Annotated in this window: 42 protein-coding genes (2 of these 42 running past the window's edge); 15 read left to right on the forward strand and 27 right to left on the reverse strand. The window is 32.0% G+C overall.

Features of this window, described 5'->3' with window-relative positions; translation table 11 throughout:
• The 4 genes in view from AAFP94_RS01610 to AAFP94_RS01625 are tightly spaced (at most 51 nt apart) and all read left to right on the forward strand, a layout consistent with a single transcriptional unit that may run on beyond the window.
• Window positions 1-785, forward strand: the 3' portion of a protein-coding gene (locus AAFP94_RS01610; RefSeq protein WP_316660928.1) for a hypothetical protein. 187 nt of this gene lie to the left of the window's left edge; the window shows 785 of its 972 coding nt (coding positions 188-972); its start codon lies off the left edge, out of view; it ends in the stop codon at window positions 783-785.
• The gene (locus AAFP94_RS01615) at window positions 782-1909 is read left to right on the forward strand and encodes a glycosyltransferase family 2 protein (protein ID WP_316660926.1); all 1128 of its coding nucleotides are present in this window, start codon (window positions 782-784) and stop codon (window positions 1907-1909) included. The genes AAFP94_RS01610 and AAFP94_RS01615 overlap by 4 nt, the downstream gene beginning before the upstream one ends.
• Before the next feature lie 51 nt (window positions 1910-1960).
• The gene (locus AAFP94_RS01620) at window positions 1961-2845 is read left to right on the forward strand and encodes a hypothetical protein (RefSeq protein ID WP_316660925.1); all 885 of its coding nucleotides are present in this window, start codon (window positions 1961-1963) and stop codon (window positions 2843-2845) included.
• Window positions 2845-3579: a Bax inhibitor-1/YccA family protein gene (locus AAFP94_RS01625; protein WP_316660924.1), complete on the forward strand. Its 735-nt coding sequence runs from the start codon at window positions 2845-2847 to the stop codon at window positions 3577-3579. Before AAFP94_RS01620 ends, AAFP94_RS01625 begins: the two co-directional genes overlap by 1 nt.
• Here AAFP94_RS01625 and AAFP94_RS01630 read toward each other — a convergent pair.
• Entirely contained in the window at window positions 3576-4052 is a 477-nt protein-coding gene (locus AAFP94_RS01630) for a hypothetical protein (RefSeq protein ID WP_316660923.1), read from the reverse strand. The genes AAFP94_RS01625 and AAFP94_RS01630 overlap by 4 nt on opposite strands.
• A 110-nt stretch (window positions 4053-4162) precedes the next feature.
• Here AAFP94_RS01630 and AAFP94_RS01635 point away from each other — a divergent pair, with 110 nt between their 5' ends.
• On the forward strand, window positions 4163-4672 hold the full coding sequence (locus AAFP94_RS01635) for a DUF456 domain-containing protein (RefSeq protein WP_316660921.1): 510 nt from the start codon (window positions 4163-4165) through the stop codon (window positions 4670-4672).
• A 190-nt stretch (window positions 4673-4862) separates the two neighbouring features.
• On the opposite strand, the gene AAFP94_RS01640 is transcribed toward AAFP94_RS01635, so the two are convergent.
• From AAFP94_RS01640 to AAFP94_RS01650, 3 genes are all read right to left on the reverse strand, one after another.
• Complete coding sequence (locus tag AAFP94_RS01640; protein ID WP_316660920.1) at window positions 4863-5537, reverse strand: response regulator; 675 nt, start codon at window positions 5535-5537, stop codon at window positions 4863-4865.
• A gap of 8 nt (window positions 5538-5545) precedes the next feature.
• Window positions 5546-7558 carry a tetratricopeptide repeat-containing sensor histidine kinase gene (locus tag AAFP94_RS01645; protein ID WP_316660917.1) on the reverse strand — a complete coding sequence of 671 codons (2013 nt, stop codon included), beginning with the start codon at window positions 7556-7558 and terminating at the stop codon, window positions 5546-5548.
• Between the two features lie 114 nt (window positions 7559-7672).
• Window positions 7673-7822 carry a hypothetical protein gene (locus AAFP94_RS01650; RefSeq protein WP_316660915.1) on the reverse strand — a complete coding sequence of 50 codons (150 nt, stop codon included), beginning with the start codon at window positions 7820-7822 and terminating at the stop codon, window positions 7673-7675.
• Between the two features lie 447 nt (window positions 7823-8269).
• On the opposite strand from AAFP94_RS01650, the gene AAFP94_RS01655 reads away from it, so the two are divergent.
• The 9 genes from AAFP94_RS01655 to AAFP94_RS01695 are packed head-to-tail and all read left to right on the forward strand — an operon-like array spanning window position 8270 to window position 14824.
• Window positions 8270-9451: a molybdopterin molybdotransferase MoeA gene (locus AAFP94_RS01655; RefSeq protein ID WP_316660913.1), complete on the forward strand. Its 1182-nt coding sequence runs from the start codon at window positions 8270-8272 to the stop codon at window positions 9449-9451.
• Between the two features lie 6 nt (window positions 9452-9457).
• The gene (locus AAFP94_RS01660) at window positions 9458-9793 is read left to right on the forward strand and encodes a winged helix-turn-helix domain-containing protein (RefSeq protein ID WP_316660912.1); all 336 of its coding nucleotides are present in this window, start codon (window positions 9458-9460) and stop codon (window positions 9791-9793) included.
• Between the two features lie 3 nt (window positions 9794-9796).
• Window positions 9797-10540, forward strand: a complete 744-nt coding sequence (locus AAFP94_RS01665; RefSeq protein WP_316660911.1) for a sulfite exporter TauE/SafE family protein — start codon at window positions 9797-9799, stop codon at window positions 10538-10540.
• Window positions 10541-10549: 9 nt separating this feature from the next.
• Entirely contained in the window at window positions 10550-10783 is a 234-nt protein-coding gene (locus tag AAFP94_RS01670; RefSeq protein WP_316660910.1) for a MoaD/ThiS family protein, read from the forward strand.
• 5 nt (window positions 10784-10788) lie between these two features.
• Window positions 10789-11859 carry a HesA/MoeB/ThiF family protein gene (locus AAFP94_RS01675; protein WP_316660909.1) on the forward strand — a complete coding sequence of 357 codons (1071 nt, stop codon included), beginning with the start codon at window positions 10789-10791 and terminating at the stop codon, window positions 11857-11859.
• Window positions 11859-12302, forward strand: a complete 444-nt coding sequence (locus AAFP94_RS01680) for a molybdenum cofactor biosynthesis protein MoaE (RefSeq protein ID WP_316660908.1) — start codon at window positions 11859-11861, stop codon at window positions 12300-12302. Before AAFP94_RS01675 ends, AAFP94_RS01680 begins: the two co-directional genes overlap by 1 nt.
• A gap of 2 nt (window positions 12303-12304) precedes the next feature.
• Entirely contained in the window at window positions 12305-13216 is a 912-nt protein-coding gene (moaCB, locus tag AAFP94_RS01685) for a bifunctional molybdenum cofactor biosynthesis protein MoaC/MoaB (RefSeq protein WP_316660906.1), read from the forward strand.
• Window positions 13216-14223, forward strand: a complete 1008-nt coding sequence (gene moaA, locus AAFP94_RS01690; protein WP_316660905.1) for a GTP 3',8-cyclase MoaA — start codon at window positions 13216-13218, stop codon at window positions 14221-14223. Before moaCB ends, moaA begins: the two co-directional genes overlap by 1 nt.
• Window positions 14224-14239: 16 nt before the next feature.
• A complete protein-coding gene (locus AAFP94_RS01695) occupies window positions 14240-14824 on the forward strand; it encodes a DUF4202 domain-containing protein (protein WP_316660903.1) in 585 nt (194 codons plus the stop codon).
• Window positions 14825-14827: 3 nt separating this feature from the next.
• Here the strand turns inward: AAFP94_RS01695 and AAFP94_RS01700 are convergent, their stop codons facing one another.
• The 19 genes from AAFP94_RS01700 to AAFP94_RS01790 all read right to left on the reverse strand — a co-directional run bounded on the left by AAFP94_RS01700 (window position 14828) and on the right by AAFP94_RS01790 (window position 49044).
• Window positions 14828-15433, reverse strand: a complete 606-nt coding sequence (locus AAFP94_RS01700) for a nucleotidyltransferase family protein (RefSeq protein ID WP_316660902.1) — start codon at window positions 15431-15433, stop codon at window positions 14828-14830.
• Between the two features lie 10 nt (window positions 15434-15443).
• A complete protein-coding gene (locus tag AAFP94_RS01705) occupies window positions 15444-16466 on the reverse strand; it encodes an XdhC family protein (protein ID WP_316660900.1) in 1023 nt (340 codons plus the stop codon).
• Between the two features lie 61 nt (window positions 16467-16527).
• Window positions 16528-18732, reverse strand: coding sequence for a molybdopterin cofactor-binding domain-containing protein (locus AAFP94_RS01710; RefSeq protein ID WP_316660898.1), 2205 nt, complete (start codon window positions 18730-18732; stop codon window positions 16528-16530).
• A gap of 11 nt (window positions 18733-18743) precedes the next feature.
• Window positions 18744-19199 carry a (2Fe-2S)-binding protein gene (locus AAFP94_RS01715; RefSeq protein ID WP_316660897.1) on the reverse strand — a complete coding sequence of 152 codons (456 nt, stop codon included), beginning with the start codon at window positions 19197-19199 and terminating at the stop codon, window positions 18744-18746.
• A gap of 161 nt (window positions 19200-19360) precedes the next feature.
• Window positions 19361-20059 carry a response regulator transcription factor gene (locus tag AAFP94_RS01720; protein ID WP_316660896.1) on the reverse strand — a complete coding sequence of 233 codons (699 nt, stop codon included), beginning with the start codon at window positions 20057-20059 and terminating at the stop codon, window positions 19361-19363.
• Complete coding sequence (locus AAFP94_RS01725) at window positions 20046-21335, reverse strand: sensor histidine kinase (RefSeq protein ID WP_316660895.1); 1290 nt, start codon at window positions 21333-21335, stop codon at window positions 20046-20048. Before AAFP94_RS01725 ends, AAFP94_RS01720 begins: the two co-directional genes overlap by 14 nt.
• A gap of 268 nt (window positions 21336-21603) precedes the next feature.
• Window positions 21604-23460 (reverse strand): alpha,alpha-trehalase, encoded by a 1857-nt coding sequence (locus AAFP94_RS01730; protein ID WP_316660894.1) that lies wholly within the window; start codon window positions 23458-23460, stop codon window positions 21604-21606.
• 1 nt (window position 23461) lies between these two features.
• Complete coding sequence (locus AAFP94_RS01735; protein WP_316660892.1) at window positions 23462-24688, reverse strand: MFS transporter; 1227 nt, start codon at window positions 24686-24688, stop codon at window positions 23462-23464.
• Between the two features lie 12 nt (window positions 24689-24700).
• Window positions 24701-26050 (reverse strand): MFS transporter, encoded by a 1350-nt coding sequence (locus tag AAFP94_RS01740; protein WP_316660891.1) that lies wholly within the window; start codon window positions 26048-26050, stop codon window positions 24701-24703.
• Window positions 26047-28191, reverse strand: a complete 2145-nt coding sequence (locus AAFP94_RS01745) for a glycoside hydrolase family 97 protein (protein WP_316660889.1) — start codon at window positions 28189-28191, stop codon at window positions 26047-26049. Before AAFP94_RS01745 ends, AAFP94_RS01740 begins: the two co-directional genes overlap by 4 nt.
• A gap of 9 nt (window positions 28192-28200) precedes the next feature.
• Window positions 28201-29955 (reverse strand): glycoside hydrolase family 13 protein, encoded by a 1755-nt coding sequence (locus tag AAFP94_RS01750; protein ID WP_316660887.1) that lies wholly within the window; start codon window positions 29953-29955, stop codon window positions 28201-28203.
• Between the two features lie 16 nt (window positions 29956-29971).
• Window positions 29972-32008: a glycosyl hydrolase family 95 catalytic domain-containing protein gene (locus tag AAFP94_RS01755; protein ID WP_316660886.1), complete on the reverse strand. Its 2037-nt coding sequence runs from the start codon at window positions 32006-32008 to the stop codon at window positions 29972-29974.
• A gap of 140 nt (window positions 32009-32148) precedes the next feature.
• On the reverse strand, window positions 32149-33057 hold the full coding sequence (locus tag AAFP94_RS01760) for a hypothetical protein (protein ID WP_316660884.1): 909 nt from the start codon (window positions 33055-33057) through the stop codon (window positions 32149-32151).
• Window positions 33058-33067: 10 nt separating this feature from the next.
• On the reverse strand, window positions 33068-34408 hold the full coding sequence (locus tag AAFP94_RS01765; protein WP_316660883.1) for a phosphatase PAP2 family protein: 1341 nt from the start codon (window positions 34406-34408) through the stop codon (window positions 33068-33070).
• On the reverse strand, window positions 34392-37652 hold the full coding sequence (locus AAFP94_RS01770; protein WP_316660882.1) for a VCBS repeat-containing protein: 3261 nt from the start codon (window positions 37650-37652) through the stop codon (window positions 34392-34394). Before AAFP94_RS01770 ends, AAFP94_RS01765 begins: the two co-directional genes overlap by 17 nt.
• Window positions 37645-40941, reverse strand: coding sequence for a VCBS repeat-containing protein (locus AAFP94_RS01775; protein WP_316660881.1), 3297 nt, complete (start codon window positions 40939-40941; stop codon window positions 37645-37647). The genes AAFP94_RS01770 and AAFP94_RS01775 overlap by 8 nt, the downstream gene beginning before the upstream one ends.
• Window positions 40941-44138, reverse strand: a complete 3198-nt coding sequence (locus tag AAFP94_RS01780) for a VCBS repeat-containing protein (RefSeq protein ID WP_316660880.1) — start codon at window positions 44136-44138, stop codon at window positions 40941-40943. Before AAFP94_RS01780 ends, AAFP94_RS01775 begins: the two co-directional genes overlap by 1 nt.
• Window positions 44139-44501: 363 nt before the next feature.
• Window positions 44502-46034: a RagB/SusD family nutrient uptake outer membrane protein gene (locus AAFP94_RS01785; RefSeq protein ID WP_316660878.1), complete on the reverse strand. Its 1533-nt coding sequence runs from the start codon at window positions 46032-46034 to the stop codon at window positions 44502-44504.
• A 10-nt stretch (window positions 46035-46044) separates the two neighbouring features.
• On the reverse strand, window positions 46045-49044 hold the full coding sequence (locus AAFP94_RS01790; protein ID WP_316660877.1) for a SusC/RagA family TonB-linked outer membrane protein: 3000 nt from the start codon (window positions 49042-49044) through the stop codon (window positions 46045-46047).
• 266 nt (window positions 49045-49310) lie between these two features.
• Between AAFP94_RS01790 and AAFP94_RS01795 the strand changes: the two genes are divergently transcribed.
• On the forward strand, window positions 49311-50330 hold the full coding sequence (locus AAFP94_RS01795) for a LacI family DNA-binding transcriptional regulator (RefSeq protein ID WP_316660875.1): 1020 nt from the start codon (window positions 49311-49313) through the stop codon (window positions 50328-50330).
• Window positions 50331-50332: 2 nt separating this feature from the next.
• On the opposite strand, the gene AAFP94_RS01800 is transcribed toward AAFP94_RS01795, so the two are convergent.
• The 4 genes from AAFP94_RS01800 to AAFP94_RS01815 form a co-directional block, all read right to left on the reverse strand.
• Window positions 50333-51217 (reverse strand): carbohydrate kinase family protein, encoded by an 885-nt coding sequence (locus AAFP94_RS01800; protein ID WP_316660874.1) that lies wholly within the window; start codon window positions 51215-51217, stop codon window positions 50333-50335.
• Window positions 51218-51219: 2 nt separating this feature from the next.
• Window positions 51220-52839: a glycoside hydrolase family 32 protein gene (locus AAFP94_RS01805; RefSeq protein WP_316660873.1), complete on the reverse strand. Its 1620-nt coding sequence runs from the start codon at window positions 52837-52839 to the stop codon at window positions 51220-51222.
• A 166-nt stretch (window positions 52840-53005) separates the two neighbouring features.
• Complete coding sequence (locus AAFP94_RS01810) at window positions 53006-53989, reverse strand: PorP/SprF family type IX secretion system membrane protein (protein ID WP_316660872.1); 984 nt, start codon at window positions 53987-53989, stop codon at window positions 53006-53008.
• 31 nt (window positions 53990-54020) lie between these two features.
• Window positions 54021-57671, reverse strand: the 3' portion of a protein-coding gene (locus AAFP94_RS01815; RefSeq protein WP_316660870.1) for a T9SS type B sorting domain-containing protein. It continues 4518 nt past the right edge of the window; 3651 of the gene's 8169 nt are visible here — the last part of the coding sequence; its start codon lies beyond the right edge, outside the window; the stop codon is at window positions 54021-54023.

The raw sequence follows: 57671 nt of genomic DNA on the forward strand, positions 1-57671 counted from the left end.
TGTTTTTGACCATTTTTAATTGGTTTTTTGAAATATTAAAATGGCAGAAATTGGTGTCTTTAATTACTAAAATTCGTTTTAAAATTGCTCTAGAACAAAGTTTAGGTGCTCTTACCGCATCACTTTTTACTCCGAATAGAATTGGAGAATATGGTGCTAAAGTCGTTTACTATGTTTCAACGTATAGAAAAAAGATTGTCTTATTAAATTTGTTGGGCAACATAGCTCAAATGAGTGTAACTCTTATTCTGGGAATTATTGGAATATCTTGTTTTGTAATAACTTATGATGTAAATCTTGATTATTTAAAACTTATACGCTTTTTTATTATTCTTCTGCTAATTGTTAGTTTCATTGGTTTTGGAATAAAAAAAAGCAACATAACCATTAAAGGTTATTCTATTGACAAAGTTTTTAAATTCATAAAAGATCTACCATTTAAAACAATCTTAATCACGTTCTTATTTTCGTTATTGCGTTATTTAATTTTTTCATTTCAGTTTTATTATTTTCTTATCATTTTTGGAATAAATATTAGTTATTTTGACGCAATGATTGTCATTACGTCAATGTATTTGTTAACTTCAATAATTCCTTCAATTTTTATATTTGATGTCGTTATAAAAGGAAGTGTTGGTGTATTTCTGTTTTCAATAATTGGTGTAAATGAACTCACTATTTTAAACATTATAACATTAATGTGGTTATTAAATTTTGTGCTACCAAGTCTATTTGGAAGTTATTATGTGCTCAATTTCAATCTGCCTGAAGAAGATATAGAATGATTATTTGGTTAGGTATAATTGTTACTTTATCCTATCTAATAATCATTGGAGCTTTAGTATATGGACTAAATAAAGTGAAGGATTTTCAACTTGAAAATATATTACCAAAAACTCGTTTTTCAGTTGTTATTCCTTTTAGAAATGAGGCTCTTAATTTGCCTAGTTTGTTAAAATCTGTAATAGATTTACAATATCCTAAAGATCTATTTGAAATAATTTTCATTGATGATGAATCTACAGATAACTCCATTGAAATCATCAATTCTTTTAACGCTTCAGAAGAATTAAATGCAATCGTAATCAAAAATAAACGCAATACCAATTCACCAAAAAAGGATGCTATTACAAAAGCTGTATCAGTCGCCAAAAATAAGTGGATAATTACAACAGATGCAGATTGTATATTACCAAAATATTGGTTAGACTGTTTTGATGAATTCATTCAAAAAACAAATGCAAAATGTATAGTTGCTCCTGTAATTTATGAAGCTAATAACACATTGCTTGAGAAATTTCAATTACTTAATATATTGAGTCTTCAAGGCACAACAATTGGAAGCTTTGGAATTGACAAACCTTTTTTATGCAATGGTGCAAATTTTGCATATACAAAACAATTATTTATTGAACTTAATGGCTTTCATGGAAATTCTACTATTGCGAGTGGTGATGATATTTTCTTTTTGGAAAAAGCTCTGAAAAAACACAAAAATCATGTCAAATATCTCAAATGTCATCAAGCCATTGTAGCTACAAAGCCAGAACTAAACTGGTCTGATCTAATCTCTCAAAACATTAGATGGGCAACTAAAACCAGTGCATATTCTATTTGGTTAGGAAAATTTATTGGTATTTTAGTTTTATTGATGAATGCGCAGATTGTTATATTCCTAATTTTATCAATAATCAATATTGTTAGCCTAAAAGCCTTCTTTTGGATACTAATTTTGAAATTTGGTATTGATTTTCATTTTATCTCTAGAACATCTGTTTTTTTTAATCAAAAAAGAATTTTAAAAAGCTTTCCATTAAGTTTTTTAATCTACCCTTTCTTTAGCGTTTATGTTGCTTTTTTGTCTGTATTTAAAGACTATAAGTGGAAAGGAAGAACATTCAAGAAATAGTTCATCTCATTTATTTTTTTTAGATTTACATAAGTCAAAGCCTAAATCAAAATGAAAAAACTTGCCCTAACATTTTTACTTTTTTTGTGCTTTTCTTCACTTATAGCACAAAACACCTACACTATTAATAATGAAACCCTTGTTTTAAAAACTGAAGTTGAAGGTAAGATAGATTTGTTGTGGAATATTATAGACCAAAAATATCGCTATTTTGTTAGGACTGAAGATGGAAGAATTGAAGAGCTAACCAATACTAAAGGCGAAGACAACAAATTTAAAGAAGAATATAAAGTTACATTGCAATCCTTAACCCAAGGCACCAATGTTTCTATTGAAGATACAAATCTTACGCTTACAAGTTTAAAACAGTTCTTTAAAGATTATAATTCTGCTGTAACTAGTATAAATTATTCTTCAGATAAAATTAAAATTGCTGCACGTTTAGGTTTTTTTGCAGGTTTAACAAATCAGCCTTTTATTGAAAATATTGAAAACATTTCGGCGCCATACTTTGGTGCTGAATTAGAGTTTTTTGAAGAAAGTACAATGCCCAGACATACTGGATTTTTGAGTTTAGATCATTCTTTAGAAAGTGATGATTTTAAATATACTGCCACACAATTTGCTTTGGGTTATAGATTTAGGTTCATTAATAATCCAAAATTTAATATTTATGCTAATGCAAAGCTGGTAACATTTACAATCTTTGACTCAAATATCGTTTATGAAGATGAAGACAATCCAGGAACTTTTTTAACTGAAGATAATTCTGGATCAAACATAGACACTCCTTTTATTTTTGGTTTTGGTGCTGATATTAAAATTAATCAGAACAGTTTTTTAACGATTACTTATCAAGACATTTTTGCTTTATTTATTGAAAGCCAAGGAAACTTCCCAATAGATTTTGCTATTGGATATAAATTTAATCTGTAGTGAAATTATTGAACAAAACCTCTAATCCAGCTTTTACTAACTACTTTTTTGAAAATGATAATTTCTCATCAAGAAAAATGTCTGTTTCAGGTATTATGTTGAAATCTTTAATTTCTATTATGGTTGTTGCGGCCATAACTGTTGGTATTTGGAAACTATACTCAAATGGGATTAATGTAAGATGGTTTACTTTGGGTGGAATGATTTCTGCCATAATAATCAGTATAGTTATTTCCGTTAGGCAACATTGGGCACATATTCTTGTACCTATGTATGTTTTGGCAAAAGGATGCTTTCTAGGTGGTATTACGGCTTATGCACATGCTAAATTTCCAGAGTTGCCTTATCAAGCTATTGGAGTTACCATAATTACATTTTTTGTGATGTTAGTTTTGTATCAAACTCGAATAATAGTAGTCACCAAAAAATTTAAAAGCGTAGTTATTACAGCTGTAGCAAGTATTTTTGTGGTATATATTGTTTCTTGGATTTTAAGCTTTTTTGGAATTAAATCTTTTGTATGGGGAACATCTTGGTTTGCCATAATCTTCAATATTGTGGCCATTATTTTTGCTTCGCTTTCCTTACTTCTTGATTTTGATTTTATCGAACGCCATAAAAATAAATCTCCAAAATATAAAGAATGGATTGCAACTTGGGGCCTTTTAGTTACAATAATCTGGTTGTATGTTGAAATATTAAGACTAATGCGAAAGTTTGCAATCAGGTTTTAATTTACGTTAATAACTATTGGTAACATAAACTCTGTTTTCACCTTTTGACTTCGTTTTATAGCTGGAAAAATTTCTGGCAAAGAATCCAGGCTACTTATTAAGATGTCTTCAATGTTTGGTATTTCTTGAGATGTTATAGAATCTGTTTTAATTTTTAAAACCGAAAGTTCTCCTTTTTCAGATATTTGAAATTTAATGTAGATAGTGTCCTCAATATCTTGTGTAACAATGATATTTTCTGTCATTAATTGTGTAGTTATTGCCTTTGTTATTGTACTTTCAAAACATTGTTTTGTTTCAAGTTTGGAGTTTGAATTCTCGCAGATGGAAAAGGTTGGATACTCGTCAACTTCATTCCATTTAAAAGACTGCAATTCTTCCTCTAAAATAAAATCTGAAGACGTTTTCTTTACTTTAAAATACTCGCATGATACGAGCAATATAAACATTAGAAAAACAATAATTCTTTGCATAGTCTAAACTGAAGTCGAAAAGTACAATTTTTATCTGAATAGTCTAAAAGCTGAAGTCATCAAAAAATGTAACATTATTTATATATCTTCGTCAGATAAAGTAAAAATCAATGGATATTTTCTTAACAATTATTGCTTTTTTGTTTATGCTTTTGGGCATTATAGGTAGCTTTTTACCAGTGCTTCCTGGTCCATTTACAAGCTGGATTGGTTTACTTATTTTACATTTTACAAATGCAGTCCCAAAAAATTGGACATTTTTAATAATTACCTTAATTATTGCAATCTTAATTTGGTTGATAGACTATATCATTCCAGCAATTGGAACCAAAAAATTTGGCGGTAGTCGTGCTGGAATGTTCGGCACAATCGTTGGCCTTTTGTTTGCTATCTTCTTTCCTATATTAGGCTTCTTTGGTATTATTATTTGGCCATTTATAGGAGCGCTCGCTGGAGAACTTATAAACAAATCTGATTCTAATACCGCAGTGAAAGCCGCTTTTGGATCTCTTATTGGTTTTTTAACCGGAACTTTTTTAAAATTTGTTGTGTCTGTAATTTATTTAGGCTTGTTTATAATGGAAGTTTGGAATTACAAATCTGCTATATTTACTTTCTAAAAGAAAGAAACCTCATGACTTCTCTTAAGATTGAGAAGCCACAAGGTTAGTGTAAATTGCTATTATCAACAAATTTAATGAGGGATTAATCATGTGTACTGTTGATACTTTTCAAATATAGGTTATAGATTTTTCTTTTTGTTACGGAAAAACCGTAAATCAAAATATTTTTTAGAAGTTATTTCTAATATTAAATAAAACCCTTTTTTCTAGCTTCATTTATCAAAGTTTCATCTTCTCCATCTTCAACTACAAAAAGAGATTTGAGTTGCTTTTTTCTTTTTTCAACAGCACTTAAAGACAAATCTAAATGCTCTGCTAAATTTTTAGTCTTCACACCTTGAGAGAGTAAATGCAAAATCTTTCGGTTCTTTTCATCCACATAAATATCACTGGTAATGGTTTTCTTTAAATAACTATTCACAGTTCCACTATAAAAAGGTGGATTATTAAGTACAGCTTGAAATGCACTTGCCAACTCACTAGAAGTTAAGTCACTTTTTATTAAGAACCCATCAGGATCTATAGTTTGTATGATATTATGAATTCTGTAAGATTCATTAAACATAGTAAGAATAACAATTTTAGCCTTCGGAAGTATTGTTCGTGCATGAACAGCCAAATCTTCACCAGAACTCATAGTGCCGTCTGTCGATGGAGGTAAGCTAATATCTACAAACAATACATCATAAGGTCTTGCCGTTTTAAGAGATTTATCCATATAATAAATGGCTTCATCACAATTATTGGCAATATCAATTTCTAGATGCTGATTATCTTTTTTAGTAAAAAGTAATGTGTTTTGATATCCTTCAATAATCATTGGATGATCATCAATCATTAGTATACGAATAGTACCTTCCATCCCTCAATTTATAATTTTGTAGGAAATTGAATTTCGATTTTTGTCCCTACATTTTTTTTAGAATTAATTGCCAACTTGCCATGGATCTCATCAACCCGTGAAGTAATGTTCTTAATGCCAATTCCTTTTTTTGCTTTTTTAACATCAAACCCGGAACCGTCATCAGCAATACTTAAGCAAATTACATTATTTTTTAAAATAAAGCTAACCTTAACTGTATTGGCATTGGCATGTTTGTAAATATTTTGCAAAGATTCTTGTACAATTCTGTAGACGTGGATTTTTGTTTTATTAGGCACTTTATCCCAGTTAATATTTTCTGAAAAGTCTAGTTTATATTTTAATTTATATGCTTTGGTTTGTGTATCTATAAGGGTCTTAACAATATCCATAAACCCAGAACCTCCTATAAAATCCGTGCTTAATTCATGTGATACTTTTCTAATGTCCTGTTCAATATTTTTTAGTTCTTCTATATATTGTCCTCTTGTTTTAACAGCTTCTGGATTAGTATTCATGTTCAAGCTGTCAAGACTTAATCGCGTTCCAAATAATCTGCCCAAAACACCATCGTGTAATTCTTGAGAAATTCTACTTTTTTCTAAAGTTCTAGCTTCTTCAATCTTATCTTGTTGAGAAAGCATCAAATTGTAGATTTCTTCATTAGCCTCTTGCTGTTGTTGAACAAGGCGCAACTCTTTGTTTTTAGCCCGTTGAGTAATAATAATGTACAATAAAAGTAAAGTTACTATAAGCCCTCCTGAAAGAATCATTAGCCACATACGTTCTCTTGCAATTTGAGCGTTTTCTTGCTCAATCTTTTCTGTTTCATATTGAATTCTTGCAAACTTATTTCTTATAGCGCGTTCATTTTTTATCAAACTGTCATTCAATTCTACATAAGCATCATAATATTTTACAGCAATACTGTCGTCTTCAATTTTAGAAAGTAAGAGTAAAGACTCTAATAGTTCGTCTGTATAATTTGGTTCAGAAATTTCTTTGGCTCTGTATGCATAATATTTTGCAGAATCTTTTTTATTTACATCATTATAGTATTCAGCTAAATGTTGATTTATAACAATAGATTTATAATTATCACCTATACTATCACAAATTTTTAATGCTTTTAAGAACAAGTTCGGAAGCTCACTATAATCATTTGATAAGTACAAAGTATGTGCATAGTTATCTAATACTAATGCATAAAAATCTGGATGCTCATTAATTAATTTTTGATTTGCCATTATTTGTAGATAATAATCAATGGCTAAATCATATTGTTCAGAATTCTTATATACATTAGCCAAATTGTTTTTTTGACCTTCAATTATTCTACTATTATCTCCTTTTAATTGTTTATTTAAATCTAATGCTAATAAGTTATATTTTATAGATTCATCAAATTGTTGAAGCTCTTTATACAAAATTGCAAGGTTATTGTAGAAGTATGATTTATACCTTTTAACCTGATCCGTTTCTCTTAATTGATCTAATAAAGTCAAAGCTCTCACAGAAATTAACTCACTTCCAGTATAGTCCTTATTATTTTTTTGAAGTAAGGCAATATCTAGAAGCACTATAGCAGTATTAAGTTTATCCTGCCGATTTGAGTATAGTTTTAATGCCTGATTATCATAATAATATGCACTATCAACTAACTTTTCAAAATAATAATACCCTAAATTTTTATTGATTCTGGCTAAATGAGTAGAATCGTTATTTATTTTAGCTAATTTTAATCCCTTATGATTATATTTTAGAAATAATGTATCATTATTATTCTGTAAATGTAAGTTTGATAAAATGATATATGTTTTGACTAAAAGTGAATCAATTTTATTTAATTCAGCAAGTTCTTTAGCCTTTGTTATATAATTTAGTTTTATTTCAAAATCGTTTACAGTGTTTTTATTTGATTCATTTAAATAAAATTCAATACTATCAACAACTGCTACATTTTCTTGAGAATAAGAAAAGAAAGATAATAAGATTAAAAAAAGAAGTGTTTTCAGTTTCAATTTAATTATTTATAGATAATCTCAAATGTATCTATAATTTTTTGATTTTCTAAAAACACAAAGCCCTTATCTTTCAATAAGGGCAGAAACTGTTATATTTAAAAAATCTATATCTTATCTATGAACTGAATCACCATCAGCATATGTTACTTGCTCAAGATTTGGGTTTATTAATGCATCATCTTCGTTTAAATCTTGTTTTGTACAAGAGCTTAATGCAATAAATAATACGGCTAACATCAATGTAATCTTTAGGGCTTTCATAATTTCAATTTTAAGGTTAAACAACACTTTATCTTTTTTCAATATTAATTTTCAAAATCATGAACTTGCATATGCAAATTCTTTTTTTAAGGGATAAAATGGATAATTAATCTTAAAATTAAAATACCAATATGGGCAGATCAATTTTGTAATACAAATTGAGGGAATGACAAAAAACGTCTAAAAAATGGATTAATGTTTTCTTAAAAGCAGAGGGAAATGATTTGGGCGCTATTAAGTGTGACTAAATTATGTTAAACGGTAGCAAGGATAAAATAAATCCGATGAAACGTTAATTTTCATCGATGAAATGCATATAATCGATAAACAACATCAAGTATTAAGTTTATACTATTGTTAAAAGTATTTAAATTTTCTTAAATATTAATGAAAATAGTAAATAATAAACACTAACTCGTTATATTTATAGATACATAACGATTTTGTATGATTTCTGTTAATACAGCTTTAAGTCTTTTGAATAATAACATAGATTCCTTAAACACAATTGAAAGTAAGCAACTTGTACATTCTTTAGGACATGTTTTATCTGAAGATGTTTTTTCTCCAATTAATATGCCCCCTTTCTCTCAATCTGCAATGGATGGCTATGCTATAAACTTACATGAAAGTAAAGTTTACAATGTCATAGGTGAAGTTAAAGCTGGAGATCAGCATCAATTAAAATTAAAGGAAGGAGAAGCTATTCGAATTTTTACAGGATCTCCCGTTCCTGAATCTGCCAATGCCATAGTTATTCAAGAAAAGGTAATGGTTAACAATAAAACTATAAAAATTGAGGAAGTAATTGATTTAGGTGCTAACATTAGAAACATTGGAGAACAAGTTAAAAATGGAGACATAGCTTTAAAAAAAGGAACGAAACTTTCACCAGCTTCTGTTGGCTTTTTAATTTCTTTAGGAATTACGGAAGTCAAAGTATACTGTAAACCTAATATAGCAATTGTTGTAACTGGTAATGAATTAATTGATGCTGGGCAGCAACTTACGCATGGAAAAATTTACGAAAGTAATTCTAACATGCTTAAAACTGCTCTTGAAAAATTTGGTTATAGCAAAATAACTATTCATAAAGTTGATGACAATTTTAATACTACCTATAACAAGCTAAATGAAGTTATTAATAAGAATGACATGGTTTTAGTCTCTGGTGGTATTTCTGTTGGAGATTATGATTTTGTTGGTGATGCATTACAAAAACTAGATGTTGAGCAGTTGTTTTATAAGGTAAATCAAAAACCAGGAAAGCCCTTGTTTTTTGGCAAAAAAGATAAAACTACTGTTTTTGCTCTTCCTGGAAATCCAGCTGCTTCTTTAACTTGTTTCTATATTTACGTGTTGACAGCATTACAAATCATGTCTGGTCATTTAGAATTTTCATTAAATAAAGTCGAGGCCTTTTCAGTTTCAAACTTCAAAAAAACAGGTGACAGAGCTCAATTTTTGAAAGCTATATATAAAAACGGAATCGTAGAAATTCTTGAAAGTCAGAATTCTTCAATGCTGCATACGTTTGCAATATCAAATGCTTTAGTTTATTTACCCGAAGATCAAAATGAAATTAAAATAAAAGATAAAGTTGAAACTATACTTCTTCCTTTAAATTAATTGATTATGAACTATAAAATTAAAAGTAAAATATGGATTGAAACAGAAGGAGACATTTTGCTTGGTAAAGGAAGAGTAAACCTATTAAATGCTATTGAAAATACAGGTTCTTTGTCTAAAGCAGCAAAGCAATTAGGCATGTCTTACAAAAAAGCTTGGTCACTAACTCAAGCTATGAATGAAAGGGCAAAGAAACCAGTTATTATAATGAGTGTTGGTGGCAAAGGTGGCGGAGGCGCAAAATTGACCTCATATGGAAAATCACTAATCAATACCTTCGTAACAATTAATGAGAACTGTAACATATTTTTAGAAACCCAATTGACAAAAACTTCTCTATAAATAATGATTTTTGAAACAGAACATATTTGGGCATTTCTCTTAATACTACCTATTGTTTCGTTTCTATACGCAAGCGTTGGTCATGGTGGTGCCAGTGGATATTTAGCCCTGATGGCTTTATTTTCATTCGCGCCAGAATTTATGAAACCTACAGCTCTGTTACTTAATTTATTTGTAGCTGGCATTGCATTTTACCATTATTATAAAGCTGGTTATTTTAATAAAAAACTGTTTCTTTCATTTGCGGTTACATCAATACCATTAGCATTTCTAGGAGGAATGATTGAACTTGACGCATCTATTTATAAAAAAGTTTTAGGGGTTTTTTTAATTTTTGCAATTTTAAAAATGCTAAATGTCTTTGGAAAAGAAAGTGCACTGATTAAGGATGTGAAATTATGGCAAGGACTTTTAGTTGGAGGCATTATAGGATTCTTTTCAGGTTTAATAGGAATTGGAGGTGGAATAATTTTAACTCCAGTTATTTTGTTCTTGCATTGGGGAAAAATGAAAGAAGCTGCAGCAGTTTCAGCGTTGTTTATATGGGCAAATTCTGCTGCTGGATTAATCGGACAAATAAGTAGTGGAGTTTCTATTTCAACACAATCATTTATTTTGGTAGTTTTTGCTATAGTTGGTGGATTCTTTGGAAGTTATTATGGAAGCAAAAAATTCAACAATAAGAAATTAAGATATTTATTAGCGTTTGTTCTAATAATAGCTTCTGTTAAATTATTATTTATATAAAAGTAAAAAATGGTTTTAAATATTAAATACTTTGGTTTGCTGACCGAAATCACAAAATGTAGTGAGGAAAATATAGAATTTTCAAAGTCATCCGTTTTGGAATTATTGAATTTACTTTTTAATAAATATCCAGAGTTAAAACATAAAGATTTTGAAGTAGCACAGAATAACAAAATCGTATCAAAAGACACAATGGTTTCTGAAACTGAAATAGCATTATTACCTCCATTTTCAGGAGGTTAAACACTATGGAAAGATATAACAGACATATAATTTTATCTGACGTTGGCCAAGAAGGCCAAAACAAGCTTTTAAAAGCCAAAGTATTGATTGTTGGCGCAGGTGGTTTGGGCTGTCCAGTATTGCAATATCTTACTGCAGCAGGGGTTGGTTCTATCGGGATTATAGATTTCGATGTTGTTGAAGAATCTAATCTTCAAAGGCAAATTTTGTTTGGCACTTCATCTTTAGGAAAGAATAAGTCAATTGCAGCTAAAGAGCGACTTGCAGATTTAAATCCATCGATTACAATTAATGCTTATCCTGAAAAACTGACTTTAAAAAATGCATTGGACTTATTTAAAAATTACGATATTATTGTTGATGGAACCGACAATTTTTCAACTCGATATCTTATAAATGATGGAGCTATAATAACCAATAAACCTATTGTTTATGGTGCTATCTATAAGTTTGAAGGACAGGTGTCTGTATTTAATTATACAAACGGTCCAAGTTACAGGTGTTTGTTTCCAAATCCTCCAAAGGAAGGCTCTGTAGCAAATTGTTCTGAAATCGGTGTTCTAGGAGTTTTACCTGGAATTATTGGTACAATGCAAGCTAATGAAGTCATTAAAATCATTCTTGGTTTTAAAGATGTTTTGTCAGGAAAATTATTGTGTTACAATTCAAAAACAACTGAAACCTCAATCCTAAAGATTAATAGAGTTGATTCTGAATTTGAGAGAGTTTTATCCAACAATACACTTTTAGACAGTTATGATATCGATACTTGTATAAATTCTGCAGAAGAAATTTCAGTAGAAGATTTAATAGAAAAAGACAATGTAATGTTTATAGATGTCAGGGAATCTCATGAACAACCTGATTTAAATTTACCAACAAGCATTAATATTCCTTTGAATCAACTAACAGAAAAATTAGATCAAATCAATTCTAGAAACACCAATGTTTTTGTTTGTCAGTCTGGAGTTAGAAGTAAAAAAGCTGTTCTTTTAGCTCAAGAACATCATATTAAAACTTACAGCCTAAAAGGTGGTATTTCAGAATTAGTTCAACTATTTAAAATGAAAATATAATGAAAGAGAGAAAACCAAAAAACGTTTTTATAGGTGGTGCCATTTCATCCGAATTTATTGGTGAATCTATTGCAAAACATCAAACTAAAACTTCAATAGGAGCGCATAATATATTTTTAGGTCAAGTAAGAGCAGATGTTGTTGATGGGAAAACCATTTCTGCTATAGAATACACAGCTTATGAAGAGATGGCAAATGCAAAATTTCATGAAATTCGTGAAAATACTTTTGAAAAATTTAATCTTACATGCATGCACATTTATCATAGTCTTGGTAAGGTAAATGCTGGCGAAATTTGCCTTTTTGTATTTGTGTCATCACCTAGACGTAAAGAAGTTTTTAAGGCTCTGGAATTTGTTGTAGAAGAAATTAAGATCAAAGTTCCTGTTTATGGAAAAGAAATTTTTGAAGACGAAACTCATCAGTGGAAAGTAAATAGTTAAGCATGGTAGACATTACACATAAAAATAATACACTTCGCATAGCAACAGCACAAGCCATTGTTAAGGTTAGCAAGTCTGAAACCATTGAAGCTATTAAAAATGGAACTGTCCCAAAAGGTGATGTTTTTGCAATGAGTAAAGCTGCTGGATTTTTAGGGGTTAAGCAAACACCTCATCTACTTCCTGATTGTCATCCAATTCCCATCGAATCCACAAATATAGATTACGAAATAAAAGATTTAGACATCATCATTTCTTGTGCCATAAAAACCATTTATAAAACAGGCGTTGAAGTCGAAGCCATGCATGGCGCAAGTATTGTGGCTTTGAATATGTACGATATGTTAAAACCAATTGACAAAGGTGTAGAAATCCATCATATAAAACTGGTGAGTAAAAAAGGCGGGAAATCAGATTTTAAAAATCGTTTCAGAAAACAATTAAACGCAGTAGTTATTGTGTGTTCTGATACTATTTCAACTGGCCAAAAAGAAGATAAGACAGGAAAAATAATTATGAATAAGCTTGAAGAATGCAATGTTTCAATTTCAGATTACATTATCATTCCTGATGAAAAAGAAGTCATTCAAGAAAAAGCAAATCATTACGAAAATCTAGGTGTAAACTTAATTATATTCACTGGTGGAACTGGTTTATCAAATCGTGATGTTACACCTGAAGCTTTAGAAGGGTTGATAGATAGAAAAATCCCAGGTATAGAAGAAGCCATAAGAGCCTACGGGCAAAATAGAACGCCTTACTCTATGCTATCCAGAAGTATTGCAGGAACAATCAATAACACTTTGGTTTTGGCTTTGCCAGGTTCTACAAACGGAGCAAAAGAATCTATGGATGCAGTTTTTCCAGCTGTTTTACATGTATTTGGAATTTTAAAAGGTAACAGGCACGATTAATGGAAAACCAAAAAAGCATATTACAAGATACATTTGGAAGACAACATACGTATTTACGTATTTCATTGACAGAGCTATGCAATTTACGTTGTACCTATTGTATGCCTGCTGAAGGCATTCAATTATCTCCCAAATCGCATATTATGACCTATGATGAGGTTTACACGCTTGCAAAAATCTTTGTAAATCATGGTGTCACAAAAATAAGATTGACTGGTGGTGAGCCATTGGTTAGAAAAGATGCTGATGTTATTTTAAAAAAGTTAGCTACGCTTCCTGTAGAGCTTTCAATCACAACAAACGCAGTAATTGTTGATCAATTTATTGATGTTTTTAAATCTTGTGGAATCCAAAATATTAATGTAAGTCTGGACTCTCTAAATGCAGATAAATTCAAACAAATAACCAGAAGAAGTAACTTTGAAAGAGTTTATAAAAACATCATGCTTTTAATTAATGAAGGATTTAGAGTAAAGTTAAATGCTGTTTTGATTAAGAATTTTAACGACAATGAAATTATTAATTTTATTGAGCTAACAAAGCAATATCCTTTTTCTGTTCGATTTATAGAATTTATGCCTTTTGATGGTAATAAATGGGATAAAGAGAAAATGGTTTCGTATGCAGAAGTCATGTCTCTTGTAAATGACAATTATAAACCAAATGAAGTTATAAGATTACAAGATGCACCAAATGACACTTCTAAAAACTATCAAATAAAAGATTACATGGGTTCTTTTGCTGTTATAAGCTCTGTTACAAATCCGTTTTGTGATTCATGTAATCGAATTAGATTAACTGCCAACGGCAAATTAAAAAATTGTTTGTTTTCAGCTACTGAATCAGATTTATTAACAGCCTTAAGGCAAGGACAAAATATTGAACCTATTATCCAAAAAACTGTCCAATCAAAATTTAAAATTCGAGGAGGCATGGACACGCTCAAAAAACTTGAAGAACCTAAATTACATTCTAAAAACAGAAGTATGATTACTATTGGTGGTTGATAAAAAATATTTTAACATGGAGCAAACCAGATTTGAAAAAGCCATTGCGCTAATTGATAAGAAAAATTCAGAAGACACTCGTCTAGAGCATTATCAAGGTCAAGAATATCCGAAAGAACTCTTATATTCACAACGAATGACCCAAAATCTATTGTTGTTTAAACCAGATGCTTCTGAAGAACTCCAATTAGCAGCTCGCGCTCAACACATTTGCCGTTGGAAAATTGAAAGAAATAACTATCCAATGGATCGCGTAGGCTATATAAAATGGCGAGAGACTCTAAAAAAAATGCATGCGAAAATTACTTCCGAAATTTTAAAAGAAGTAGGTTATAACCAAAAATTTATAGATAGAGTTTCCTTTTTAATTAATAAAAGATTGATTAAAAAAGATGAAGAAACACAAATTCTAGAAGATGTTATATGTCTTGTTTTTCTGCAGTATTATTTTGAAGAATTTGCAGTTAAACATCCTGATAAAAAGGTCATCGAAATAATTAAGAAAACTTGGATGAAAATGTCAGTTAATGGTCAAGAAGCAGTAAAAGGTTTGGTATTCTCAGATAGATGTCAATCGTTAATTAAAGAAGCTTTGAGTTAAATTTTAATGATTATTCATATACAATTGCTGGTAATCTTCTAGTGTATCAATATCTGAAACCACAGACTCTGCATTCAATAAAACCACATTTTTGATATTTTTTTCAATTAACAATTTAGCACCTTTATCATTTGAGACTTGTGTTAATTCTTTAAAGTAAATTTTATCAAATAATGCCGGTACTCCTTTTTTTCCATCTTTATAAGAAGATGCAGCAATTTTATTTTTTCCTTTTTTAAATTCAGAAATCATAGAACTTAAATATTCCGAACTAATTAAAGGTTGATCTGCCAACATGATTAAAAGCGCATCAATATCTGGCTCAAAATTTATAATATGCTTTGCTCCAAAAGCAATAGAACTTCCCAATCCATTTTTCCAATTTTTATTCTTTATAATCTGAATATCATGATGTCTGAATGAAGCTTTTATTGTTTCAAAATTTGCACCTAATACAACAAAAGTTTTTAGATTTAATTCTTCTGAAGTTTGGATAGTATGTCCTAAAAGTGTTGTGTTATTCCATTTTAGTAATTGCTTTGGAGTTCCCATTCTTTTAGATTCTCCTGCAGCTAAAATTAAAATGGCAATATTTAAATCGATAAACAATCTTTATATATTAAGAGTGAATTCTACCCACTTTTTCCTTTAATGGTATTGGTCTCGTATTTCTGGTAACAGACAAAATTTCAGACAAAATTGAAATAGCTATCTCTTGTGGAGTTTCTGCTCCAATATTTAATCCAGCTGGACCATAAATCAAATCTAAAAAAGCTTCATCAACATCTGGGCAATACTCTAAAAACTCTGAAAGAATTTTTTCTCTCCTTTTGCTTGGACCTAGCATTCCTAAATAAACAGGGCGTAAGTCTTTTAGTTCAATTAAATATTTGAGGTCATTTGCAAAGTTATGAGACATCAACACAATAGCTGTTTCGTCATCAATAGATTTTAATTCTAATGCGTCAGGAGATACAGAATAAAATGCACATGCTCCAGGAAAATTATCGATTGTTTTTGATTCTAAAGGTCCTGAAATTACAGTAACTTCCCAGCCGTTAAAGCGTGCTAATTCGCATAGCCGTACAGCATCATGTTCAGTTCCAAAAATCATGAGTTTGAAACATGGAGGCATGGTTTGCGAGAATAGATGCAACAAATCTGCAATTTCATCAATTTTAACTTCTCGATTTGAAACTGATAACTTTTCGTTTCCAAATTCAAAAAAACTTCCTATGCCTTTGTGTTCTCCTTCAGTTGTTTTATAATAAGAATATATTTTGAATTCCTGTCTTTTTTTAATAGCTGATTCAAAAGCATTTACAAAACTTTCATTAGGTTGAAAAATTTCTATTAAAATATAAAGTACTCCTTCGCAACCTAATCTGTAACGACCATCATAGGTCATCATTTTGGAAATCCCGTTTTTGAAAACCGTTTCAGATTGTCTTAAAATGTCTTTCTCTACACAACCTCCACTTACAGCACCTATCATTGAACCATCTTCCAGAATTAACATCCTTACACCTGGTTTTCTGTAAGAGGATCCTGTTAAGTCAACCACAGAAGCAAGAACTGCTTTAAGTCCTTTTTCTTTTGCTTTTAAATAAGCTTCAATAATGTCTTTTATTTCGTGAGTCATATTAAAAAATATATAAAAGCCTCCTTAAGAAGGCTTTTACTTTTTAAAAATAAATATTTATTTAACCAATGACTTTTTCAAACTCCATATTATGTATAAATGGTTGTTTATAAAGACGTTTACCTGTAGCTCTATAAATGGCATTTGCTAATGCACCTACTGCTGGCGGCAATCCTGGCTCTCCTAACCCTGTAGGTTCAATCTCGTTTTTAACAAAAAATACTTCTATTTCTTCAGGCGCTTGTGAATGACGCATTAATTGATATCTATCAAAATTCATTTCATTAGGAGCTCCATTTTCAAATGTCAACTGGCTATACATGGCATGACCAATACCATCTATCACACCACCTTGAATTATATTTGAGGCGGCATCAGGATTCACAACAATTCCACAGTCAACAGCACACCATACTTTTTTAACTTTAGGATTACCATTAACCATAATGACATCTACCACCTCAGCTACATAAGAATAATGGCAAAAATAAGCAGCTACTCCTCTATAAACATTTGGATTTTTTTGATCCCAATTACTCTTCTCTTTAACCAATTTTAAAACACCCGCATAACGTTCAGCATCATATTCGTACTTTTCTCCAACTGGATTATTTATAGCACGATCAAACAATTCTAAACGGAAATCTATTGGATCTTTACCTGCCAATTCAGCAACCTCATCCAAAAATGCTTGTTCTGCTCCTGCTGTAAAATGAGACCTTGGTGCTCGCCATGCTCCAGTAGTAACATTAGTTTCTCCTCCTATTTTTTCCGCTAAATAATTTTCAACGGTTCCTGCAGGGAAACGATTTGGAAAAACTGGTCCTTCTGGCAAACCAGCTCCTTTTACAGAAAAAGCAATCAAATTATTATTTTCATCCAAGCCTGCTTTATAAGTAGACAAGTATGGAGGTCTGTAAGTACCTTGAGTCATATCATCTTCTCTAGTATAAATGAGTTTTACTGGTGCTCCAATCTTTTTTGAAATTGCAGCCGCCTCAAGTCCATAATGTTGGTAAAGTCTTCTACCAAAACCTCCTCCAATACGAGTCATATTCACAGTAATATTTTCAAGAGGTATATTAAGCAGTTGTGAAACCGATTTTTCTAGTGGCTCAGGCATTTGTGTTGGACCAATTAATTCTGCCGAATCTTCAGTAACATTAGCGAAGAAATTCATTGGTTCCATCGTATTATGTGGTAAAAAAGGCGAACTGTATGTTCGTTCTATAACTTTAGCTGCTTTTTTAAAAGCAGTTTCTGGATTACCATCTTTTCTGCTTTCTTGCACGCTACCTGAAACCAATGCTTCTTCTAAATTCTTCATATGCATTTCAGAATTTTCTAATTCGCTAACGGTTTCCCATTCAGCTTTTATAGCCCTTTTAGCATTCATGAGTTGCCATGTAGAATCACCTACTAAAGTAATGAGTTGAAGAAATCCTTTTTCGTCACACCATTGCGGTTCTGGTATTGTTGTATCTATAATAAAAGCATCTTGAACACCTGGCATTGCTTTAATTTCTTCTTCATTAAAGCTTTTAACCTTCATTCCAAATGCTGGTGGATGCTGAATCACAGCCAGCTTCATACCTTCTCTTTTGAAATCTAGCCCGAATAAAGGCTGTCCTGTGACAATTTTTTTACCATCTACATTCTTTTTGCTATTTCCAATTATGTTAAAGCTCCTGGTGTCTTTCAATTCTACCTCTTCTGGAATTTCAATGCCTACAGCTTTTGAAGCTATTTCTCCATAACCTATGGTTCGTTCTCCATTCTTTTCTTTAATTGTACCTTTTTCAACCGTTAAATCTGAAGCTGTTAAGCCCCATTCTTTAGCTGCTGCTTCCATAAGCATTCTCCTTGCTGTTGCTCCTGCCATTCTCAAAGCATTCCAACTTAACCTGATAGAAAGACTACCTCCGGCAAATTGGTTTTGATAAAATCCTGTATTTAATGGAGCTTGTTCAACTACCACATTGTTCCAATCCACATCTAATTCTTCAGCTACAATCATAGGCATTGAAGTTCTAACATTTTGTCCAATCTCTGGATTTGGCGAATAAATAGTAACCAAGCCTGTGTCGCCAATTTTTATATATCCATTAATCTCAAACCATTCATTAGGAATGGCAACTACTTCTTTAATTTTTTTATCTGAAGTACATCCTGTAAACCAGCTAAATCCAATAAGCATTCCGCCGCCTGCAGCTGCTGAAATCTTTAAGAATGAACGACGATTATATTGTGTTTTTATCTTTGTCATGACTTATAGTTTTAAAGTTTTGAGGCTGTTTTTATAGCTTGTTTTATTCTAACATAGGTACCACATCTACAGATATTACCATCCATAGCTGCATCGATTTCTTCATCTGAAGGGTTCGGATTACTCTTTAGTAATGCAGCGGCAGACATAATTTGTCCGCTCTGACAATAACCACATTGAGGCACGTCATGCTTAAGCCAAGCCTTCTGAACAGGATGATCACCATCATCTGAAAGACCTTCAATAGTAGTTATTTCCATGCCTTCAGCTTGAGAAACTTGGAGCAAACAACTACGCATAGCATCACCATCTACATGAACTGTACATGCACCACATTGACCTATTCCGCATCCAAATTTTGTTCCTACTAAATCAATATGATCTCTTAACACCCACAATAAAGGAGTATCCATATCCGCCTCAACTGTGTGAGTTTTGTTATTAATTTTTAAATTAAATGTTGGCATAGTTATAATGTTTTAAAATTGTAATTATTGACTGAAAAAAAACAAATGCAGAACGCATGCCATTAAAGTTACTAAAAAAAGAATAGATTTTATTCCTTTAACAAAGAATTAAGATAACATTAATCTGCAATCCACTTTAAGAGAATGAGTTCTTTAGTTTATTAATCTACTTTTAAAATAAACCCTTGATTATGCACATTTTCTATCCTAATTGATGAGTCGTTTTTAAGGTACTTTCTTAAATGGGTAATAAATACATTAAGGCTTTTTTTGTTGAAATAATCATTCTTTCCCCAAATATTTACTAAAATATCTCTATGAGTACATAAGCTGTTCTTATTCTTGACTAAATAAAGAAGAAGTTCATTTTCCTTTTTGGTTAGAGATGTTATTTCATTATTAAAAATAAGCTCTTGGTTTTTTTGATTAAATGTATAATCTCCTACATTTATAATATTACTTTCTTTTTTTTGAGGTTTTGAAGTATTAAGTCTTGTTAGTAAATTGTTGATTCTAACCACCAATTCCTCTTCATCAATCGGTTTTTTTAAATAATCAATAGCACCTAGTGAAAAGCCTTTTAATACATCAATCTTTAATGACCTTGCAGTTAAGAAAATAAATGGAAGTGATGGATATTTGTTTTTTATCTCCTTGGCCAAATTAAATCCATCAATATCGGGTAGCATAACATCTAGTATACATAAATTATAAGTATTGACCATTAACAATTTTAAGCACTCTTCTCCTGTTTTCACCCAAGATACCTTAAAGTTATTCATGCTCAAATATTCAGAAAGTAAATATCCTAAAGCATCATCATCTTCAACGAGTATTATCTTATTTTCAACTGTTTCCATATGTTTTTAATAGTGGAATGGTTATCTTAACTGTTGTACCCTTGTTTAATTCACTTTCAATTTTTACTTTCCCTTTATGGTTTTTAACCACTTCCTTTACATAGCTTAAACCTAAACCATAACCTTTAGTTTTGTGCAAATTGCCATTAGAAATTCTGTAATATTTTTTAAACACTAATTGTTTTTCTTCAGAATTAATTCCAATGCCATTATCACTAACTTGAATCATCAAGTTTTTGTGCTCTACAAAAGCTTTAAGTTCAATTTTAGGCTGGTCTGAAACGTACTTTCTTGCATTATCTAATATATTATTGATAGCATTTTCTAAATGGGTGACTTCTGCATTTATAAAATATTTGTCGCCTTGCAACTCATATGAAAATTCAAAATTATCGAGTTTTGCTAAATCCAGAAAATCTGAACAAACACTTACAAGTTGAGGCTTAAAATCAATCTTTTTTAAAATAAAAGTTTTTTTCTGAAACTCAAGTTTCCCTAATTCCAAAACTTTATCTACATGCTGATTTAGCCTATTTAATTGTTTTTTAATAATATCAATTATTGGTTTGTTAGAAGGTTCTCCTTGCTCTTCAAGAATTTTACTTGCCAAACTTATTGAAAATAATGGTGTTTTAAGTTCATGGGTAAGGTTATTTATAAACTGATTTGTTGTAGTAATGACCCTTCTTTGCCAATAAAACGATTTTAAAACCCAAATAAATATTATAATAATAATGATAATAAATAATAAACTTGGTATTGTCAAACCATTTAATTGATTCAAAAAATGTGAATTAAGGTCTTTAAATTGAAGTTCTAAAATAATATTTTTCTCTAATAATTTAGGCAAATAACCTTCAAGTTCTATTGGGTATGAATTTGTCTTTTCCTTCGATTTAAAATTTACTGGAGACTTAAGATAAAATGCACTATCTCTTGTATATAATCTGTAAGTAAAATCTGTTTCAATACCATTTTTTGATAATCTGTAAGTAATAAAATCATTTAAAAAATATCTGGAGGCATCTTGAATACTATCAACGCTTAACTTAAAATATGAATCACTTTTAATCGCTGCTTGACCAATTAAAAAAGAAAGTTGATTTTCTGAAGCTAAATCTAGCTTTATATTTTCTCCGGCAACCGCTATTTTTTTATTAAACTGAACTTTTGCCAGATTAAGTCCAATCTTAAGATACTGAAATTGGACTATAAACAATCCAAGAATTGCAACTATAAAAACAGCAATGTATAATTTTCTTTGAGACAAAATCATGTACTATATTACTAAAAAAATGCTTTTGAAACCCATATTAATCTTTTATTAATCTTTTTAACCTTCCTTTAATCTTTTTAACTTATTCTTATCTTCATTTATCAATGTGTCAACGTATTTTTGGAACGTATTGTCAAAATGATAGAAAGGATTAAAATTCCATTCATCATAGAAACAATAATTAACTTTCTAGTTAAAAGTTAAGTTTAGAAGTAGTTCGTTTTTCAATTATTATAGCGCTAGCACATTTTGTTAGCGCTTTATATTTTTACTCAAATAGTTCTTTAGGTGCTATTAAGCGGTTTAAGCTTTCTAAAAAGTTATTGTTTAATAAAGAAAGACCATATTGATAAGAAGCATTCATCCAGCCAAAACCTTCTTGAGTGATATATTCAAAATCAGTACCTACATTACCATATTCCGCAAACACCTTATGTGTTGCCTCTACAACATCGTATTTTTCTGGAATTGTGCCGTTATAGTCTGCAGCATTTTTAGTAATCATATAAAGCCATCTGTAAATTAACTCTTGCGCTTCTCTTTTAAAACCATAATTGAATAACCCTTTCCAGATCATCATTTGGTGAGGTGCCCAGCCATTAGGGTAATCCCATTGTCTTGCTGGTCTACTATCAGATATTTCGCCACGACTTTCTTTTGTACTACCTGCTATTCCACCTTTTTCTGTTAGTAATGATAAACTATTCTTAACCAGCTTATCGGCTTGCTGTTTTGTACACATTTTAGCCCAAAGAGGTGCTAATGTTGATGCTCCTATAAATTTAGATTGGGAATTAGTAATTGCATTATAATCAAAATATAATCCTTCTTCTTCATTCCAAAGAAATTTGTTTACTGATGCTTTTCTAGATTCTAATTTTTGTTGCCAATAGCTAGTTGTATAAGCTTCGAAACAACCTTCAAATTCATGTTTGATTAATTCTGCAAAATCTGTTTCATATTTATACAGCATTGCATTAAGTTCAACCAAGTTTAAATCAGCGCAATTACCTTCTATTCGGTAAGATGTATCGTGTCCAGATTCTCTAACCGTTCTATCGTGAATAAAATAATGGTCTAATGTTTCATTCCTAATTTCTCCAGAATCGTATTTTAAAATATATTCTTCTATACTTAATCCAGCTTTTCCTGCAAATGATTTTATCACTGCATCAAAATGTCCTTTTTCACATTCTGGTGGCATTCCAACACCTTCAGCTAAATAACGATTCAATCCATTTTTTGTAAGACGTTTACCTTTTACCATCCAAACGGTTTCGTATTCCTTAATGGCTGTTTGTAAATGACTCTTTAACCAATCTTTATCATTAGTAACTTCAAATACTTCACGAATTAAACTTGAATAAAAAGGTGGTTGAGTTCTTGTTAGATAATAAGAACGATTGGCATTTAAAATCTTACCATAATGTTCAATCTCATACTGAAAATTGTCTGCCATAGCTTTGGCTAAATGCACTTTCCCATCCAAGATTAAGCCTACCGATTCAAAATAACTATCCCAACCGTACATTTCATTAAACCTGCCTCCTGGTACCACAAAAGGAACACCTTTAATTTTATTATTCTGCTTCTCTAATTTAAGTGAAAGAATACCTGGCTTTGAGTTAATAGACTTCACATATTGAGGCGTCACGTTTTCTGGTAATTGTATAACTTCTATGGGTAATGAAACTTCAAGGTTTTTATAGTATTGAAAAGCTAATTGATCTCGAAATGGCACATAAATTCTTAATTTACTAGATATGAGTTCTTCATTTTTGGAATCGTGAATAAGCTTTTCAATGCCTTGCTCATCCATGGTTCTGGTAAGTCCATCCCAGAAATAGTCTTTAATCATTCGCGAAACTCTCGTGGCTGGTAATTCTTCGATATGATGTAATGGTATTTCTGCAAAGGTTTCACCTTCGTTTTTAGCAATAACTAATTCTTGCAACAAATTTGCTAAATGATAAGTTCCTTTTAAGGTGTATTCCTTTCCTTCTACAGATTTAATTGAAAAAGCTTTTGGGCCATTATCCTCGATGGTGATTTTTTTGTCAGCATCTGTATCTTCTTGCTTTAACAATGCGTTTAAAGTACCTTCTATTTGAAGAATAAAAACCATATTAAAGTGCCATTTTTCTTTTTGACATTCTATCTATCAACAATACAAAAACAATTAGTAAACCCATTGGAATTAGTAAAAAATAAAAAGCATTGGCACCTCCAATACTCTCAAACAATTCACCAACTATTCGGGAACCAATGGTTCCTCCTAATGCAGAAAATATAATAATCAAACCAGACATTGGAGAGTGTAAACTTTTTGGTAAAGAACTTAAAACCGTTGAGTTTAATAACGGATAAATAGGCGCAATAAATAAGCCTATTAATGGTAAAATGAAACCAAGTAAAGGCACATCAGTTATGCTATTAATTTCTTGAACAGTTTCTAAACTTACTTGTAATTGTGGAAGAACATAAACTAAAATACCACCAGAAACCACTACACAAATTGTAACTAAATAGACCCAATTTATATATTTTGTAAGAAATCCAGCAATGAATCTTCCTAACGCAAGTGACAATGCTAAAATACTTGCCATCTGAACACTTAAAACAGAACTGAAATTGAAAATTTTCTTATTAAACGTTGGTAACCAAGTCATGATACCTTGTTCAATCATTACAAATAAAAAAGCCGAAATAATAAATACTAAAACGAGTGGAACAATTATTAATTTTATTGATTCTTTTAAATCATCTTTTAAGCTAGATCCTATGGCTTCAACTTCATATTCAACTTTTGAAAAGAGTAGAAAAACAAATGAAATTAAGATAAGTCCACATAACAAATAATATACATTCAGCCACGAATTCTCATCTTCTGAATAAAACGCTGGAAATAAAAAATATGCAACTGCAATTCCAACCATAAAGAATCCTTCAATAGAACTCATCATCGAGGCATGCTCTTTTTTAGAATCCGTCAAAATCCCTATGAGTGAATACACTGATAGTTTTATTAAAGCAAAGCTTACTCCAATTGTTAGAAATAAAACTTTAGTATAAAGAAATGAATTACCGAAAATCATTTGCAAACAACCTAAGAATACTATTGCCAAAGCTGTGAGCATTGCTTTCTTATATCCAAATCTTGGCAAGAATGATGCAACCAAAAAAGAAACAAAAGCTATAGGTAAGTCCTTAAAAGCTTCTAAAACTGAAGCTTGAGATTCTGTAACGTGATAAACATCTATTGATTTTTCAATGACTATTCCAACACTATTCAACAAAATAGCAAAAACAAAATAGTTGAGATAAATAGAAATTTTTATACCAAGATTTTTCATATTCGTTAATATTTAATGTGCTCCTCCAGTTGCAATAAAATCACTTTCTTCACTATCTGACACAGGTTGTTTTAGACGTAATGCTAAAATACCAGCTATAATAAAAAAGACACCTCCTAAAATAATTGCGTTGACAGCACTATTGTTCAAAAGGTTTTTAACAATTGGTCCAAAAGTTATAGTTTGTATTCCCATGGGTATTACAATCATCATATTTAAAATACCCATATAAACACCTCTTCTTTCTTGAGGAACAATTTTTGAAACCATAGAATATGGAATACCCATCATTGCTGCCCAACCTATACCAAATAATACCATTGGTAAAATTACCATAACTGGATCTTGAATATTTGGAATGGTTAACATTGCTATTCCCGTTAAAAACAAACTGAAGACATAAACTTTTTTCCCTCCAAATCGCAATGCCAAAGGGACTAATGCCAGAGCAAATACAATAGTCGAAATATTATAAGTTGTGTTCATCTTGGCTGCTTGACTTAATGCTTGAGATTTATCAAAATTCATACTTTCTTCAAACATTGGTGCTATAAATTGCCAGTATACAAACAGTGCATACCATTGAAAAAGATAGACAGCAGACAATTTCCACATAAACTTGGGCATGTCTTTAATGGCGTCAACAATTTCCTTAAAGGGTGTTCTTATTCGATCTGCTAAAGGTAAGGCATTATGCTTTTTTATTTCTTCAAACTCTTCATCAGAAGGTGGAATTTCTGGAGTTTTCAAAACTGACCACAGTATAGTTGATACAGACAATATGGCTCCAATAAAGAACGAATAATATAACCATTTCGGAATTCCTTGTGCAGATTCACCAACGGTTTCCGCACCACCAAACCAATCTTGAAAAAGAAATATTGACGCATTTGCCAATACAATTCCTGCACCCACAAAAAGACTTTGCATTTGATACCCAAAACTTAATTGTTTGTTCGGTAATTTGTCGCCAACAAAAGCTCTATATGGTTCCATAGCCATATTGTTGCCAACATCAAGAATCCATAATAATCCAACCGCAAACCATAATGCTGGACTAAAAGGAAAAGCAAACAAACATAAGCTTCCTATTAATGCTCCAATTAAAAAGAAAGGCTTTCGTCTTCCCCAGCGAGGTGACCATGTTTTATCTGAAATTGCTCCAATAATGGGTTGAATAATTAACCCCGTTACAGGACCTGCAAGATTAAGCAATGGCAATTGATCATGCTCTGCTCCTAAAAAAGAAAATATAGGATTAACAGCTGTTTGTTGCAGGCCAAAACTATACTGAATTCCTAAAAATCCAACATTCATATTAAAAATCTGCCAAAACGATAAACTTGGTTTAGTTAGTTTCATATAGTTTGTTTTGTTTCTATTATGCTTATTGCAAATCCACCACCTGGTGCTAATTTTATATCCAATGATGACTCCTTCGTAAGTCCTTTCTTCTCAATAGAATAATCTTGAGGATTGTCATTCCAATGCGCATTTGGACCATCTTTATAAATAATTGCGTTGTAGGTTTTTCCTTCTTCAAGAAAATCAAAAGTCAATTTTTGAGTTCTTGCATTTTCATCAGTAATACCTCCAACATACCAATTACCTGTTTCTTTTTCTTGTCTTGCTATGGTGACAAAATCACCAACTTCACCATTCAATACTTTTGTTTGCTGCCAATCTACTCCAACATCTGTAATAAACTGAAATGCTGGATGTACTTTACCATCTACCATATAGTGTTCTGGTAGATCACAAGCCATTTGTATTGGACTGTAAATAACAACATACAAAGCTAACTGATGAGCTAATGTTGTATTTACTTGATTATCTTGTTTATATTCATTGAATTTGATATTAAAAACTCCAGGTGTGAAATCAATTGGTCCAGATAACATTCTTGTAAATGCAACTATTGATAAATGATTAGGTGGATTTCCTCCATCTGAAGCCCAAGCATTGAATTCTTGTCCTCTTAAACCTTCACGAGCAATTGCATTAGGATATGTTCTACGCTTTCCAGTAGCTTTAATTGGTTCGTGAGCATTTACTGCTATTTTCTTTTTTGCCGCTTCTTCTAGCACTTTATGATAATGGTTTACCATCCATTGTCCATGGTGGTATTCTCCTTTTGGAATAATTTTACCAACGTATCCTGTCTTTACTGAATTGATGCCATTGGCTTTCATAAAATCATAAGCAACATCCATTTGCTTTTCATAAGTTAAAGGTGCAGCAGATGTTTCATGATGCATAATAACTTCTACACCATGATCTTTTGCATAAGCCATAACCTCATCAAAATTATAATCTGGGTAAGGCGTCATAAAATCAAAAACACCTTCTCTGTCGTTGCTTATCCATTTATCCCAACCAGTATTCCAACCTTCCACCAAAAGTCCTTTTATACCATTTTGAGACGCAAAGTCTATGTATTTTTTTGCATTTTCGGTAGTGGCGCCATGTCTTGAACCTTTGTCTTTGCCATCCATCCATGTACTCATGTCTTGCGTGCCTTCGAGATCCCAAGTGGATTTACCGATATGCATTTCCCACCAAATACCTACATATTTCATAGGTGTAAAATAACTAACATCACCAATTACATTTGGATCATTAAGATTCAATATTAGTTTAGATTCTATTAAATCTCCTGCTTTTTCAGCAATTTGAATTGTTCGCCAAGGTGTGTTAAAAGGTAAGGTTACTTTAGCTTTTCCTCCTAATCTTTCTGAACCAACCAGTTCACTGACCAGATTCAAGTTTTCATTATCAACTTTTAAAGTCATGCCAGCATAATTGGTTAAATCTGCTTCATGAAAACTCAAATACAATCCATCATCGGTTTTCATAGTAACCGGAGTATTAACCGCATTTTCCGGAATATAAGTAGCACTTAAATTGGGATGGTTTTGTTTGGCTATGGCATCTATTTCAGACAATTTTGTTTCATTGTATAGATGCTCATAAATATCCCAATCACCAGGAATCCACCAGACTTTATGATCTCCTGTTAGGTTAAATTCTGTGTTTTCATCGGTGATTAAAATTTCATTCAGGTTTTCTTGTTCTGGAAATTCATATCTAAATCCAAGACCATCATTGTAAACTTTAAAATGTATGTTTAACAACCTTTTTTCTACTGACTGTTCTTCTAAATTGACTATTAATTCATTATAATTATTTCTAACTGAAAGTTGTTCACCCCAAGGCATATCCCAAGTTTCATCTGCAGTTCCAGAGCTGGTATTTAAAATTTTAAAGTTGTCTTTTAAAGATGGAATATCCTTAAAATCAAAGCTCATTAATGAAGAGTCGACAATTGTTTTGTCTTTATAATTTACCAAATACATAGGTTGGCCTGAATCTGTAAGAGAAAAGTCTACTGAAATATTATTATCTGGCGAATTAACTGTAAAACTTGTTGTCTCTTTCTTACAGCTAGTTAAAATCATTGTTATAATAATTAGTACTATAAATTGAGATTTTATTTTTTTCATTTTAATAGTTTATTTTTTAATTGAAACAATAGCTGCTTGGTATGGTTTCAATGTAATAGTATTGTTGTTAATAGTTAATGCTTCGTAATTATTTATAAGTGTGTTGTTAAGACTATTTACTTCAGGTAGTGAGATATTAGAGTCTTGATCAGTAAAATTAAGAAGCACAAGCATTTTTTGATTATCTAATGTTCTAGTGTAAGCATAAATCTCTGGATGTTCTTGTTGAATGATTTGATAATCTCCATAAACCAATACTTCATTTTCTTTTCTAAGTTTTACCATTTTTCTAAAATGGTTTAAAACACTGTTTGGATTATTCTCCTGTGCTGCAACATTAATCTCTTTATAATTTGGATTAACTTTTTTCCAAGGCATTCCAGAAGTAAAGCCAGCGTTATCTGTATCATTCCATTGCATTGGAGTACGTGAATTTTCTCGTGAGCTATAGTTGAGAACTTTCATGAACTCTTCCACATCTTCATTAGCAGCAAGTGCTGTTTTGTATTTACCAATTGCATCAATATCTACATATTCTTCTATTGTTGGCATATCAATATTTGTCATACCCAACTCATCTCCATAATAGGTGTAAGGTGTACCTCTCATACTCAAAAGAAATGTATTGAGCATTTGTGTGGAAACCGTTCTAAATTCTGGGCTAGGATTTCCAAATCGATCAACCAATCTTGAATTATCATGGTTGGAAAGGAAAATGGCTAACCATCCGTTTTCAGAAAACTCTTTATCCCAAAGCGTAAACACTTCTTTAAATTCAGATAGTTCATAACGTTCAGGTGTTCTTGACATATCTACATATTCAAAATGATATGCTGTTTGAAGTTCATTACGATCAGCATCAACCAAGTCGTGTGCATCTTTAAATGTACTTCCAGCTCCTTCTGCAACTGCAAAAACGTTGTATGGTTCAATAACCTCTTTGTACATTTCTTTTAAATACTCATGTAATTGTGGTCGCATACCATACCACTTGACAAAATCTTTTTCATGACCTTCTGGAAACTCGGGATAAGTAGTGTCTTTACTAGCAAATTGAAAAGCATCCATACGGAAACCATCAACACCTTTTTCTGCCCAAAACTTCATAATGTCATAAACTTCCTGACGAAGTTTTGGGTTTTCCCAATTCAAATCTGGTTGAGCTTCGGCAAATGTGTGTAAATAATATGAATCTGTTTCTTCCACATAATCCCAACCACCTTCTGGATCAAAAAGACTGTGTCTATGTGGTGGTTTGCCTTTTTCGGCTGGCCACCAATGGTAATAGTCCCTATATTCACTATCTCTTGAACTACGAGCTGACTGAAACCATTCATGTTCATCACTGCTATGATTAACAACAACATCCAGCACGAATTTAATTCCTCTTGATTTCATGCCATCCAGCATTTCCTGAAAATCCTCCATAGTTCCATAACGAGGATGAATAGCTCTATAATCGCTAATATCATAGCCATTATCTACTAATGGTGACTCAAAAAAAGGATTCATCCAAACCATTGTGATACCTAGGCTTTCCAGATAATCTAATTTTTCAATAACACCTCTAAAATCACCAAAACCATCACCATCTGTATCTTTGAAACTTTGTGGATAAATTTGATACAATACGCCTTCTTTCCACCATGTTGAATTCCTTTCTGATTCAACAACCTCACTTGCTATACTTTCAGATTGTTTTGTGCTCTCTTTACAGTTAATCAATAAAATAATTATTAAAAAGAAGGGAATGTTTTTTTTCATCTGTCTAAAATATAATTTAATTAACATAAAATGTTTTCTTTTCTAAACCAACTCCTTTGATTGTTAATGATTTCCATTCTTTTGGTAAAATTGGGGCTTTTTGAATAATACCATCATCCATGATATGCAAACCTGCAAAACCGAAGAGAACTGCTTGTAACATACCGCCAGCTCCTGTTGCAAAATAAGAGTGATTGGCAGTTGCTGTTTCTGAAAGAGCCCCAAAAGGTTTCTGCTGGTTAGGAACATAGCTTTCTTTAAATAGCCTAAAAGCATTTTCTGCATCTCCTAAACGAGCATAAAGTACTGAAAAAACAGATTTACCCATTGCAGGACCTTCTTTTGACAATTTAGGCTCATAGTATTTTAAATCTCTGAGAATAGATTCTCTATCGCTAACTATGTCTAAAGGAAAAGACAGAAGATTAACATCTGCTTGTTTTATAATGTCCCCATTATACTTTGAGTGCTCTTTGGTAACTCCGTCAGGTAATTTTAAAATTCTAATATTTTTAGCAACTTCAGCCCAGTTTGGATCAGAGAAATTTCCAGTAACTTTAGCAGCTAATTCTGCATAATACAATGCTGTTTTAGCCGAACCATTTGTAAAAGCATTATCATCTACATTAGGTGCAAATTCATTAGCGCCAACTACATTATTAATAGAATAGCTTCCATCATCATTTTTAGTTACTCTACTTACCCAAAAATCTGCAATTTCTTTCAATACAGGATAACCTTTTTCAGCTAACCATTTTTTATTCTTTGTAACTCTGTAGTAATTCCAAAATGCTATACCAATATCAGCAGTAATATGATGCTCAAAAGGTCCTGTTAATGCAAATGGTGGAGTAGCTTCTTCACCTGTATCATCACTTTCCCATGGAAACATTGCTCCATCATAACCATAATTAATTGCACGTCTTTTAGCTGGTTCCAGTCTGTCTGACCTATAATTAACCAAAGACCTCGCTATGTCTTGATTAAGTAATAGCAATGGAGGAAACATCCACAATTCTGTATCCCAAAAGATATGCCCATTATAAGGGGTTTGAAGTGATAATCCCATAGGTGCTATACTTAAATCATTGTCTGAACGACCAAAAGCATATAAGTGGTACAAAGCCAACCTCACATCTTGTTGCGACACCAGATCGCCTTCAATAATAATATCGCCTTCCCATAATTCTTCCCAGAGTGTTTTGTGTCCTGCTAAAAGAACATCACGTGAATTCAAAAGATTAAAAATTACCATACGTTCAGATTCTGACTTTGGGTCTGAAAAATCGGCAGTTGTACATTCTGCACCTGTCCATGCAAATTCAGATTTTTCTCCTTTCTTAATATTCTTCTCAAATGAAAGTGTATTCTCATATTCAGTAACCATAGCATGCTTTAATTCTGGCCTTTGATGTTCTCTTGAAGAGTTTATATCATGCCAAATAAAAGTTCCTGAAGTAGCAACAAGATGCTTTCCAAAAGGAGTTGAGGCAACAGTTTGTAAAATCGGCATAGTTGTTTCAACATCGCGCAATACTTGATAACTATTTATTGGATTTAAGTATTTTTCCGGAGTAGTTATTTTTCCAACCACTTTAATGTCTATTTCTACCAGAGCATTTATTTCTACATCAATATATCCTGTATATTGCAAATTCCGAAGTGCGTAAACTGTACATGAAATTTTGGCTTTATCTTTAAAGTCAAAGCGAGTAGTAAATGCCGCTTCTTTCATGTTAATTGTTTGAGACCAGTTACTGATGTTTTTACTCGTCACTAAATCACCATCTATATAAACATCCAAATTTCCAAAGTCCATACCATGAACTATTTGACTTACCTTTAAAACTGGATCCACATCATACACATTATTTAGAACCGTATGCTTTATTTTAAAAGGTTCTGGCGATGTTAGTAAACCGATACGCCCATTAGATATTGAAACTCCTGTATAATTGTCTTTATTCGTTCTGGTTATGTTCCACTCATCATTTTGAGCATTGACCAATAAACTAAATAAGAAACCTGCAATAATTAATATATTACGTTTCATGTTATTTATACTTTTATTAAAAATTAATTTTAGTTATTGAATATTGTCAATTTCCTAAATTTTGGACGGAATTTATAATTTTTATTAAAAAAAATGATACAAACAAATCGAAATCGATTTCGATTTGTTTGTTTAAAACGCTATTCTAGTATGGACATGTAAGTTTCTGAAACCCATTTAAGCTCATCACCTCCATTAAATGGATTATTATAAAAAAATTCAATTGGTTCAGCGATTTTAATTTGGTGTTTCTTGGAATATTGATATAATCCAAACCAACTTCTGTCTGAAGTTCTATAATTGCCATTGTAAATTGCTTTTAAAGCTGGTTTGGGTTTAATTTTATCATATTTAATGATTTCATTAAATGGAAGTGAATCTTTTTTAAGTATAGGAAAACAATATCTAAAGCTAATTATATCTTCTTCTAAATTCCAGGCTTCAACCAATAGAAAAGGAAAATTTCCTTCTTTAAGATTATGCTTTGTCAAAAATGTTAGCAAATTTGTGTTATTTTCTAACATTTTTTTTGCTTTTAGTTTTAAAGGCACACTATCAATTTTAATATAGGCATATTGTAATTCTGGCAATGTGTCAATACCCACAATCTTTACTTTAAATTTATTTTTTAATTGAAAATCCAATCCATTTTTAAAATCTTGAATCAATTGAATTGATTTTTCCTTAAATTTAGTGTTAAAAAACGGAGCTGTGATACGATTGTAAAGAGAATGCTCTCTTTCTAAAAGCCCAACTTTAACCATGGAAACGCTATCATTTATCCCTTTAAAATTCCATTTAACTTGTAACAACAGACTATCAATTTCAATATGTTCTGTATAAAATTCAAAATGTTTTTTGTTTATTACAGTAAAGTTAAATGAATCTGATTTCTGATTTGCCAAATTCCAGTCTTCAACTCCTTTAAATAAAGTACCAGGTGATGTGTTGCTTTTGAATGTTATAACATAATCATTCGGTTTTATAAACAAATACCATACTGTAAGACCTACTAAAATGAATACACTTACATATTTAATCTTATTCATGTTTAAGACACTAATTGTTAACTTCCATGTCAAGATGCTCAACTACAAATTTACCCAGATTCCGACCTTGAGTAAGGCCAGTTTGAGTTGCTGTGCGGTAATGAATACCTCCATATAATCTACTTATCGCAGCTTCATTTGAGGCCTGACTAAATGAAGAGAAATGTCTCACTGGCAAGCCATAAACCAATTCAGTATCATCATCAAAGGAAAAGTTATCACCAAAAATACTGGCCAATGAAATTGCAGCTGCTCCTGAAATTACAGAATGTGCACTTGTATATTCAGGAAATGGAGGTGTTTGCAATAAAGGAGTCCAATTTTCATCAACATATTGATTGATTAAAGTTTCTGGTCTTATTAAATTGCTTCTGTATTTTTCATCCCATGCGCTTATAAAGCCATCTGCTATTGCCATCGACGTTTTTGTATAAGCATAAATAGACTTTTCGAAGTTCGCCTGGTCTTTTTTACATACAATTTTACAAATACCCATCCAATGTGCGCCTGGTGTAATTTTTTTAGTAGCAAACATTAAATGGCCTTTATGAGTAGAGACGTATGGATTACAATCCCAAAATTGAGCAATAGCAATTTCTTCAGAACCATCTCCCCCTTTTTTTATTTCTTTTCCTACATTATAAACCTCTAAAAGTTCATTATAAAAATCAGAATCTTTTTCTAGTGAGAATTTAGGATGCTCTTCTGGAATAAATTGAGATGCTGAATCAATTACAAAAGGTCTTATTTTGTTCCAGTGCGGTTCAATACCATCCATATAATCTGGAGGTGTTGGTTGCCATCGCGAAGGGTCTTCCGAATTCACGGTAAATTTAGGCATTGTTCGTGTTTCTTTATAATTATCCGTTGCGATCCAATCCTTTATATGCTTTGCTATTAATAAACCGTGATTTTTTGACGCTTCAAAAGTATCTTTATCTAAATTTTCCCAAGAATTATATAAACTATCTCTATACGTTATAATTCTGTCTTCTGAAAAAATAAGTTCTTTCCCAACATCTAAATAGGCCACTAATGCTGCCAATTTAAAATTTATATTCTCCTTATTTCCTGCTTTAGGGACTGGTTTTAATTCGGTCACCTGATTCGCTAAAGTTTTGTATTCTGAACTTTCCTGACACATCACTTCATAGGCTGCAATGTTGGAATAGGCAAAAATACGACTTGCTACAGGTGGTGGAAAAATGTCATGAACCATAACAGCGGTCAACTGATCAACCGCATTATGATAATTGTTTGCTGTTATAACAATCTCTTTAGCTTCCTTTTTGCAGGAAATAGCAATAATGAAAAATGTACAAACAAGTAGTTGTTTAATTCGGAATTTCATAAATTTCAATTTCATTGTCGTTTATAGTTACTAGTAAATATTCATGCTCATTAAATTTAAGAATGTTTAAGCCTTTTACTGCTTTTTGCGAAAAATCTATCCCCAGTTGATTTGACGATATAATTTCTCCTGTGTTTTCAATTACAGCTCCAGAAAAACTATCAAATTTGCCATGGTAAGGCGTAACACCAAAGTAATTCCCTGCCAATAAAATTTCCTCATTGCCATCATTGTTGAAGTCATATTTCAACATTTCGGTAATAGGGGACAATTGCAAGTTAGCATCTTCAAAAGGAATAAAAGTATATTTTTCGTTATCATTTTTTAGATAACCTGATGCCAAAACATCAACTGTTAAAAGTTTTACTTGTGATAATTTTTTATTGCCAAAAATGTCTTCAACACTTTGACCAGCAAATTCTTGATATGTTGTATATTTTTTCTTCAAATAGGTTAGTTGACTCGCTAATTCATCCAAATTATTAATCGTGTAATACTTGCCTTCTTTTTCGACTGCAACAATGGTTTCATCTTTTTTATTGCTATCAAAATCACCAATGTACATTTTCATGGGAAACTCTTGAGAAGCTTTAAATTTAGAATTCAACCCAAAATTTCCTAACAAATAATCTTGATCACCATCGTTATCAATATCAAAAGATGCTAAACTTTGCCAAAGACCGTTAAGCCGTTCATTAATATACCTTGGCGTCATATCTACAAATGCACCTTTCTCATTTTTTAAAAATGTTGGACTCATCCATTCGCCAACTGCAATAATATCAAGTTGATTGTCGTGGTTAAAATCGGTAATCATAGCATCAGTTACCATTCCCAAACCAGCTATTTTATTTAGGCTAAATGTACCATTTTCATTTATTAAAATATAAGAATTCGGGGATTCCCCAAACGAGGTTGCTTTAGCATGATTACCTATAAAAAAATCTACATCACCATCATTATCTGCATCAAAAGATTTAATTACTGATGAATTTTCAAAATATTTAGGTATTATTACTTTTTCTAAATTTAAACTGTCTTTGTTGATATATAGTCTATCTAATAAGGGTTTAGACCCATTATTGAATTCGCCACCACCTGATCCAATAAACAAATCATTTATTCCATCTTTATTAAAATCTACAATACATACTGCGGTATCTTCATTTAAAATATCATCTTCAAATAAAGATAGATTTTTTGCCACAAAACCATTGCCTGTTTGAATGAATAATTTGGAAAGCTCATTTTTAGAACTTCCGAAGAAAATATCATCTAATCCATCATTATTTAAATCCCCAATTGCAGTTGCTGGTCCTCTATCTGAAATTTGGTAAGGTATTAATTTATGTCTATCAACATCTTTATAATTGTTTTCTTTGTGAGTAAATTTTAGCCCATTTAAACTATCTATTTTTTTCAACCATGTTCTCAATTTTGGAAATAATGTTTCATACTTCACAGGAAACCGTTTATTCAATGGTGTAATTGTAAGTGTTTGATCTGTCCTGACATTTTCAGCTATTTGAATCGTATTATCTGGCCATATTATTTTAATGGAATCGACTGTCTTTACTGATCCATAACCAAAATGAATAATAGCTTCTGAAGAAGATTGAAATCCTTTTGAAGCAAATAATTGCTTGAACTGATGAATCCCATTATGATATGAAATGACTTTGGTTCCAATTCCTAGCCAATTCCCTTTTTTATACTTGAATTTTAATTTAATATAGTGAGCTGTTGAATCCTTATCTATATTGTTTTTATAAAAAGTTGCAACAGAATTAATATTGTTTGTTACTATATCTATATCACCATCATTATCAAAATCGGCATATGCACTTCCAGTAGAAATTATTGTGTCATTAGCAATCCAGTTTCCAGATTGATTTTTAAAAGAAAGGTTTTTTATACCCTGAAAAATACAATTGGCAACTGCACCAGAAGGCATGATTTTTAATGCTTCATTATCAACTAAATTACTATTTTGAAGATTTTCTTGAATCTTTTCATTTGAAAAGAATTTTATGTAATCCAAGTCATTTGGTCGTTTTGGTATGCCATTAGAAACAAAAACATCTTGTTCGCCATCCTGATCAAAATCGGAAAATAAAGCTGACCAACTCCAATCTGTGGAAGCTATTCCACTAAAAAGTGCAGTTTCAGAAAATCCATTTCCATTATTTACCTGAAGCATATTTCTTGCATATTGGTAATGATAACCTAATTTTTCAGTACGCATCTTCAACATGTCTAGAGTTTCATCACCCATGGATGACTTTAAGATTTTTTCATCTTCTGGTGTCATGTCCAAAGTTAAAATATCCATATAACCATCGTGATTGATATCTGCCACATCACTTCCCATTGAAAATCTACTAGTTTTTCCAAAATAAGTTTTTAATTGTTCTGAAAAGGTTCCATCACCATTATTTAGATAATAGTAATCGTCTTCATGAAAATCATTACTCACGTAGATATCGACAAATCCATCATTATTAAAATCCTGCGTTGCAATACCCAAACCATAACCATTTGCGCCACCATAAATACCCGCTATGTCACTTACATCAATAAATACTTCACCATCATTTCGAAGAAGCTTATCACCGCTTTTATCATTTCTTTTGTATCTGATATCTGCTTTACCAAACGAATTCTGGGTATGTATTGCATGATTCAACAAATACATGTCCAAATCTCCGTCGTTATCATAATCAAAAAAAGTAGCTGAAGTAGCATAGTTTTTAAAATTTAAACCATATTTTTCTGCTTGCTCTTTAAAAGTGCCATCACCATTATTTATATAAAGTTCGTTAGATCCTTCTAACCCTTTTAATCCGACAACGGCACAGACATAAATATCTAAATAGCTATCGCCATTAACATCTGCCATAACGGTTCCTGTATTCCAATCAGAATTGCCTTCAACACCTGCTTTTTTGGTAATATCCTCAAACACAAAATTACCTTTGTTTAAATAAAGCTTGTTTTTACCTTGATTTGCTGTAAAAAAAATATCTGGTAAATCGTCATTATTAATATCACCAACTGCAACACCTCCTCCATTGTAATAATAGAGGTAATCTAAAATATTTAGATTATTGTTTGGATGTAATTTATTTATAAAATCTACTTTAGAATGGTTTTCATCAACATACGAAAATAGTTTTAGCGTTTCTTTTTTGGCACAACCTAAAAACAAACAAAGAAGAATAATATAACCAATATTTTTAGTCATTAATACTAAAAATTTTTGGTTGTTCGTCATTGATGCCAACAATTAAATAGCGTTTTCCAGACTCATTTGTAAACCACTCCATCGCTTTTACTTCTCCTTTAACTTTGAAACCTGTCTGCGTCTGATTTATAAATTCTCCCTTATCATTTCCAAATAATACCAATCCTTGGTTAGCATCTAATCTTGAAAATTGTGGTTTAAAGCTGAAATTATTTCCTCCCAGAATTAAATCTGGAACTCCATCCTTATTAATATCAATACATTTAATACTGCAAATGCACGATAGTTGTGCAACACTTGGAAGCTCTTGTACCGTAAAGTTTCCATGGCCATTATTATAAGCAACATAACTTGAAAAAGTTGTGACTTGCTTTACTGTAGAAGCCGCCATTACTTCTGAAGCAAAAAGCTCATCAATTGATTTAGTAGCATATTCACTAAATTTTAAATTTTGTTTTTTTAAAGAAACGATCTGACCTGTCAGTTCTCTCTTAAGATGAATGGGTACATCTCTTCCATCTAAAGTTTGCGTAAATATTTGCTCAATAGTACCGTTGGAATCAAAATCGTTGACAAACATTTTTGCTGGATGTTCTTTATCTGCTTGGTAAATTGAATTTAACCCACGATTTCCAAATACTAAATCTACATCGCCATCATTATCAAAATCTGAAGCTTCAACTGTATTGTACATTCCTGAATAATCTTTTAAATTTGAATCAAGTTCTTTTAATGATGTACCGTCATTTTTAAATATTTTAGGGGACATCCATTCACCTACAATAATTAAATCCTCTTTACCGTCTTCATCTATATCTTGCCATACTGCTGCAGTTGTCATCCCTATAGATTTAATTTGAGATGCCTTGGTCATAGTAATGTCATTGAAATTACCATTTCCATCATTTTCTAAAAATACATTTTCTGGATCAACCCCATAGGTTCCAACTACACTTAAGCTTCCAACAAAGAGATCTATATCTCCATCATTATCAAAATCATTTGGTGCAATTGTAGAAATATTTGTGTTGGTACGAGCAATAATTTTATAATCTCCAAAAATCCCTTTTCCGTCATTTATATAAGCTCTAACTCCAGTTCTTGCATTTTTAAAATTGCCGCCAGAACCTACCAATAAATCTTTATCACCGTCACCATCAATATCAACAAAAACAGCACAAGTATCCTCAAAAACAGCATCAGTCCTAAAGCTTGAGGGCTTCAGTACTCCCTCTTTATCCAGAAGATATAATTGCCCTTTTTGATTGTAGGCCCCACCAATATAAACATCTTCATTACCATCATTATTAACATCACCAACGGCTAACGCTGGACCTTCTTTTGATAGCATTTTTGGAATCAAACCTTCATAATTAAAATCTATATATGTGTCTTCATTATGGGTAATTAGATTCTGTTGAATTTCATCAAAATAATTAACGGGCTTTTTAATAGGGTTTAATTTAAAATTCTCTTTGGCCTTTTCAATAGATAAGGTCAATTGTTGGTTGGCATTTGTTTGACCAATATGATGTACCTTAGTATTTGGCCAAATTACTTTGATAGAATCAGCTTTTACTGAATTCCCTAACCCAAAAGTCAGAACATAGTCAATTGAGGATTGAAATCCCCTAGTTGGTATTAATTCCTGTCTAATGATTTGATTATTTGTAAACACCTCAACAACACTTCCGATTGCAAATGTATTTGGTGCCTGGCCTATTAAATTCACTTTCAGATAATTATTGACGCTATTATTTTTATATACAAATAATGGCATATTCAAATTATTCACTACAAGATCAAGATCGCCATCGTTGTCTAAATCGCCATAAGCAGCTCCATTTGAAAAACTAGGCTCATCAAAACCCCAATTATGTGTTTCATTTTCAAATGTTAAATCATGATTATTTTTATATGCATAATTAGTCACGGCATTACTTGGCATACTATTAATGATAGAATCTTGTGATGTTTTAACACCTGATATTGCCATACCTTGATAAACTTCATTGGCAAAAAAATCTGTAAAATCTTGATTCGTTAGATCGTGATAAATTCCGTTACAAACATATATATCTTTATAACCATCATTATCCATATCAAAAATAAGTGCTCCCCAAGACCAATCTGTTTTAGCAATTCCACTAAAAAATGCTACTTCAGAAAAAGACTCATCACCATTATTAAGCTGAAGGGTATTTTGCATATATTGATTATAAAAATCATTGTTTTTTTTGAGTTGATATACATCAAATCTTTCAAAATCACTTGTATTTTTGAGACGTTCATCATTCTCTGGCAGCATATCTGTAACAAAAATTTCTGGTCTGCCATCATTATTAATATCAGCCATGTCTGCACCCATAGATGACATGCTCAAATGAGACATTCTGTTTTTAATATCTTCTTTAAAGGTTCCATCACCATTATTAATATAAAGATAATCATGCTCATAAAAATCGTTGGACACATAGATATCTAGAAGCATATCATTATTAACATCTCCAATGGTAACACCAAGACCAAATCCAATTAAACTTCCATAAATTCCAGCTTTTTTACTTACATCTACAAAGACTCCACCATCATTACGCATAAGTTTATCTCCTCCTCCTTTAAAAACTTCTGGCAGATCCCATTCTTCACTTCTTAAATCTCGTTTATTTACATATCCCAAGCTACTTACAGGAATAAAACTATTATTTAGGATATATGCATCTAAATCGCCATCACCATCATAATCAAAAAAAGCAGTATGTGTTGTAAATCCACTGTCAGCTAGATTATATTCTTCAGCACTTTCTGTAAAAGTTAAATCTTTATTATTTATAAATAACTCATTTTTTTGGTCATCGCCCTGTACATTACCGGCGTTGCACACATAGATATCCAACCATCCGTCGGCATTGATATCTACCATAACCACACCGGTTGACCAAGATCTGTTACCCGATGTATTGGATATTTGTGAAATATCTTCAAATTTGAAATCACCTTTATTTAGATAAAGTTTATTTTTTGTCCTGTTTGCAGTGAGGTACACATCGGGCAATCCATCATTGTTTATATCGCCAATGGCAACCCCGCCACCATTATAAAAATTGCGATAGTTAAAAATGTTGAAATCCTTTTCATTTTCAACTTTGTTTATAAAATCAATTCCTGTTTCTGTATTGTCCAGCTTCGTGTACAATGGATTATCACTAATTTTTGAATTTTCATTTTTATCATTGACACAGGAAAAAACCGAAGTCAATAAGACTGATAATATTATAATTTTTCGCATTATTTAATAGATTTTTTTAAAATTTGAAGACTATCGTTGTTAATGCCTACTACTAAATATTCTTCATTTTTCACATTTATTTTTTTGATTGCCCGAACTGGTCCGTCAATACTGAAATTGGATGTTCCGTCCAAAACAAAATCTCCATTATGGTTCATTAACAGATGCCCGTGCGAGGCATCCAAACGTCCTAATTGAGTGTTAACATCATATCGATTTCCTGCAAGTAAAATGTCATTAAGGCCATTATTGTCAAAATCTTCCATATACATTGAATGCACCGATGAGCTTTGTATCAATTTTGGGATTTCCTTTATTTTAAAAGAATTGCTGCCGTCATTTTCAAAATAGGTGGTTGATAATGTATATATGTATTTCTTGTTGGCGTTGTCTAGTTTTGATTTGTCGAATATCTCCTGAAATTCGGCTTTTGAAAATTCTGTATAGGATAAATATTTTTTATTTATGAAAGGAAAATGTTTTGTAAGCTCTTCTTTTGTTGAGAACGGGGTTTCTTTACCGTTGTAGTAATATGAAATAACGGGATCAATACTGCCATTACCATCATAGTCGTTTAAATACATTGTAATTGGTTCTTCTATAGAGGCCTTCAGTCTGGTATTTAAGCCCCAATTGCCAACCATGAGATCAATATCACCATCGTTGTCCAAATCATCAGCCTTTAGGCAATTCCATAAACCATTGGTATTAGCCAATGATTCATTATTCAACTTAATAAATCCATTCTCTGTATTCAACAGAATCGTCACTGGCATCCAATATCCAACGACAATGAGGTCATTTCTTTTATCATTGTTTACATCTACAAAGGCGGCATCTTGGACAAGTCCCAAATCATTTATTGGAATAGCTTCCAAATTTCCTTGACCATCATTTTTAAAAATATAATTGGTTGGTGTTATCCCAAATTGCCAAGGAATAGAATTAGAGCCTATAAAAAAATCCGTATCACCATCATTATCTATATCGTCTGTAACTATGATAGATCCATTTAATTCAACTTCTCCAAAGGCATCATTTTTAATTTCAAAATTTCCCTTATTATTTATATACAACCTAGGTTGTAAAGGAGGCCCCTTTATGAATTCATTTCCTCCTGAAATAACAACAAGGTCTTGATCATTGTCATTATCAACATCCAAAAATACATGTTTAACATCTTCGCTCAAATTATTATTTTGAAACTGTTCATTTTCTATTAAAGAAAAAACACCTTCAGAATTTTGAATATATAATTTACTTGAAACTCCTTTTGCTCCACTCAAAAATAAATCTTCTAACCCATCATTATTTACATCAGTCACCGAAATATCAGGCCCTTGATAACAATTCATATATGGAATTAATGGGTCTCTATTAAATTCAACAAAACTATTGTCTTGATGTTTGTAAGTTATATTTAGTTTTGAATTTTGTAAGTATCCATCTCTTGGATTCTTTATGTATTCTTTATAATAGTTGCCATGAGATTCATCTTCTCTTAATGTCAAACTCTGATTTACATTTAAATCTTTTAATACTTGGTAATTTCCTTTGGACCATATAACCAACAAGGAATCTATTTTATGTGATTTACCCAGACCTATCGTTAAATTTGGAGACACTCCAGATAAATATCCTCTAGTAGTATAATTTTCCTGAAGTATATTTAGACTATCAGTATATATTTTAACTTTTGCACCTATCCCAAAATAATTCTTATTATTTCCTTTAAATTTTATCGCAACAAAATTGTTTGAATTTTCTAATTCATTCGACCTATTCTCGTGTATATCTGGATAACTATTAACATTATTTGTTATAAGATCTAAATCGCCATCATTATCCAGATCGGCATATGCTGCTCCATTACTAAAGGTTGGTATACTATTCAACCACGAATCACTAACATTTTCAAAAGAAAGATCTTTCTTGTTTTTGAACATATAGTTCCTTATTTTTTTTTCAGGCAACTCTTCAATTAATGCTAAATCTTCTTTTCTCATGCCTTGACTTATACGTTTTTGTATGTTTTCATTGGCAATGAAACTCACAAAATCCATATCGTTTGTAACACCTACAATACCGTTCGTAATATATAAATCTTTGTATCCGTCATTATCAAAATCAGCAAATAGAGAAGACCAACTCCATTCTGTAGCAGCAATTCCCGAATTAAATGCTATTTCACTAAAATTTCCATTACCTAAATTTAGTTGGAGCATGTTTTGCATGTATTGTGGTGCATACCCGTTTTTTAAATATTGATTATAATTTTGAAATGGATATTCTGTACCTGAAGCCTTATAAGTTTCAATATTGTCTGGTAACATATCCAGTGAAATGATATCTGGTAAGCCATCATTGTTAAAGTCGGCTATATCATTACCCATAGAAAAATGAGAAGTATGCCCTAATTTTTTTTCACTAGAAGAAATAATTTCTTTAAAGGTGCCATCTTGTTGGTTGATATACAAATAATCATTTTCAAAAAAATCATTACTTATATATAAATCGGGATATCCATCATTATTAATATCGCTGGAGGTTACGCCCAAACCATACCCGATTTTTCCTTGGTAAATATTGCTGTCGTGGGATACATCAACAAATTGGCCATTATCATTTCTATATAATCGATCGCCCGATAAAGAATCAACTTCGGTTCTTAATTGACCCTTTCCATATGTTCTATTTGGATTGACTGAATGATTCAGTAAAAACATATCCAAATCATTATCAAGATCGTAGTCAAAAAAAACAGCTTGTGTTGAAAAGGAACTAATGTCTAAATTATAATTGCTGGCTTCATCTTGAAACATAGGAATACCTTTATTTGAAAACCCCTGATTTACCAAAAGTTTATTTTTCCCTTTTAGTCCTTTATACTTACCGATTTTACACAGATAAATATCCAAAAATCCATCATTGTTAATATCAACTGTAGTTACTCCTGTAGACCATCCAACGTTATCAACCAAATCTCCTTTAGTAACATCTTCAAACTTCAAATTTCCTCTATTTAGATAAAGTTTATTTTTATTTTGGTTGGCCACAAAATACAAATCTTCAAGTCCATCATTATTAAAATCTCCTGTTGCGACACCAGCACCATTATAATAATATAGATATGTTAATATGTTAAGGCCAGGAGTATTGATTAATTCATTTGTAAAATCCACATTCGTCTTCTTCACCTCTAATTGTTTAAAAAGGGTCTCACTTTTGTCACAAGAATTAAATAACAAAACAATGACAACAAAGAGGCTGGATGCGTATATTTTTTTAAAATTCATTATTTATAATCTATATTTCAAATACAAAAAAACTAACCCCAAAAAGTTAGTCTTTTTATATTAACTCTGCGATTTACTTACATACAAATTACCAATATTAGCTTGCTAAAATACAACTATATATTTGTGATTTTGATTAACAAAAATTTAAAAAGATTAATGAAAAGTTAATATCCAAACTATGAATACATTACTTTAATAAAGCAAAGGAGGAAACAAAATTGTTTCCTCCTTTAATAAACTCAAATATAAAATATAAAAAACTTAATATCCTGGATTTTGTTTCAAGTTTGGATTAGATGATAATGCATCTGGTGGAATCGGGAACAACAAATATGTCTCTGTTGAAGCCGGTTTCTCCTGTGCAGCATCCAAATAGGTGCCAAATCTAATTTGGTCATTACGTCTCCAACCTTCCCAATAAAGCTCACGTCGTCTTTCAGCTAATAATTCAGTAATATCAATAGACCCTAATGCTGAAGCACCTCTAATGGTTCTTATATCATTAACTAAACTTAAAGCTGTGTCTCCTCCTGTGGCCATACCACCTCTTAATATTGCTTCTGCCTTCATTAATAACACATCAGCATAACGGAAAAATACATAATCATTTCCTGGCTGATCATTATTAACAAAATCAGGGGTATATTTAATAACTCTCACACCTTCAGTTTCGCCAGAATTAGTCAACGAGAAATCTTTTGTGAAAGACAACGGATTTCCATTTCTGTCTTCTAAAGGATTTCCATTTTTGTCATACGATTGGCCTTCATTAAATCCAGCATTTAAACCTGTATTCCCTGCAAAATATGCTGGCGTAGTATTTAAACGTTGGTCACCAGGCTCAAAAGAATCATACAAATCTGCTAGTGTAACAAACCCATTCCAGCCAGATGGATTATTATTGTAATGAAGTGTCATGTGCCATCTTGAGTGTGTATTAGTTGTGTTATTCCCTCGGTTATTTAAACCAACAAAAATATTTTCGCTGGAATCATCACTATTTGTAGGTGAAAAATTATCAAAATAATTAGTATCTAATGAATATTCATTAGAGCCCATAATAGCATCACAAGCCATAATAACCTTATTCATATCTGCCACATCAAAACTAAAAGGCCCTGCTGACGCTGCATTAGTTTCAGGATCTGTAGCTTTATAAACAGCTCTATTTAAATAGGCTTTGGCCAACAAGAAATGAGCTGCATTTTTACTGGCTCTTCCAACAGAAACGTTTGCTGGTAAAGAACCTAATATTTCCTCCAATTCTGAAATTACAAATTCAATCCCATCAGCACGCTTTAATGTAATGGATGGAGGTTCTGTTAAATTTTCACCAGGCTCTCTACCAAGTACAATACCGAATTTATCAACAGCATGGAATGAGAAAAATGCTCTCAAAAATCTGGCTTCAGCCGCTTGTTCAGCCGATGGATTAAACTCTAAAACCTGTGTACTTCTAAAAATTCCAGTCAATAAATCCGTATAACCATTTGCAATATATGGGTGAGAACTTGACCAATTATGTAAATGCAACTGACGCCATATACCAGCATCATCCCAGTCACCACCACGAGTTGGGCCTGCCATTTCATCGGTTACGTGGGACTCGGTTACGTATATTCTGTCTTGCGTGTTAAAAGCTCTTAATGCCTGATAGGCTGTTGTTAAGAGTGATTCAGTATCTGCCAAATCTCTTGCAACATCATCAGTAACAGTATCATTCAATTCTTCTGTTAAATCTGTACAACTAAAAATAAAGATTAGTAATACAAATATTGAAATTATTTTTTTCATAGTTTTTTTATTAAAAGTTTACATTTAGTCCGATTAAGAATCCTCTACTCCTTGGATAAGCCATATAATCTATTCCAAAAGAAGGAACACCATCTACCTCTTTATTCTTATTCACTTCCGGATCAAACCCGTCATAAGGTGTAATCACAAAAAGATTCTGGCCTGTGGCATATAATCTTAAAGATTGAATCCAATCTGTTTTTATATCTTCTCCATTTAAGGTATACCCAACAGTTAAATTACTCAACCTTAAGAAATCACCACTTTTTAAATGCTTGGTAGACAAAAATGGACCACCTGCAGGATTCGCATCAGAACCGGCTTCAGCATAAGTTGCATTTTCATTAGAAACTACTGCTGCTTTATAGAAAAGAGCCATAGCGGTGTTGTCTAATATTTGATGTCCATATGCCCCATTTAAATTAGCGCTAAAGTCAAATTTTTTGTAACTGGAATTCAAAGCAATACCAATAAGAATATCGGGATTAGGATCTCCAGCAAAGATTCGGTCTGAAGTAGTGCCTGGTCCATCAAAATTAGGATTTATAACACCATCACCATTTGCATCTCTAAAAACAGGATTCCCTGAAGAATCATAGCCTTCAAAAACTGGTAAATAGAAAGCATATAGCGGTTGATTATCATATAGCAGTTGTGCATTTTGTCCGCTTAAACTTCTACCCGAAACTTGACCAGTTATGATACCCAATGGGAATTGATTCGATACATTTTCAATTTCATTATCTAAAAACGATATATTAAAAGATGCATCAAAAGTAAAATCTTCTTTATTAATTATAGAACCATTTAATGACAACTCCAAGCCTGAATTAATTACTTTAATATCATTAAAATTCGTCCAATAATTTACATCGGGAGCTGGTTGAATTGCCGGTAATCTAAAAAGCAGATCTTTTGTTTCTTTATAAAAATAATCAATTGTACCATTTAACCTACCATTAAAAAATCCAAAATCAACACCTGCTCCATACTGTACGGTTGATTCCCACTGTAAATCGGGATTTGCTACATTGGTTTGTTGAAGTCCAGATCCATCATCAGTAGGTCCAAATTGTGTTTGTGCCGCACCTGCATTAAATTCCTGGTTACCAGTAATACCCCAGTTTAACCTTAATTTAAGATTTGAAAAAGTCTCAGGAATAAAATCTTCTTCTGATAATCTCCATGCCGCTCCAAAAGATGGAAAATACCCATATTGATTATTTTTACCAAACTTACTAGAGCCATCTGCTCTAATTGTACCAGTTAACAAATATTTCCCTTTATAGTTAAAATTAGCTCTTGCAAAGAAAGATTGTATTTCAGCAGTAGGGTTTTCGAAAGCACTTTGCTCTGATGGGCTAAAGGTAGCAGCATAGCCAAGATCTTTTATATATTTATTTTGATTTGATATTGAAAAATCACGTGCAATAGATCTATTACCACTTGAATCGTAAGAGCCATATCCATAACCTATTACTGCATCTAACGCTAGGTCATCCATTAAGTCTGTTTTGTAAGACAATGTATGTTCAAATAATTTACTGAAATTTTGAAGATATTCTACACCTGCTATACCTCTACCAACGGTATTATTGGTATTAAAATCAGATGAAATACCTACGCGTCTTTTAGATTCGGATCTATCTACACCAATGGTAAATTTATAATCCAAGCCTTCAATAATATTAAACGTTACAGCAAAATTCCCCAAGATTCTTGAAGTGTCGGTAATATCTGTATAATAATCTAAAAATGCCAGTGGGTTTCTTTGATTATCACTAGGCTGGTTATAAGTGCCATCTGGATTATAAAATGAAAGCGTTGGATTCCATTTTAAAGCAGATGACATTAAATCACCTTCAGCACCAGTGTTATCAGCAATTGCTTCTCCCTTATCTTTATAGAAAGTAGATAAGAAACTCGTTTCAAACTTCACTCTATCATTAAAAGCTCTTTGAGTCATATTTAAATTAAAGCTATATTTTTCCTGTCCGGTTCCTTTAACAATACCTTCTTGATCAAGTAACCCTAAAGATATTCTATAATTTCCAGTGTCATTTCCTGCACCATAAGAAAAATCATGCTGCTGTGTTACAGCAGTCTGCAAGATAGCACCTAAAGGATCAACTCTAGCTCCTGCATCAGGTGTAGCATTTCCTGCGGCCGCCGCAACTGTAGGATAATCATTTGCTTTAATCAAATCATATTCATTGGCTATACTACTAAACTGAAGAGAAGAGCTCCAACTTATCTGTGGTTTTCCACTTTTTCCTCTTTTGGTTGTAATAATGACAACACCATTGGCTCCTCTAGATCCATAGATAGCTGTTGCCGATGCATCTTTAAGCACATCAATACTAGCAATATCAGCAGGATTAATAAAGGCAAGAGGATTTCTAGGACTTGTTCTTCCAAGACCTACATCTGCTCCAGGTGAAGCTGCTCCACCTCCTAATGGGAAACCGTCAACAACATATAATGGATCGTTTCCAGCTCTAATAGATGATGTACCTCGTACTCTGATATTGGCTGCTGCGCCAGGTTCGCCACTTGATGCGGTAACTTGAACACCGGCAACACGACCTTGAATTAATTGGTCAGGTGTTGTAACAACTCCTTTGTTAAAATCTTCAGCTTTAACTGAAGCAACAGCACCTGTAGCATCTTTTACCGTAGTAGAACCATATCCAATGATAACTACTTCTTCAAGTTTAGCTGCATCTTCTTCCAACAAAACATCAATTGTGCTTTGCCCTGTGTAGCTTATTTCCTGTGTTACATAGCCAATAAACGAAAACACCAAAACATCACCGTTGTTAACATCAATTTCGTAATTACCATCAAAATCAGTTGCAACACCTGTGGTTGTTCCTTTAATTATAATGTTGACACCGGGAATTGGCCCCATCGCATCTGAAACAGTACCAGATACTGTCTGCGCGTAAATAAAGCTCCCTAAAAGTAAAAATACTGGGAGCAGCATGTTTTTAAGTAATTTGTTTTTCATATTAAATTAGAATTCTAGTTAAAATTTTAGTTTGTTTGAATAGTTGTTCTTAAAAGTAATTGTCAAATTAAGAATTTTGATAGTGATAAATTAACAATTAATTAACTAATATTATCATTTTTTTACTTAACCGCAAGAATTTACAAAAAAAAAAACGAAATAAGTTGTCGAAAACGTTTTAGATTTATTTAATTTAACTAAATAAATCGATTCAATCATCTACAAAGCCTTTAATTAATACTTTCGGTTTTTACGCTAAGAACAAAATGGCTAAAATTACTCTAAAGAAAATAGCAGAAACTTTAGGTATATCCGTTGCAACGGTATCAAAAGCCCTAAAGGATTATGATGATGTTAGTCCTGAAACCAAAGCCAAAGTAAAATCTTTAGCTGAATCTCTCAATTATAAACCTAATTTTTTAGCACAGAGTTTAAGAAATCAAGAATCTAAAACTATTGGCTTAATCATTCCAGAAATTGTTCATCATTTTTTTGCAAGCATCATTGCTGGAGTCATTAATGCCGCTAAAAAAAAAGGGTATTTAGTTATCACCTTACAATCTGGAGAATCTTATGATTTTGAGAAAAAACAAATTGAACTTTTATTAGATAAAAATGTTGATGGTATTTTATTGTCATTGGCCGACAATACTGTTGATTATATGCATTTAAGCAACCTTATAGAATCTGGATTCCCTATAGTACTATATGACAAGATTACAAAGTCTATACATTGTAGTAAGGTGGTTATTAATGACCAAAAAGCTGCTTTTAATGCAACTCAATATCTCATAGATACTGGTTGTAAAAAAATTGCTCATGTAAGAGGTCCTTTAAAACCTCAAACCACCATAGATAGATTTATTGGGTATAAAAATGCGTTAAAGGAAAATGATATAGAATTTGATACGTCTATAGTTTTTGAAGCACCCCATTTATCTCTTGAAGATGGTCAAAAGATTGCCAAGGAAATTTATAAAAATCATAAGGACGTAGATGCCGTTTTTGCTTTTACAGACCTTACTGCAACTGGAGTTATGGTTGGACTCAAAGAGCTAAATGTGAAAATACCGGAAGAAGTTTCTATTATGGGATTTAGTAATTGGCTATTAACACGTATTACTTCGCCAAAATTATCTACTGTAAATCAACCAGGATTTAAAATGGGGAAACAAGCTTTCAAAGTTTTGTATAAAGAAATTAAAGACAGAAAAGCCAAAACTAAAGTGGAATTTAAAACAGTAGAATTGCCAACAAAATTGGTCATCAGAGATTCTACGAGATAAATCTATTTTCTACCCATTAAATTATTGATATCTGATTCTTCTATTTTTGGGTTAGCGCCTTCTGAACCTGCAACCAATGCTCCAACAGCGCATGCGAAATTTAGAGCTTCTTGTTTATTTGCACCATTAGTGATTTTATGTAATAATGATGCCAAAAAAGAATCTCCAGCTCCAACCGTATCTTTTACATTTATTTTATATCCTTCATTTGAATACAATTTGCCGTCGGATAAAAACAAGGCTCCTTGGCTTCCTCTTGTCACACAAATATGCTTGACATTAAATGTATTTGAAACAAATTCCATATTATCCTGAATTGAAGAAAGATTTGAGTTTAATTTTTTTGAGATGTATTCTAATTCATCATCATTAAATTTTACAAAATCAGCTTTATTCATTAAACCTTTAAGCAATTCAAGATTAAAAAAAGGAGGTCTTAAATTAACATCAAAAACCTTAAGATTAGCATGGTTCAATAAAACTAAAAGTGTTTGTTTTGAAACTGAATTTCTGCATGCCAAACTACCAAAAATAAAAACATCGCTTTTCTTAACTCGATCAATATTCGCTATATCTAATTGGATATTATCCCAAGCAACGGGCTGACTTATTTCATAACTTGCAGAACCATTATCATTTAAAGTTACAATAACTCTACCTGTACTTAAAGACCTATCCGTCTGTAGATAGTTGCTTGTCAACTCATTTTTTAAAACAAAATCTTTCAGTTGTTTTCCTAGTGTATCATTACCAACAGAACTAATTATGGCAACATCGTATTGATAAGAATGCAACCGAAGTGCTACGTTTAAAGGAGCGCCACCTATTTTTTCCTGATCAGGAAAAACATCCCAAAGCACTTCTCCAAAACAAGTAAAAGAATTCATATTTAGTTATTAAATTTTAGTTGACTTACAACCAATTTATTAATCGTTGTTTCAGATTCATTTTCCGTACTAATTTTTAACGAACTCATCGGTTTACGAGGAAAAAATATTTCGGTCATTACAGTTTCTCCATTGTTAAAAAATAGCTCTAACGACGTTTTGTCAATAACCATTTCAATATGTAAATTTTCGAATTGGTTTTTAAAATGAGCTTTTGAAACAACATTTGCAAACTTTTCCGAAAAACTTAAATCGCCAGATTTTGTTCTGTCAATAAAAAAGTATTTTTCAATATTATTAATCCCAAATTCAAGTAAATCACCTTTTGAATTTTCAAGACTAAATGTATATGTATTATGATTCAAATTTGAAAGTTCGATTTCTATTACAGATTTATTAATATCTATTTGATTTGAATCTACTATGGTCATTTCACTTTTAAACGAAAGACTGTTTTTTTCAAAAACTTTAGTCTTAAAATGATTTAATTCTTTAATCGGGTTTGAAAATAATATATATGAATTATTCATTTTTCTAAGTTTCAACTCTCTGGCAATGGTCATACTACTTCGCCAGGCATAAGTTGGAACTTCTTTGGCATAATCCCAATTACTCATCCAGCCAATAAAAAGTTTTCTTCCATCAGATTTTGGAATATTAGACCATGTTACACCAGCGTAATTGTCTCTACCGTAATCCAACCAAATAGCTTCATCAATTTTTAATTGCTTTTCCAATTCTTTATCTAATAAAAAATGAGTCCCATCAAAATCACCAATAAAATATTGTGTGCCAGATCCTCCATTAATATGCCCAGGATTTAAACTCTGCAACAAAACCCATTTGGTTTCATCAGAGCCTTCAACTTTTAAAGGGAAAAAATCTGGGCATTCCCAAACACCATCATGAGCTCCAATACCTTCGCCAAAATCTGATAAAAAATTCCATTCTTTCAAATTCTTTGATACATAAAGCAAGGTTTTCTCATAGGTAGCTAATACCATAATCCATTGTTGTCTATCTTCATCCCAAATCACTTTAGGGTCTCTAAAATCTTTGATCTTGGGATTAGGAATTACAGGATTACCGCTATATTTTGTCCAAGTTTGACCTTCGTCTAATGAATATGCAATGGCTTGACTTTGAAAATCAATATTGCCTTCTTTTTCGCCTTCAGGATCATGATACGTGAAAATAGCTACTACTGGAGCTTTGCCATCTTTACCAAAACCAGATGTGTTATTGGTATCTACCACTGCGCTTCCTGAAAAAATATAACCTAAGCTATCTGGGTACAAGGCAATAGGGTACTCTTTCCAAGTCACCAAATCTTCACTACTAGCGTGTCCCCAATGCATGGGTCCCCAAACATTATCTTCAGGATAATATTGAAAATATAAGTGGTACTTTCCGTTTAAATAAAACATTCCGTTTGGATCATTCATCCAGTTGGCCTTTGGCGTAAAATGGAAATTTGGTCTGTAAAGCTGTTCTTCTGTAAGTATTTGATCCACTATTTGTTCTGTTTTATTTTTTGAATTGTCTTTACAAGTAAAGAGTATTAACAGCAAAAATGTTATTGTAAACCAATTCATTGCTATAAGACATCTCTTATTCTTCATTTTGTTAAGACTTGATACAAAATAAAACAATTAAAATTATAAGTAAAAAAATAGTAAAATAATCACTTGATTTATAATACGAAAACGTTATCGCAAGTATGAAGAATTTGTATTTTTAATAATGTCCTTTTATTATACTTAAATAGTATAAACACGAGCAGCTATTTTATCTAAAACTCACTCGACTTTTAGTACACGGACAATTACTTGCCGAGCGCAAAAGGTCCAACCCAATAGTAACCATATGTGTTCCTGAATTGTATGATATTAAGTCGTTCATTGTGACTTGATACGAATATCCAAAATAAAATATGGATTGCTTGAATCCAAACATTGGTCCTATATTAAGTGGTTTAAAGAATTGATCGTTAAGATATCTATAAGAAATTCCTCCCCAAAAATAATTCATGTTCTTACCGTATTTCCTGACCTTAAAGTTAACATCTGTACTGGATCGTCCATCACTACCAAACAACTGGAAGAAAATTGAGGGTTCGTATTGAATACTATTTGGAATATTCTTGCCTATGATGAAACCAGAATACACTTGGTAATTTAACAACTGATTAGGTTCTGCGACTCTTTCTTCATCTACCTTTTTCTTAAGAATATTATTGGCATTAAAACTAAAGTAGAACCCTTTATATCTATACAATGCGCCTATATCAAAATTACTATTGGTGGTAGACCTATCATCGGTAACGTAAGGGTCTATGACAGGTGCTTCATAAGTAGTATTGAAGTTGTTGATATCGATCTTAAAATTGTTGACATTAAATGATATACCAAACGACAAATACTGTTCCGTTGGTACATTGATAATTAAATGGTGAGCAAAAGAAAATTTAGCTCCAGTTTGGATGGTGTTACCGTTTCTATCATTATAAAAAGACAATCCAACACCTGAGCGATCTGCAATTCTTACATCTCCATAGAGTGATTGGTTGTCTGGTGCTCCTTTAATTCCAACCCATTGAGTTAAACCATTCGCCCTAATTTTTAAGTTATCACCAATTCCTGCATATGTAGGAGACACAACAAAATCATTCTCTGCTAAATATTGAGTAAACACTGGTAAATTAAGCTCTTGACCATAACCATAGGTTACAGCAACAAGCAATATATATAGGATTAATCTTTTCGTCTTCATAATTTTAGTTTTTGGGGCTAATTACCATGTTCTATCTATATAATGTGAAATGTCCGACAAATTCTCTATCATCTCTGCTATCATTCAATTTTACAACATACCAATAATCTCCTGTTGGTAGCTCTTTTCCATGATATGTCCCATCCCACTTTTCTCCAACTTTTAATGTGGCTATCTTACGACCATATCTATCAAAAATGTCGAAGGTTAGGTCTTTATAACTTTCCGTACATCCTGGACCCCATCCATCTAGATAACCATCGCCATTTGGAGTGAAATAGTTAGGTATACAAACATCAACATATTCAAAGTACCCTGAAGCACTTGCTATACATCCATTGCTATCCGTAACCGTAACTGTATAGTCTCCAGATTCGTAAATTAGGAATGTATTTTGGTCTCCATAAGATTCTCCGTTAAGTGAATATTCATATATTCCAGTTCCACCTGTAGCTGTTGCTATTATCTCATTCAACCCACCTTCTTGTATTGTTAATTGTATAGGTTCGTAATCTTCAATTTCAAAAATTGGTGTTCTTTGTATACAACCATTAGTATGTCTTACGTCTATATAATGACCAACTCCTGGCAGCACATTCACAAATACATTGCTTCCCTGATATGCTCCTCCATTTAAAGAAAAATCTAAATCCAAAAGGTCTGTACTTTCATCCACCGTAACTGTAACCGTATTGTTCGATAGATTATTGACACAACTGTATTCCACTACAGCTTCTGGATTAATAATAACAGATTCAGGGAATGTGATATTCCATTCTGATTCACAACCAAGAGCGTCTCTTACATAAACTATATGATCACCTCCTGATAAGCCTGTAAAATCAAATTGGGTTTGGATTGCTGTACCTGCAGTATAAGTGCCATTGATATCATCTAAAGCAACACTGTATGGTAAATTCCCTCCTGAAATGTTAATACTAAACTCACCATTCATATCACCATCGCATACTTCTGGTAATATTGAATTAGGCACAATAGAAAGTACTACAGGAATTGGAGCATCAACAGTAAAATTGAAAACCACATAACATCCTAATTCGTCTTGAACAATAACCTCATAGGTTCCAGGACTTAAGTTATCGAAGATAGGCTCTTCGAAAAACTGATCCAATCTTGGGGAAATCGCGTATTTTATAATTCCTGTTCCTCCTATAGCAAAAATCTCCAATATACCATCGTCTTCACCAGTACATGTAACAGGTGTTACTGTATGTGTCTCTGATAATGCTATTGAAGGTTCAGTAATGGTTATCACTGAAGACGTTGTTAAACAATCTCCACTTTCCACTTGAACTTGATAATTTCCTGCTGGAAGATCTGTAAATACTCCTGGACTATTTTGTATTGCTCCGATAATGTCATTTCCTGAACCATCTTGCAGCGTATATATATAATTTCCTAAACCACCTTCTGCATCAGCGATAATTACTCCCGTGCTATCCCCAGTACAGTTAACGGTGGCATTGGTAACGTCCAGATTAATGGTTAATGCCGGTAAAGGATCAACAGTTATTTCATTAGAAACATTAGAAATACATCCATTTACATCTCTAACGTAATACTGATGAGTTCCTACTGAAACCGAAAATGTTGTTGATGAAGCAAAAGAACCTAAAATAGTTACAAAAGATGCTGTATCACTATATTCATAGGTACCTGTACCTCCTGTAGCACTTAAGGTTAATGTTGAATTTGTCAAACATGTTTGTGGTGTTTCAAGTACTAAACTTGCCTGTATTTGAGTAGGTTCGTTAATGATAATATCTGGAGAATTGAACGAACATTGGTATCCATCGGTCACCACAATATTATAAGTTCCAGCTCCTAAACCATCAAAAATAGGTGATGTTTGTGGCCCTGAAGAGCTTACTGCTGGAGAAACCATATTAAGTGTATAGCTGTAATTACTTCCTTGTCCTCCAGTTACTCCACTCACAGTTATTGTAGCATTTGTATCACCAAAACAAGACAATAGTGTTGTATTGGCTGCTACAGTAGCATTAATTGGAGGTGGAACAATAAGCGTTACACTATCAGATGCAATACATCCACCTGCATCTCTGACGTTTACAGTATAACTTCCTGCGGATAGGTTTGTGAATGTTCCGTTAGATGAATAGGCAACGGATGTTGTGCCAGTTAATTCATATTCATAATTGCCCCAACCACCACTTGCTACAGCAGTAATGGTTCCTGCATTATCATCACAAGTTACATTGGATGTCTCTGTGGCGTTTACTAATAATGTGTTTGAAGGCGATTGAATGATTACATTTGATGTTGCGGAACAGAACGGACTTGCTGTTTCTGTAATTACTACACTATAACTGTCTGCCGCCATTCCTGTTACAACTTCTGGATTTGTTGACGTATTTGCTGCAACAACACCAGTTACCGAACTACCCAAACTATTGAATACTTCATAAGTATATGGTCCTGCATAACCACTAACAGTTATCTCAAACGAACCACTTGTATCACCAAAACAAGTAACTGCCGTTGGAAGTGTTGTAAAGCTCAAAGGTGTGGCTTCTGGCACTAAAATCTCAACATCATTTGTACATGAGGTCACTGTATCTGTCATGGTAATCATATAGGTTCCTGATGGTACACCTGAAAATACATTCCCCGCAACACTAATAGATGCTGGGTTTGGACTTATAGTATATGTATAAGTTCCTGAACCACCTGAACCTGTTATTGTAATCTCTCCATCATCATTATTACAACTTGGTAATCCAGTAACATCTGGTATCAACTCAATAGGAGTAAGAATATCGACAATCACCAAATTACCACAACCGTTAAAGTCTCTTACCTCTACAGTATGTGCCCCTGATGATAAATTTGTTATTGTAAATGGTGCAGTATTTGTTTGGAAAGCTCCGCCATCTATACTAAAACTATATGGCCCAACTCCAGCTGTTGTTAAGATAACATCTATTTCAAAATTACCTTCGGTTGCAGTACATTGATTTGACAATGATGCAGAAACTACCGGGTCAGGATCTATGGCAATAGTTTCATTAATTCTTATTTCACAGTCGTTGGCATCTCTTACAACAATATCCCAATTAGTTCTAATTGTGTAATCTAAATAAATAACATTACTAGTCCCAAAATCTCCTGGAGCAGGTACAAAACCTGGTGCCCCAGCAGCATAAAGATAAGGTCCTGTACCACCGGTTGTTGTTAGCGTTACTTGAGCTTCAGCATTACAAGTTGCATTTTCAATTGCTGAAACTACAGAAGAAAGAGACTGAACTGGTTGGCTGATTTGAAATGGTGTTGAAATTGTACACAACGTTCCATCAGCTTCTCTGACAAATAGTGTATAGTTGCCTGCTGACAATCCTGTTATTGTTCCACTTACTGGAGCTCCTGTTAGGCCTGTAAAAATCCCATTAAAAGCTGGAACAATTGGAGTATTGGTTAGTACATCTTGAACTTCATAATATATTGATGTTACAGATGCATCATAATTTATCACAGTAAAGTTTACGCTTCCATCACTATCTCCAAAACAATTCACATCAGTTGTTGTAATTGGAGTGATATCCATTGGAGATAAAACTGGTGTTGTAACCTCGATAATAGAATAACAACCACCTCCATCAATCACTTGGAATTGATATGTTACCCCATGATTTAAACCAACAAA

Source organism: Gilvirhabdus luticola (assembly GCF_040117515.1).
GTDB lineage: Bacteria > Bacteroidota > Bacteroidia > Flavobacteriales > Flavobacteriaceae > Gilvirhabdus > Gilvirhabdus luticola.

Coding starts and splice junctions, on each gene's coding strand:
- AAFP94_RS01705 (WP_316660900.1), bottom strand. CDS start 16,466: ATGACTCACGAAATAAAAGACATTATTGAAGCTTATTTAAAAGCAAAA.
- AAFP94_RS01750 (WP_316660887.1), bottom strand. CDS start 29,955: ATGAAAAAAAACATTCCCTTCTTTTTAATAATTATTTTATTGATTAAC.
- AAFP94_RS01640 (WP_316660920.1), bottom strand. CDS start 5,537: ATGGAAGGTACTATTCGTATACTAATGATTGATGATCATCCAATGATT.
- moaA (WP_316660905.1), top strand. CDS start 13,216: ATGGAAAACCAAAAAAGCATATTACAAGATACATTTGGAAGACAACAT.
- AAFP94_RS01785 (WP_316660878.1), bottom strand. CDS start 46,034: ATGAAAAAAATAATTTCAATATTTGTATTACTAATCTTTATTTTTAGT.
- AAFP94_RS01655 (WP_316660913.1), top strand. CDS start 8,270: ATGATTTCTGTTAATACAGCTTTAAGTCTTTTGAATAATAACATAGAT.
- AAFP94_RS01680 (WP_316660908.1), top strand. CDS start 11,859: ATGAAAGAGAGAAAACCAAAAAACGTTTTTATAGGTGGTGCCATTTCA.
- AAFP94_RS01810 (WP_316660872.1), bottom strand. CDS start 53,989: ATGAAGACGAAAAGATTAATCCTATATATATTGCTTGTTGCTGTAACC.
- AAFP94_RS01670 (WP_316660910.1), top strand. CDS start 10,550: ATGGTTTTAAATATTAAATACTTTGGTTTGCTGACCGAAATCACAAAA.
- moaCB (WP_316660906.1), top strand. CDS start 12,305: ATGGTAGACATTACACATAAAAATAATACACTTCGCATAGCAACAGCA.
- AAFP94_RS01630 (WP_316660923.1), bottom strand. CDS start 4,052: ATGCAAAGAATTATTGTTTTTCTAATGTTTATATTGCTCGTATCATGC.
- AAFP94_RS01760 (WP_316660884.1), bottom strand. CDS start 33,057: ATGAATAAGATTAAATATGTAAGTGTATTCATTTTAGTAGGTCTTACA.
- AAFP94_RS01770 (WP_316660882.1), bottom strand. CDS start 37,652: ATGACTAAAAATATTGGTTATATTATTCTTCTTTGTTTGTTTTTAGGT.
- AAFP94_RS01620 (WP_316660925.1), top strand. CDS start 1,961: ATGAAAAAACTTGCCCTAACATTTTTACTTTTTTTGTGCTTTTCTTCA.
- AAFP94_RS01635 (WP_316660921.1), top strand. CDS start 4,163: ATGGATATTTTCTTAACAATTATTGCTTTTTTGTTTATGCTTTTGGGC.
- AAFP94_RS01650 (WP_316660915.1), bottom strand. CDS start 7,822: ATGAAAGCCCTAAAGATTACATTGATGTTAGCCGTATTATTTATTGCA.
- AAFP94_RS01775 (WP_316660881.1), bottom strand. CDS start 40,941: ATGCGAAAAATTATAATATTATCAGTCTTATTGACTTCGGTTTTTTCC.
- AAFP94_RS01800 (WP_316660874.1), bottom strand. CDS start 51,217: ATGAATTCTTTTACTTGTTTTGGAGAAGTGCTTTGGGATGTTTTTCCT.
- AAFP94_RS01615 (WP_316660926.1), top strand. CDS start 782: ATGATTATTTGGTTAGGTATAATTGTTACTTTATCCTATCTAATAATC.
- AAFP94_RS01725 (WP_316660895.1), bottom strand. CDS start 21,335: ATGATTTTGTCTCAAAGAAAATTATACATTGCTGTTTTTATAGTTGCA.
- AAFP94_RS01695 (WP_316660903.1), top strand. CDS start 14,240: ATGGAGCAAACCAGATTTGAAAAAGCCATTGCGCTAATTGATAAGAAA.
- AAFP94_RS01805 (WP_316660873.1), bottom strand. CDS start 52,839: ATGAAGAATAAGAGATGTCTTATAGCAATGAATTGGTTTACAATAACA.
- AAFP94_RS01765 (WP_316660883.1), bottom strand. CDS start 34,408: ATGAAATTCCGAATTAAACAACTACTTGTTTGTACATTTTTCATTATT.
- AAFP94_RS01730 (WP_316660894.1), bottom strand. CDS start 23,460: ATGGTTTTTATTCTTCAAATAGAAGGTACTTTAAACGCATTGTTAAAG.
- AAFP94_RS01715 (WP_316660897.1), bottom strand. CDS start 19,199: ATGCCAACATTTAATTTAAAAATTAATAACAAAACTCACACAGTTGAG.
- AAFP94_RS01790 (WP_316660877.1), bottom strand. CDS start 49,044: ATGAAAAACAAATTACTTAAAAACATGCTGCTCCCAGTATTTTTACTT.
- AAFP94_RS01795 (WP_316660875.1), top strand. CDS start 49,311: ATGGCTAAAATTACTCTAAAGAAAATAGCAGAAACTTTAGGTATATCC.
- AAFP94_RS01740 (WP_316660891.1), bottom strand. CDS start 26,050: ATGAAACTAACTAAACCAAGTTTATCGTTTTGGCAGATTTTTAATATG.
- AAFP94_RS01745 (WP_316660889.1), bottom strand. CDS start 28,191: ATGAAAAAAATAAAATCTCAATTTATAGTACTAATTATTATAACAATG.
- AAFP94_RS01755 (WP_316660886.1), bottom strand. CDS start 32,008: ATGAAACGTAATATATTAATTATTGCAGGTTTCTTATTTAGTTTATTG.
- AAFP94_RS01675 (WP_316660909.1), top strand. CDS start 10,789: ATGGAAAGATATAACAGACATATAATTTTATCTGACGTTGGCCAAGAA.
- AAFP94_RS01720 (WP_316660896.1), bottom strand. CDS start 20,059: ATGGAAACAGTTGAAAATAAGATAATACTCGTTGAAGATGATGATGCT.
- AAFP94_RS01665 (WP_316660911.1), top strand. CDS start 9,797: ATGATTTTTGAAACAGAACATATTTGGGCATTTCTCTTAATACTACCT.
- AAFP94_RS01660 (WP_316660912.1), top strand. CDS start 9,458: ATGAACTATAAAATTAAAAGTAAAATATGGATTGAAACAGAAGGAGAC.
- AAFP94_RS01735 (WP_316660892.1), bottom strand. CDS start 24,688: ATGAAAAATCTTGGTATAAAAATTTCTATTTATCTCAACTATTTTGTT.
- AAFP94_RS01710 (WP_316660898.1), bottom strand. CDS start 18,732: ATGACAAAGATAAAAACACAATATAATCGTCGTTCATTCTTAAAGATT.